At 64.3% G+C, this 57,671-nt stretch carries 50 protein-coding genes (1 of these 50 running past the window's edge); 7 read left to right on the top strand and 43 right to left on the bottom strand.

Annotated elements, in window-relative coordinates:
- The 9 genes from B5X82_RS15860 to B5X82_RS15820 form a co-directional block, all read right to left on the bottom strand.
- Positions 1 to 678 carry the 5' portion of an alpha/beta hydrolase gene (locus tag B5X82_RS15860; RefSeq protein ID WP_079649154.1) on the bottom strand. The gene continues 201 nt to the left of window position 1, outside the view, so 678 of the gene's 879 nt are visible here — the first part of the coding sequence; the start codon lies at positions 676 to 678; its stop codon lies off the left edge, out of view.
- A gap of 58 nt (positions 679 to 736) precedes the next feature.
- Positions 737 to 1,540: a fumarylacetoacetate hydrolase family protein gene (locus B5X82_RS15855; protein ID WP_235862710.1), complete on the bottom strand. Its 804-nt coding sequence runs from the start codon at positions 1,538 to 1,540 to the stop codon at positions 737 to 739.
- A gap of 303 nt (positions 1,541 to 1,843) precedes the next feature.
- Positions 1,844 to 2,554 (bottom strand): GntR family transcriptional regulator, encoded by a 711-nt coding sequence (locus B5X82_RS15850; RefSeq protein ID WP_079649152.1) that lies wholly within the window; start codon positions 2,552 to 2,554, stop codon positions 1,844 to 1,846.
- 35 nt (positions 2,555 to 2,589) lie between these two features.
- Positions 2,590 to 3,675: an aromatic ring-hydroxylating dioxygenase subunit alpha gene (locus B5X82_RS15845; protein ID WP_079649151.1), complete on the bottom strand. Its 1,086-nt coding sequence runs from the start codon at positions 3,673 to 3,675 to the stop codon at positions 2,590 to 2,592.
- Positions 3,676 to 3,701: 26 nt separating this feature from the next.
- Positions 3,702 to 4,877: a cytochrome P450 gene (locus tag B5X82_RS15840; RefSeq protein WP_079649150.1), complete on the bottom strand. Its 1,176-nt coding sequence runs from the start codon at positions 4,875 to 4,877 to the stop codon at positions 3,702 to 3,704.
- Between the two features lies 1 nt (position 4,878).
- Positions 4,879 to 5,409, bottom strand: a complete 531-nt coding sequence (locus B5X82_RS15835; protein WP_079649149.1) for a cupin domain-containing protein — start codon at positions 5,407 to 5,409, stop codon at positions 4,879 to 4,881.
- A 52-nt stretch (positions 5,410 to 5,461) separates the two neighbouring features.
- Entirely contained in the window at positions 5,462 to 8,017 is a 2,556-nt protein-coding gene (locus tag B5X82_RS15830) for a TonB-dependent receptor (RefSeq protein WP_079649148.1), read from the bottom strand.
- An 813-nt stretch (positions 8,018 to 8,830) separates the two neighbouring features.
- Complete coding sequence (locus B5X82_RS15825) at positions 8,831 to 10,564, bottom strand: N-acyl-D-amino-acid deacylase family protein (RefSeq protein ID WP_079649147.1); 1,734 nt, start codon at positions 10,562 to 10,564, stop codon at positions 8,831 to 8,833.
- Positions 10,561 to 11,919 carry an MFS transporter gene (locus tag B5X82_RS15820; protein ID WP_125723835.1) on the bottom strand — a complete coding sequence of 453 codons (1,359 nt, stop codon included), beginning with the start codon at positions 11,917 to 11,919 and terminating at the stop codon, positions 10,561 to 10,563. Before B5X82_RS15820 ends, B5X82_RS15825 begins: the two co-directional genes overlap by 4 nt.
- A gap of 288 nt (positions 11,920 to 12,207) precedes the next feature.
- Between B5X82_RS15820 and B5X82_RS15815 the strand changes: the two genes are divergently transcribed.
- Positions 12,208 to 12,585 carry a cupin domain-containing protein gene (locus tag B5X82_RS15815; protein WP_079649145.1) on the top strand — a complete coding sequence of 126 codons (378 nt, stop codon included), beginning with the start codon at positions 12,208 to 12,210 and terminating at the stop codon, positions 12,583 to 12,585.
- On the opposite strand, the gene B5X82_RS15810 is transcribed toward B5X82_RS15815, so the two are convergent.
- From B5X82_RS15810 to B5X82_RS15795, 4 genes are read right to left on the bottom strand one after another with little or no spacing between them, the layout of a single operon-like run.
- The gene (locus B5X82_RS15810) at positions 12,582 to 13,859 is read right to left on the bottom strand and encodes a spinster family MFS transporter (RefSeq protein WP_079649144.1); all 1,278 of its coding nucleotides are present in this window, start codon (positions 13,857 to 13,859) and stop codon (positions 12,582 to 12,584) included. The two genes, B5X82_RS15815 and B5X82_RS15810, sit on opposite strands and share 4 nt — an antisense overlap.
- A gap of 11 nt (positions 13,860 to 13,870) precedes the next feature.
- Positions 13,871 to 15,025, bottom strand: a complete 1,155-nt coding sequence (locus tag B5X82_RS15805) for an L-lactate dehydrogenase (protein WP_223811213.1) — start codon at positions 15,023 to 15,025, stop codon at positions 13,871 to 13,873.
- The gene (locus B5X82_RS15800; RefSeq protein WP_079649143.1) at positions 15,022 to 15,885 is read right to left on the bottom strand and encodes a fumarylacetoacetate hydrolase family protein; all 864 of its coding nucleotides are present in this window, start codon (positions 15,883 to 15,885) and stop codon (positions 15,022 to 15,024) included. Before B5X82_RS15800 ends, B5X82_RS15805 begins: the two co-directional genes overlap by 4 nt.
- 25 nt (positions 15,886 to 15,910) lie before the next feature.
- Positions 15,911 to 16,690 (bottom strand): HpcH/HpaI aldolase family protein, encoded by a 780-nt coding sequence (locus tag B5X82_RS15795; protein ID WP_079649142.1) that lies wholly within the window; start codon positions 16,688 to 16,690, stop codon positions 15,911 to 15,913.
- 396 nt (positions 16,691 to 17,086) lie between these two features.
- Between B5X82_RS15795 and B5X82_RS15790 the strand changes: the two genes are divergently transcribed.
- Positions 17,087 to 18,097, top strand: a complete 1,011-nt coding sequence (locus tag B5X82_RS15790) for an AraC family transcriptional regulator (protein ID WP_079649141.1) — start codon at positions 17,087 to 17,089, stop codon at positions 18,095 to 18,097.
- 38 nt (positions 18,098 to 18,135) lie between these two features.
- Here the strand turns inward: B5X82_RS15790 and B5X82_RS15785 are convergent, their stop codons facing one another.
- The 12 genes from B5X82_RS15785 to B5X82_RS15730 form a co-directional block, all read right to left on the bottom strand.
- A complete protein-coding gene (locus B5X82_RS15785) occupies positions 18,136 to 18,906 on the bottom strand; it encodes an HpcH/HpaI aldolase family protein (protein ID WP_176152584.1) in 771 nt (256 codons plus the stop codon).
- 88 nt (positions 18,907 to 18,994) lie between these two features.
- Positions 18,995 to 20,428, bottom strand: a complete 1,434-nt coding sequence (locus tag B5X82_RS15780) for an aldehyde dehydrogenase family protein (protein ID WP_079649139.1) — start codon at positions 20,426 to 20,428, stop codon at positions 18,995 to 18,997.
- A gap of 64 nt (positions 20,429 to 20,492) precedes the next feature.
- A complete protein-coding gene (locus B5X82_RS15775; RefSeq protein WP_079649138.1) occupies positions 20,493 to 22,700 on the bottom strand; it encodes a TonB-dependent receptor in 2,208 nt (735 codons plus the stop codon).
- A 249-nt stretch (positions 22,701 to 22,949) separates the two neighbouring features.
- On the bottom strand, positions 22,950 to 23,786 hold the full coding sequence (locus B5X82_RS15770) for an MBL fold metallo-hydrolase (RefSeq protein WP_079649137.1): 837 nt from the start codon (positions 23,784 to 23,786) through the stop codon (positions 22,950 to 22,952).
- 11 nt (positions 23,787 to 23,797) lie between these two features.
- Entirely contained in the window at positions 23,798 to 25,513 is a 1,716-nt protein-coding gene (locus tag B5X82_RS15765; protein WP_079649136.1) for an N-acyl-D-amino-acid deacylase family protein, read from the bottom strand.
- A gap of 99 nt (positions 25,514 to 25,612) precedes the next feature.
- The gene (locus B5X82_RS15760; protein WP_079649135.1) at positions 25,613 to 26,758 is read right to left on the bottom strand and encodes an amidohydrolase family protein; all 1,146 of its coding nucleotides are present in this window, start codon (positions 26,756 to 26,758) and stop codon (positions 25,613 to 25,615) included.
- A gap of 207 nt (positions 26,759 to 26,965) precedes the next feature.
- Positions 26,966 to 28,138 carry an amidohydrolase family protein gene (locus tag B5X82_RS15755; RefSeq protein ID WP_079649134.1) on the bottom strand — a complete coding sequence of 391 codons (1,173 nt, stop codon included), beginning with the start codon at positions 28,136 to 28,138 and terminating at the stop codon, positions 26,966 to 26,968.
- 29 nt (positions 28,139 to 28,167) lie between these two features.
- Positions 28,168 to 29,646 (bottom strand): aldehyde dehydrogenase family protein, encoded by a 1,479-nt coding sequence (locus B5X82_RS15750; protein WP_079649133.1) that lies wholly within the window; start codon positions 29,644 to 29,646, stop codon positions 28,168 to 28,170.
- Positions 29,647 to 30,019: 373 nt separating this feature from the next.
- A complete protein-coding gene (locus tag B5X82_RS15745) occupies positions 30,020 to 30,922 on the bottom strand; it encodes a LysR family transcriptional regulator (protein ID WP_079649132.1) in 903 nt (300 codons plus the stop codon).
- Positions 30,923 to 31,060: 138 nt separating this feature from the next.
- A complete protein-coding gene (locus B5X82_RS15740; protein WP_079649131.1) occupies positions 31,061 to 32,083 on the bottom strand; it encodes a zinc-dependent alcohol dehydrogenase family protein in 1,023 nt (340 codons plus the stop codon).
- Between the two features lie 257 nt (positions 32,084 to 32,340).
- On the bottom strand, positions 32,341 to 32,664 hold the full coding sequence (locus B5X82_RS15735; RefSeq protein ID WP_079649130.1) for an NIPSNAP family protein: 324 nt from the start codon (positions 32,662 to 32,664) through the stop codon (positions 32,341 to 32,343).
- Positions 32,665 to 32,731: 67 nt separating this feature from the next.
- Positions 32,732 to 33,631 carry a LysR family transcriptional regulator gene (locus tag B5X82_RS15730; RefSeq protein ID WP_079649129.1) on the bottom strand — a complete coding sequence of 300 codons (900 nt, stop codon included), beginning with the start codon at positions 33,629 to 33,631 and terminating at the stop codon, positions 32,732 to 32,734.
- A gap of 68 nt (positions 33,632 to 33,699) precedes the next feature.
- On the opposite strand from B5X82_RS15730, the gene B5X82_RS15725 reads away from it, so the two are divergent.
- The 3 genes from B5X82_RS15725 to B5X82_RS15715 all read left to right on the top strand — a co-directional run bounded on the left by B5X82_RS15725 (position 33,700) and on the right by B5X82_RS15715 (position 35,607).
- Entirely contained in the window at positions 33,700 to 34,545 is an 846-nt protein-coding gene (locus tag B5X82_RS15725; RefSeq protein WP_079649128.1) for a phytanoyl-CoA dioxygenase family protein, read from the top strand.
- Between the two features lie 335 nt (positions 34,546 to 34,880).
- Positions 34,881 to 35,210, top strand: coding sequence for an NIPSNAP family protein (locus tag B5X82_RS15720; RefSeq protein ID WP_079649127.1), 330 nt, complete (start codon positions 34,881 to 34,883; stop codon positions 35,208 to 35,210).
- Positions 35,211 to 35,280: 70 nt separating this feature from the next.
- Positions 35,281 to 35,607, top strand: coding sequence for a DUF1330 domain-containing protein (locus B5X82_RS15715; RefSeq protein WP_079649126.1), 327 nt, complete (start codon positions 35,281 to 35,283; stop codon positions 35,605 to 35,607).
- A 161-nt stretch (positions 35,608 to 35,768) separates the two neighbouring features.
- Here the strand turns inward: B5X82_RS15715 and B5X82_RS15710 are convergent, their stop codons facing one another.
- Positions 35,769 to 37,931 carry a TonB-dependent receptor gene (locus B5X82_RS15710; protein WP_079649124.1) on the bottom strand — a complete coding sequence of 721 codons (2,163 nt, stop codon included), beginning with the start codon at positions 37,929 to 37,931 and terminating at the stop codon, positions 35,769 to 35,771.
- A 78-nt stretch (positions 37,932 to 38,009) separates the two neighbouring features.
- The gene (locus B5X82_RS15705) at positions 38,010 to 39,203 is read right to left on the bottom strand and encodes an MFS transporter (RefSeq protein WP_176152582.1); all 1,194 of its coding nucleotides are present in this window, start codon (positions 39,201 to 39,203) and stop codon (positions 38,010 to 38,012) included.
- A gap of 194 nt (positions 39,204 to 39,397) precedes the next feature.
- Here B5X82_RS15705 and B5X82_RS15695 point away from each other — a divergent pair, with 194 nt between their 5' ends.
- Entirely contained in the window at positions 39,398 to 40,318 is a 921-nt protein-coding gene (locus B5X82_RS15695; RefSeq protein WP_176152581.1) for a LysR family transcriptional regulator, read from the top strand.
- Positions 40,319 to 40,378: 60 nt separating this feature from the next.
- Here B5X82_RS15695 and B5X82_RS15690 read toward each other — a convergent pair whose 3' ends face one another.
- The gene (locus B5X82_RS15690) at positions 40,379 to 40,867 is read right to left on the bottom strand and encodes an aromatic-ring-hydroxylating dioxygenase subunit beta (RefSeq protein ID WP_176152580.1); all 489 of its coding nucleotides are present in this window, start codon (positions 40,865 to 40,867) and stop codon (positions 40,379 to 40,381) included.
- A 26-nt stretch (positions 40,868 to 40,893) separates the two neighbouring features.
- On the bottom strand, positions 40,894 to 42,243 hold the full coding sequence (locus B5X82_RS15685) for an aromatic ring-hydroxylating oxygenase subunit alpha (protein ID WP_079649119.1): 1,350 nt from the start codon (positions 42,241 to 42,243) through the stop codon (positions 40,894 to 40,896).
- A gap of 94 nt (positions 42,244 to 42,337) precedes the next feature.
- Here B5X82_RS15685 and B5X82_RS15680 point away from each other — a divergent pair, with 94 nt between their 5' ends.
- Complete coding sequence (locus tag B5X82_RS15680) at positions 42,338 to 43,201, top strand: alpha/beta fold hydrolase (RefSeq protein WP_079649117.1); 864 nt, start codon at positions 42,338 to 42,340, stop codon at positions 43,199 to 43,201.
- 776 nt (positions 43,202 to 43,977) lie between these two features.
- Here B5X82_RS15680 and B5X82_RS15675 read toward each other — a convergent pair.
- From B5X82_RS15675 to B5X82_RS15610, 14 genes are all read right to left on the bottom strand, one after another.
- Positions 43,978 to 44,457 carry an RES family NAD+ phosphorylase gene (locus tag B5X82_RS15675; protein WP_079649116.1) on the bottom strand — a complete coding sequence of 160 codons (480 nt, stop codon included), beginning with the start codon at positions 44,455 to 44,457 and terminating at the stop codon, positions 43,978 to 43,980.
- Positions 44,454 to 44,936 (bottom strand): type II RES/Xre toxin-antitoxin system antitoxin, encoded by a 483-nt coding sequence (gene parS / locus B5X82_RS15670; protein WP_079649114.1) that lies wholly within the window; start codon positions 44,934 to 44,936, stop codon positions 44,454 to 44,456. The genes B5X82_RS15675 and parS overlap by 4 nt, the downstream gene beginning before the upstream one ends.
- Before the next feature lie 309 nt (positions 44,937 to 45,245).
- Complete coding sequence (locus B5X82_RS15665) at positions 45,246 to 45,464, bottom strand: DUF2274 domain-containing protein (protein ID WP_079649113.1); 219 nt, start codon at positions 45,462 to 45,464, stop codon at positions 45,246 to 45,248.
- A 2-nt stretch (positions 45,465 to 45,466) separates the two neighbouring features.
- A complete protein-coding gene (locus tag B5X82_RS15660; protein WP_079649112.1) occupies positions 45,467 to 46,690 on the bottom strand; it encodes a TrbI/VirB10 family protein in 1,224 nt (407 codons plus the stop codon).
- Complete coding sequence (trbG, locus tag B5X82_RS15655) at positions 46,687 to 47,394, bottom strand: P-type conjugative transfer protein TrbG (protein ID WP_446692750.1); 708 nt, start codon at positions 47,392 to 47,394, stop codon at positions 46,687 to 46,689. Before trbG ends, B5X82_RS15660 begins: the two co-directional genes overlap by 4 nt.
- Positions 47,395 to 47,660: 266 nt before the next feature.
- Complete coding sequence (gene trbF / locus B5X82_RS15650) at positions 47,661 to 48,473, bottom strand: conjugal transfer protein TrbF (RefSeq protein WP_079649110.1); 813 nt, start codon at positions 48,471 to 48,473, stop codon at positions 47,661 to 47,663.
- 4 nt (positions 48,474 to 48,477) lie between these two features.
- Complete coding sequence (trbL, locus tag B5X82_RS15645; RefSeq protein ID WP_079649109.1) at positions 48,478 to 49,791, bottom strand: P-type conjugative transfer protein TrbL; 1,314 nt, start codon at positions 49,789 to 49,791, stop codon at positions 48,478 to 48,480.
- A 111-nt stretch (positions 49,792 to 49,902) separates the two neighbouring features.
- Positions 49,903 to 50,634, bottom strand: coding sequence for a P-type conjugative transfer protein TrbJ (gene trbJ / locus B5X82_RS15640; protein ID WP_079649108.1), 732 nt, complete (start codon positions 50,632 to 50,634; stop codon positions 49,903 to 49,905).
- Positions 50,631 to 53,105 (bottom strand): conjugal transfer protein TrbE, encoded by a 2,475-nt coding sequence (trbE, locus tag B5X82_RS15635; RefSeq protein WP_079649107.1) that lies wholly within the window; start codon positions 53,103 to 53,105, stop codon positions 50,631 to 50,633. Before trbE ends, trbJ begins: the two co-directional genes overlap by 4 nt.
- Complete coding sequence (locus tag B5X82_RS15630; RefSeq protein WP_079649106.1) at positions 53,099 to 53,371, bottom strand: VirB3 family type IV secretion system protein; 273 nt, start codon at positions 53,369 to 53,371, stop codon at positions 53,099 to 53,101. Before B5X82_RS15630 ends, trbE begins: the two co-directional genes overlap by 7 nt.
- Positions 53,368 to 53,700, bottom strand: a complete 333-nt coding sequence (locus B5X82_RS15625; protein ID WP_139385126.1) for a TrbC/VirB2 family protein — start codon at positions 53,698 to 53,700, stop codon at positions 53,368 to 53,370. The genes B5X82_RS15630 and B5X82_RS15625 overlap by 4 nt, the downstream gene beginning before the upstream one ends.
- Positions 53,700 to 54,692: a P-type conjugative transfer ATPase TrbB gene (trbB, locus tag B5X82_RS15620; protein ID WP_079649104.1), complete on the bottom strand. Its 993-nt coding sequence runs from the start codon at positions 54,690 to 54,692 to the stop codon at positions 53,700 to 53,702. Before trbB ends, B5X82_RS15625 begins: the two co-directional genes overlap by 1 nt.
- Positions 54,689 to 55,087: a CopG family transcriptional regulator gene (locus tag B5X82_RS15615; RefSeq protein ID WP_079649103.1), complete on the bottom strand. Its 399-nt coding sequence runs from the start codon at positions 55,085 to 55,087 to the stop codon at positions 54,689 to 54,691. Before B5X82_RS15615 ends, trbB begins: the two co-directional genes overlap by 4 nt.
- Before the next feature lie 3 nt (positions 55,088 to 55,090).
- Positions 55,091 to 57,112 (bottom strand): conjugal transfer protein TraG, encoded by a 2,022-nt coding sequence (locus B5X82_RS15610; RefSeq protein WP_079649102.1) that lies wholly within the window; start codon positions 57,110 to 57,112, stop codon positions 55,091 to 55,093.
- Between the last annotated feature and the right edge of the window lie 559 nt (positions 57,113 to 57,671).

Below are 57,671 nucleotides of genomic sequence, written 5' to 3'. Positions count from 1 at the left end.
CAGCGGACGCGGCGCGATATTCCCCACCACATCGTCCGCACGGAAGTTCATCATCGACCAGGCGGTCTCGGTCGGGATCTCCATGATCGCCTTGGGCGACAGGTTCTTGCGCAGCGCCTCGGGGATGGGGACGGCGTCGAAGCGCGACATCCACAGGCTCTCGCCCGTCGCCTGCTTGTGCGCGCGACCGCGCTCCAGGATTCCGATGAACTTCTCCCACGATTCCCGGGTCGGATGCTGCCCCCGGAACTTGCGTTCGCCATCGCCCCAGCCGCACGACGACAGGCAGCAGGCGACGCGATCGTCGACGCCGGCAGTGTAGACCGACACCGCCGCACCGAAGCTGTGACCGGTGATGCCGATCCGTAGGGGATCGACTTCGGGTCGCTTGGCGAGCCAGGTCAACGCATTCTTCGCATCCGCCACCTGATCGAAACAGCGGACTTGGGCGCGCTCGCCCTCGCTCTCGCCACAGCTGCGGAAGTCGAAGCGCAGCGCGACATAGCCGAACTGCTCCATCATCTCGGCCTGGATCTGCGCGTGACTCTCGTCCTTGGACCCGACGAAGCCATGGCAAACGATGAACGCCGGCAGCGGCTCGCCCTTATGGCCGTCGGGAATGTGGATCACGCCGGACAGCTTAAGGCCGTCGGATTCGAAAGTGATGTTCTCCTGCAAGGTCGCTCTCCGCTCGGGGTGATGTGGGCAGGGGCCGATGGCGCGCGTCGGAGGACGCTCAACCGCTCGGCTGCTCGCCTCCCACGATATTGTGCAAGGTGCCGATGCCGGCGATCTCGACTTCGATCTCATCGCCGATCGACAGGAATTCGGGGGGCGTCCGCGAGGAACCGAATCCCGAGGGAGTTCCCGTCGCAATGACGTCGCCCGGCACCAGTTCGGTGAAGGTCGAGAAATAGGCGATCAGCCAGGCGATATCGAAGATCATCCGATCCATGCCGATCTGTTGCTTGATCTCGCCATTCACCCTGGTGCGCAGCGTGAGTGCCCCGGGATCGGGTACTTCGTCGGCCGTCACCAGCCACGGGCCGAAGCTGCCGCTGCGGTAGAAGTTCTTGCCTGGCGTGAACTGGCTCGAATGCTTCTGCCAGTCGCGGACACTACCGTCATTCAGGCAGCAATAGCCCGCGACATACTCCATCGCCGCATCGGCCGAAATCTTGCGTCCGCGCTTGCCGATGACGACCGCAAGCTCGCCCTCGAAATCATATTTCTCGCTGTGATCGGGCTTGATCAGCGGCCATTCGTGCCCGGTGAATGAATTGGCGAAACGCGTGAAGACCAGCGGATATTCGGGCTCGGGCTGCCCCTCGCGCGCCGGCTCGCGGAAATTGGTGGCGACGCAGATCACCTTGTCCGGATTAGGGATCGGCGGCAGCAGTCGCACCCGATCGAGCGGGATGTCGGCCTCGACCTCGACCGGAGGCCAGCCCGCGGCATGCGCGACCTCCAGGTAGGATTTCAGGTCTGGCGCCGCGCCGGGCAGCATGTCGAGCCGGGCGATACGGTCACCGATCAGCATGCCGTAAGCGTGCTCGCCACCGATTTCGCAACTCACCAGGCGCATGTCGCCCCACCCCCGTCAGCGAACGAAACGACATCCTCTCCGTTTCGAAATCGACAGTAGAGCATTTTTTCGAAAATTCAAATATTTTTTCGAAAATTTTCGATCCTTATGACTTCGTAAGCGTAGGAAATCTCATATATTTCAGTGTACCTCCAATATTTTTCGAAAATCTTTGAACTGGCGAAAATATCTACGACAGCCCGTTCGGGCTGGTCGGGATTCGCGGTACCGGAAGGGCGGCGCGTCAGGCCGCGGCCGTCATTCCCCGTCGGTGCGGCGGAAGACGTTGCGCAGCAAATTCTGAGCAACCTCGCGGATGTGGCGCTCGGTCAGCTCCATCGCGAGTTCCTTGTCGCCGCCGAGCACGGCCTCCATCATCACGCGATGCTCGTTCGACTTCTGCCGCGGCTGCTTGCGAACGAGCGCCGACATGCGCCGGTAGCGACGCGCGCGTTCAAACAGCAGGTGACGCAACTCAGCGAAGATCGGCGATCCGGCGGAGGCGACGAGCGCGTCGTGGAACTGCTTGTGCAGCAGATCCCAGTCCGGCGTGGTGCGCAATTCCTCGCCCATCGACTGTTCGAGACGGTCGAGCTTGTGGAAGGCGGCGATGATCCCGGCCTCCCAATCCGCATTGCCGTTTTCGAGCGAGCGACGAATGCATTCGCGTTCGAGCAACACGCGCGCATCGGTGATGTCGAGCAGGTCCTCCTCGGTGATCGGCGCGACGAAGAAGCCCCGCTGCCCCTCGGACACGACCAGCCCTTCCGCCGACAGGCGTGACAGCGCCTCGCGCAACGTGGAATAGCTGACGCCGTAGAGCGACCGCAGCGTTTCGAAGCGCAGTTTCTCGCCCGGTTTCAGCACGCAGCTGATGATGTCCTCACGCAGCCGGCGCAGCACGTCGGTACCCAGGGTCCCGCCCCAGAGCGTGTGGGATCGCAGCACTGTCGGACTGTCAACGGACATGCGAACCTCATTCTCCGTCGCGCGGGGCGACCAGTTCAGGCCGCTTTAGCAGCTTCTTCCCCCCGCACCATACGGCTAACCATGCGACGCGCCAGAACGATCGCCTTATCGGCCTTGAGGATCAGCGAAACGTCGTCGGCCAGCGAGCTGGCGCCGAACCGTTCGAGATTGGCCTGCTGCCGCTGCAGCGTATGCTCGTCCTCGGCGAAGGCGGCCTTGGTCATCACCTCCCACAGGTCGCGCACCTTGCCGTCCCCGCGATTGCGGTAGACAGACTGCGCCCAGAAATAGTGGCAGCTCCTCTCGGTCGCTGGCGTCAGGATGTTGGTGTTGAGCACGATCGCTCCGTCCCGTTCGCGATCGCCGCCCTCGGCCACCGCGCCATGGACCAGGATCATGACGCCCGGTGCCTGCCAGTAGGTTTCGAGATAATTGTCGAACAGCGGCACGCCCTCGTCGAGGATGTAGCCGTTGCGCAGCGGTGCCGACATGCTGTTCTTGAACCCGAAGAAATCGATCAGCTGTTGCTCGCCCGTCGCCTTCACGATGCGCGTCGAATCCAGCACGCCGGCATTGTCGAACGTCTTGGCGTGGACGAAGGCCGTGTGGGTCAGATCGAGCAGATTGTCGACGGCGAGCATGTAGTTCGCGTCGACATGGATGACGTGCGGCCCGGCCACACCCCAGAGGTCCGACGGATCGAGGCAACTGAAATCGAGGCCGGAGAGATAGCCCTCCCCCGTCTCGAACGCCGGCAGCGGCGTCGAGGCCGCCAGCGCCGCGTCGCCGGGCCAGACCCAGATCAGGCCATGGCTCTCGCGCGCCGGATAGGCAGTCACGCAGGCGTTGGCCGGTATTTCCGACTGGCTCGGAATCTCGCGGCAGCCGCCGTCGCCCGCGAACACCAGACCATGATAGGCGCAGCGCAGGCCATGCGCTTCGACGGTTCCTTCCGACAGCGGGTAGAGACGGTGCGGGCAACGATCGAGCAGGATGCTCATCGTGCCGTCGAGCGAGCGGAAGATCGCCATCGGCACGTCGCAGATCATGCGGGAGATCACCGCGCCGGGCGCGATCTCGTGGCTCATCGCAGCGACGTACCAGCAGTTCCTTGGAAACATGATCTCTCTCCGCCGTCCGGCCTCGTTCAATGAAGGCTGATTTCAAGATGGTCGAAGCCGCGCAGCACGGCATTGTCCGCGCGCCGGCCGTCGCCCGGTTCGATATGGTCGACGAGCTCGACCAGCGCCTCCAGCACCGCGCCGATCTCGAGCATCGCCAGGCTGCCGCCGATGCATCGATGGACCCCGCCGCCAAAGGCGAGATGGTCGCTCGCATCGCGCCGGATGTCGAAGCGCTCGGGATCGGCATAATGGCGCTCGTCGCGGTTGGCCGCGGGCAGCACCGTCATGATCCGCGCGCCGGCCGGAACCGCGACGCCGTCGATCACCAGGTCGCGCTTCGCCAGCCGCGAGAAGCCGAGCGCCGGACTTTCGTAGCGCAGGCTCTCGTTGATGCACCGCGCCTGCAGCGCCGGCGCCGCCTTCAAGGCGCGCCATTGATCGGGGTGCGTCGCGAGCAGCCACAGCAGATTGCCGACCGCGAATATCGTCGTGTCGAGCGACGGCGAGACATAGCCCTGGATGATCGACCGATATTCCTCCTCGGTCAGGGTCCCGTCCGCCACGCTGGCCCAGAGCTGCGCGGCCCATCCGTCGGGGCGGAGCTTGCCGATCAGGCCGGGGTCGGTGATGTAGTCGACCATCTCCTTCATCACCGGGAAGGCGCCGTCGCTGAGCGGGACGCCGGCGGGCGCCATTCCGTTGAACGCCGCCGCCGCCCAGTCGAGCATGCGTTCGCGCCCTTCCTCGGGCAGGCCGACGAGGTCCGAAACGACGCTGAGCGGCAGGAGCATGGCGAGCCGGCGCATCGCGTCGAACCGGCCGGCGCCCTTCAATGCCTTCACCCGTTCCATCGCCAGGCCGCGCATGTGCGGCCGGAGCTTGCGCAGCCTGGCGGGGCCGATCGGCATGCCGAGGATCCGGCGAAGGCGCTTATGCTCGGGCGGATCGCTGGCGAGCACCGTGCCGGCCATCAGCCGGTTCATCAGGTCGTTCATCGCGACGCCGCTGCCCGAGCTGAAATCGTTCCAGTTGATCAGCGCGTCGCGCAGGTCCCGATAGCGGCCCATCGCGTAGAGGCCGTGCCGCTCGATATGGCAGACCGGCCCCGCGTCGCGCAGGCGGCGATAGGCGGCATAGGGGGCGTCGCGGGTCTCCGCGTCAAACAGGTCGATGTCGAGCGAGGCCGCCTGCGCCGCCATGTTAGGCGCCTCCCGCGCCGACCAGGACGAAGAGCATCACCGCGTCGCGATCGCTGCGGTTGCGCCAGGCGTGGCGCGTCCCGCCCTGGACGACGATGTCGCCCTGGCCCAGCCGGGTCTCCGCCCCGTCGTCGAGCTCGAGCCAGATCTCGCCGTCGAGCACGACGTCGTAGTCGATCGAGCGCGTGGTGTGGAAACCGCTGCCGTCGGGTTCGAACGCGTCGATCAGGCCGGGCAGGTGCGTGGCCGCCTCCGCGCCATAGCCGGGCCCGTCGAAGCGCGGATCGGCGAAGATCGTGTCGGGCGGGAAACGGACCACCATCAGCCGGGTCTCGCCCGCTTCGGGCGATACCCGGATCCCCGGCTGCGGCTCGGCATCGCGCGTCACGGGCAGCGCGACGGGTGCGGCGGTGGCCCAGACCACCGACGTCAGGTGGCCCGGCCACCCTGTATATTCGTGCGCGTTGGCCGGCTCGCCATCGGCCAGGAAAACCGACTTGCCATCCACCACGCCGGTGATCACGCGACGCATATCAGCCTCTCCCGGGATCGGGAGAGGCGATGCCCTCCCCCGATCCTGTCGTTTAGAATTCGATGCCCAGCCGCGCGTACCATTCGCGCGGACGATTTGGCGAACCGTAGACCAGACCGCCGGCCTTCTGGGCAACGCCGTTCACGACATAGCGCTCGTTGCTCAAATTGGTCCCGCCGAGCGTCACCGACCAATTCCCGCCGCTCTGGAAGGTCAGGCTGGCGTTGAAGACGTCGGTCGTCGGGCGCTTGAGCAGGAAGGTCCGCTGGGCGTCGTTCCACATCGAGGAGGTGTGGGTATAGTCGCCCTGGAACACCAGCTTCGCATCGCCCGCGCCGACCGGCAGCGTGACGCGCGGCGAGAGGTTGAAGGTGAACTTCGGCACCTTCGGCAGCCGCGCGCCGACGCTCGTGCCGAGCTGGACGCTGTCGGGACCGGTCGGGCCGATCACCTCGGTCAGCTTGGCGTCGAGATAGCCGGCCGACATCGTCAGGCTCAGATATTCGTTGATCGACGCGGTCAGGTCGGCCTCGGCGCCCTTGATCGTGGCCTTGCCGGCATTCTCGATCAGCGGGTTGGTGCCGCGCTGGAAGAGGAGCTGGATATTGTCGTAGATCGTCCGGAACACCGCGGCGTTGAACCGCAGCCGCCGATCGAGCAGCGTCGACTTCAAGCCGAGTTCGAGCGTTTTCGCCTTCTCGTCGTCGAAGGTCGGCGCGGTCGCGGTGGGGTTCTGCAAGCGGGTGCTCCAGCCGCCGACCTTGTAGCCCATCGTGTAGGAACCATAGACCATCACATCGTCGTTCGGGTGGAGCTGCACGCCGAATTTCGGGGAGAAATTGTGGAATTTTCGGTCCGGCGTGTTGGGCGGATAGACCCGCAGCGGATCGTTCGGATCGGGGAAGCCGAGGATGCCGGGGCAGATCGCCACCGTCACCGGGCAGTTGAACAGATCATAGTTGAACCCGGCATAGTCGGTCTGCCGCGCGTCGAACGCCTTCTTCTCCGACGTGTAGCGTCCGCCCAGCGTGAATCCCAGCAGGTCGCTCACCCGCCAGTCGAGTTGGCCGAAGAAGGAGACGTTGCGGTTCTTGACGTCGATCGGCCCTTCGATCTGGAGGAGCCCGGTGCCGATCGTGACGAAGCCGTCCTCGCTCCCCTTCTCGCTGAAATAATAGGCGCCGAGCACATAGTTGAGCTTGCCGCCGAGCTTGTCGGTGTCGCCGACGAGCTGGAACTCCTGGCTGAACTGGTGCTGCTTGGCCGAGTTCGAGACATGGAGGAAGTTGATCGGCGAGTTGTCGCCGTCGAAGCCCGAAGCCCACTCCATCTCGCGATAGCCGGTGATCGACCGCAGCGTGATATCGGGCGACAGCGTCCAGTCGAGCGCGCCCGACAGGCCCCAGGTCTTGGACCGCGCGAAGCTGTTGCCGGTGGCGTAGCTGCGGTTCCAGTTCCTGCTGACCCAGCGGTCGTCATAGGGCAGCCGGTTGTTGCTCGGATCGGCATCGACGTTCGCGCCGCCCAGCGCCGGCAGGATTGTCGAGGGATCGAGCTCGGTTCCGCGCGGGCCGCAGATCGACTGCGCGTTGCGCCCCATGATCTGCGCCGGGGTCGAGTTGATGCAGAAATTATAGAGGCCGGCGAAGTTGTAGCCCGTCCCAGGGGTCAGCGCCGACCCCGGCACCAGCGGCGCGCCCGGCCCCGCCAGATCGCCCGGAAAATCGTCGAGCACGTCGAGGACGATGTTCGGGAGGCCGGAGGTGTTCTGCTTGTAATAGTCGCCGGTGACGGTGACCTTCAAACTGGGGGCGGCCTCCCATTTCAGCTTGCCCCGCAGCGACCAGTCGCCGACGCCGCCTTCGCGGTTGGAGCTGTCGTAGCCGACCTCGCGGTACAGCGTGTTCGGTTCCTGCACATAGGGCCCCGCCTGGGTGTAAGGCACACGCTTCACGAAGCCGTCGCGATGATTGCTGGCGAAGGTGATCGACGACTTCAGCGTCTCCGACAGCGGAATGTCGGCCGTGCCGGCGACGTCGAGGCGTTCGAACCGGCCGGTCGTCACCGATCCCTTGAAGCGGAACTCGTCGCCCGGCTCATGGGTGACGATGTTGATCGCGCCGCCGATCGTGTTGCGGCCGAATAGAGTACCCTGCGGCCCCTTCAGCACCTCGACCCGCTCGACATCCGGCAGGGCGACATTGGCGCCGACGGTGCGGGCGAGATAGATGCCGTCGAGGTAGACGCCGACGCCCGGATCGACGTTGACCGCGAAATCGTTCTGGCCGATGCCGCGGATCGTCGCGCCCAGCGCCGCGCCCGACCCGGCGAAGGGCGTGCCGGCATCGAGCACCACGCTCGGCGTGATCGAGCTGAGCTGGGACACGTCGGAAATGCCGCGCTGCTGGATCGCCTCGCCGCCGAACGCGGCAATGGCGATCGGCACGTCCTGGACATTCTCCGCGCGCTTCTGCGCGGTGACGACGATCTCGTCGAGCCCCGAGCCGCCACCCGTGGCATCGACCCCGACGGTCTGCGCGACCGCACCGGACGCGAAAATAGCTGCCGCGGAGCAAGCCAGCAGCAGACGAATTCTCCGATCGATCATATTCCTCTCCCCGTCTTCTTCTTACCCTCCTTCTACACATATTTTCGTCGATTCAAAATAATTTCGTAAATTCTTCCGGCTGGCTTGTCTTGGGCCCAAAAACGCCCCTTATGCCATTATCTCAGAGCCAAACCGTCAACAACAGGGCCAATGACTCCCTCAGACCCGAGCGATCTTTCGAAAATGTTTGTGCCGCTAATGACCGTGTATGCCCGACAGCCAAGATTAAGTTCGGGAGGCAGGCATCGCTCTACGCCCGCATCGCGAAGGGCTATCGCCCCGGCGGCCCGAACGTCGTTCGGGTCGGCGCGCCCGCCGGCGCGTGCGGCTCTGGGCCTACAAGATCCTGCATGCAGCCGGGATCGAGGCGGCAGAAGTCCATCAAAGCCTGCAACTCCTCAACAATGCCGTCACGCGCGGTCTGACGGTGGAATATATCCGCAATCCGAGTCCGGCATCGATCGATCAATAGCTATCTGGAAGAAGCAGATGCTCGACCTCATCTTTGGAGCTTGATGGGCCTGTCGCCCCCCAAGTGTAGCCATGGACTCATGCCGGTGCGCGACGGAACGAAGGTCATCTTCGTCGCGGAGAATGTTCTTCCGAGGATCAGCTCGGCGAAGCTATGGACCGAGCGGCGCAATGACCGCGCCCCGGAACTAGCCAAGCTCTGGTGAAGCGCGTCGCCTCGAGGACACTCGCCGGCTTGGCGGACGGTAGTGATGGTCGTCCTCATTCGGCGACGAAGCGTCGGCCCGCTTCGCACGCATCCGGGGAGAAACGGCGCCGGCCTGCACGGCTCAGATCAACCGATCACCGCATCGGAGCCCCGCGCGGGCCGCGCACGAGCCGGCCGGGCAGCTGTTCGGTCGGCTCACCGTCGCGCTGCGTGACAACGCCGTTGACGATGGTCGCGACATAGCCCTCGGCACGCTGGATGATGCGCTTACCGCCTGCGGGCAGGTCGCGGATCACGCTGGGGCTGTTCAGCCGCAACCGATCATAGTCGATCAGGTTGAGGTCGGCCTTGTAGCCCGGCGCGACCACGCCCCGGTCGAGCAGGCCGATCAGTTCGGCCGGGTCGCGGGTGAGGCCGCGCACCACCTCGGCGAGGCCCAGCCTGGGGCCGCGGGTGCGATCCCGGGTCCAGTGGGTGAGCATATAGGTCGGAATGCCCGCGTCGCAGATCATGCCGTAATGGGCACCACCGTCGCCCAGACCGAAGATCGTGTTGTCGTCGCGCAGCATATGGCGGACGACCTCCAGATCGCCATCCGAATAATTGGCGAAGGCGAGCATCATGATCGCGTGCCCGTCCTGTTCCAGAAGCGCGTCATAGACGACCTCCTCCGGCTTGCGGCCTTCGCGCGCGGCGCGGGCGACGATGCTGCTTTCCAGCGGCGGCTCATAGTTGGGCGGATCGCCGAGCGGGAACATCCGGTCGAAATGGGTGAGATAATCGAGCGTCGGGATCGCCTCCCCCGTGCGGCTCTCGCTGAGGATACAGGCGCGGACCTCCTGCTTCCGCATCTCGGCGACCCGCTGCTCGAGCGGCAGGTCGGCAATCTCGCGGTAACTTGGGTAGAGCGAGAAGGGATTATAGCTCAGCTCCAGCCCGAGCAGCAGCCCGGTCGGCCGCCCCAGCACCTGCGCCTTCATCGGCACGCCGCTACGCACGATCTCGTCGGCGGTGGACAACGCCCGCCGCCATGCCTCGGGCGCCTGCGGCAGCTGAACCAGGTTGAAGCTCGCCGGGCGGCCCGAGCCCTTTGCGACGCGGCCGATCATGCGGATGTCGGACTCCAGCGTGTCGGCATCCAGGAAGTCGAGCGCAACCTGGATGATCCCTGCCCCCGCGCGGGCCAGGCCCTGGGCGATCGCGTCCAGCTCGACTTCGGCCGCATCCTTGGTGGGTACGGCCATGCCGTCGCTGCTGCGATGAAACAGCGTCCGGGAGGTACCGACGCCAAGGGCGCCAGCGCGCACCGCCTCCTCGGTCAGCCGGGTCATCTGGGCAAGATCATCGGCAGTGGCCGCCTCCCCCCGCGCGCCCCGCTCGCCCATCACGAAGACGCGCAGGCAGCTGTGGGGCAGCTGTGCCGCCACATCGATGTCACGCGGACGCGAGGCAACGACGTCGAGATATTCGGGAAAGGTCTGCCAGTTCCATGGCAGGCCCTCGGCCATCACCAGCTCGGGGATGTCCTCGATCCCCTCCATGAGGTGGATCAGCGTGTCGCGATCCTCCGGGCGGCACGGCGCGAAACCGACCCCGCAATTGCCCATCAGCACGGTGGTGACACCATGGGCGGCCGAAGGCAGCGTACGGTTTTCCCAGGTCATCTGACCGTCGTAATGGGTATGGACATCGACGAAGCCGGGGGTGACGAGCAGCCCCGTCGCGTCGATCTCCTCGCGCCCGCGCGCCTCGACTTCCCCCAGCGCGACGATGCGGCCATCCCGAACCGCGAGGTCCGCGACGAACGGCTCGCCCCCATTGCCGTCGACGATGGTACCGCCGCGGATGACCAGATCGACTTCGCTCATTGCACAGATCCACTTTCAGACAGGGCGCCGCGCCGTTCGGCGCGACGGACGAGATAACCGGCGGAGAGCGCCGCCAGCAGGGCCATGACAGCCACGGAAAACATCGGTGCGCGGGTGCTGCCGCTTTCCTGTGCGATCCAGGGGATCAGATTCTGGCCGATGAAGGCGCCGACATTGGCGAACATGCCGCACGCCGCCAGCATCGCCGCCACCGCCCCGCTGCGCAGCATGCGGCCGGGAAAACTCCAGATGATCGGCTGAGCGACGAAGATCCCCATCGTGCAGAGGGTAAGCAGTGCCAACTGCAAGGGCGGCCAGGAGGCGAACGGCACCAGCACCGCCGATACCGCCGAGATGAACAGCGGGATCATGGCGTGCCAGAAGCGCTCCTGCCGCCGTTCGGCGCGGCGCGGCCACCAGACGAGACCAGCGACGACCGCGATCCACGGAATGCAGTTGAGCCATCCGTTGACGCTGTTCGACACGCCGAAATCGGCGATGATCGTCGGCAGCCAGTAGATGATGCCGATCGAGGCGATGCCGATCGCCAATACCGGCACGGCCATGAACAGGACCAGCGGGTGCGCGAGGCCGTCCATCACCCCGGGGTTGGTGCCGGGTTGGGCTGCCTTCTCGCGGTCCAGGCGCTCACGCAACCAGACACGCTCTTCCTCTGTGAAGAAACGGGCCTTGTCGGGGCCGGGCGGCATCAGCAGCGGGAAGGCCAGCGCGAGCAGGAGCGAGGGCAGGCCGGTGGCGATGAACACCCACTGCCAGCCTCTCAGGCCCATCACCATGTCGAGATCGAGCATCGCCCCGCACAGGGGGCCGACGATGATGTTGGCGGCAAGGCTGGCCCCCAGCAGAATGCCGTTCGCCTGCGCGCGGCGCTCATAAGGCAGCCATAGGGTGAGCAGATAGATCGACCCGGTATAGAAGCCGCCCTCCACCACGCCGAGCAGGAAGCGCAGCAGGTAGAAGATGGTCGGGCTGTCCGAAGCGGCCATGCCGATCGTGATCACGCCCCAGCCCAATGTCGCCGGTATGAAGAAGCGCACCGGTCCATAACGTGCGATCAGCAACGAATTGGGCAGCTGGAATAGGGTGTAGCTGAGGAAGAAGAGCGAGGCGCCCAGTCCATAGGCATATTCGGACAGGCCCAGATCGGACACCATTTGCAGCTTGGCGAAGGCGATATTCTGTCGGTCAAGCCAGGCGACCATGCACATGATAGCCAGGATCGGCATGACCCTGCGGCCGAATTTCGCCGTGATGGAAGCCTCGATCCGCCGATCATGATCATCCGGCTGCACCACGGGAGTCGCGCCATCGATCGTCGCGGTTCCCGCGGTCATGACGATGCTCCGATCGGGGTGCCATTGGGCATGCAACGCTCTCCATGGCCTTGTCTTTTCTTGCGGATGGAGGCCGTCCCTGTCCGCGCCCTGACCCTAGGAAGGGGGGATCGGCGGCGGCAACGATCGTGCGTCGCTTTCAGCTATCCGATCGTCGTTGGCGCCGGGGGGCCGTGCTATTCCGTCGGGGAGTGCCCCGCGACCGAGCGTCGCTTTCGGCTATCCGATCGTCGGAGCCGTTGACGATGCCCGGCCCAATCCACAATTTCGTGGCGAGAGGATGCCATCATGACCAGCAGGACCCACCGCGACATCTTCGCCAGCGAGATCGACTGGCTCCTGACCGAGGCCGGTGCGCGCACCTTCACCTTGTCTACCGACGAGGATAATCCCGCCGCGCCGCAAATGGTGCTTGCCCATTTTCCACCGGGTTTCTCCTACTCCGCGCATACCCACGGGTGCAATTATCTGGAATATGTCGTTGCCGGACAGATCACCGTCGGCAAGATAAGCTATGGCCCCGGCGACGTGCGGCAGGTGAAAGCCGGTGGAGGCTATGGCCCTCTCAAGGTCGGCCAGGAGGGCTGTCAGGTGGTGATCGTTTTCGAGCGCGGCGACACCGCCGATGTCGAGCTTCTTCCCAGACGCAAGCCCGTCGCCGCCTAACCCCCGGCGCGGGCCAGATCGGCCTTGAGCGTGCGGCATGCCGCGTGGTGATGCCATGCGCCCCAGAAGCCGGTCGCGGCCCCGAACACGAGCAACCATCGAAGCGACTGCCGGGGATCATCCAGTTCGGGCGCCACCACATCGGACAGCGAGCCGATCAACTGTGGCGCCAGCACCAGCAGCGCGACGTTCGAGGTGAACAGCATGATCGCTATTGTCTGGCCGCGCATGGCGGCGGGCACGAGGCTCTGGCACAAGGCCAGGGTCGGCCCCGTGCTGATGTAGGTGCAGGGTATGAACAGCCACAGCATCGCCGTCATCAGCGTGGACGACCCTGTCGCATAGCCGGTAACCGCCGCCGCCGACGTGATCACCGTGGCAATCGCGATGTACCATAGCTGCCACCGCACGTCGCGGCGGGCGATCACCGTCATCGCCCAGATGGTGAGGAGCAGTACCACCAGCCCGCCGACCCCGTTCATTGCCCCGACCAGCCCGCCGGCCTCGGCAACGCTCAGCCCGTGCGAGCGCATCAGAAAGGTCGGTGTCCAGAACACAAGTCCGCCGCCCGCGAAAACGACGATGGTGTGGCCGATCAGGAGATGCAGCAGTGATTTCTGGCTGGCGATGAAGCGCATCGTCTCGCGCAGCCCGACCCTGCCCGAAAGGCTGGCGACCGCCGCCGTCTCGCCCCGCGGCGGCTCGCGCAGGGTGAAGCGCACGAGCAGGGCAAGCGGCAAGCCGATCAGCCCGAACAGGATCAGCGGGCCGCGCCAGCCATGGATCGCCGCGAGCCAACCGGCCACCCCGGTGCCGATCGCCGCGCCGAGCGAGGTGCCCAACGCGAAGATCGACATGGCAATCGGCCGCTCCCGTGCCGGAAACATGTCGGCCAGCAGCGACTGCGAAGGCGGCGACCCGCCCGCTTCACCTATTCCCACCCCGATGCGGGCGATCAGCAGCGATATGAAATTGTGGCTCAGTCCACAGAAGAGCGTGAACAAGGACCATAGCCCCGCCGCCCATGCGAGCATGTTGCGCCGGTTGGTGCGATCGGCGAGCACGCCAAGCGGCAGACCGGCCGCAACGTAGAACAGGGCCAGGGAAGTGCCGGTCAGGAAGGCGACCCCACCGTCCGAAAGATTGAATTCGGCCTTGATCGGCTCGATCAGCGCCGACAGCACGAAGCGATCGGCGATGTTCAGCGTGTAAACGATAGTGACGAGCCCCAGCGTCCAGATCTGCGCCGCCCTCGCCGTGCCCCTCTCCTCCATCCCCACCTTCCCTAGTCCAGCCGATCGAGCAGTTGCGGCCCCGCCGAAGAGACGTCCTTGCAACCACTCAACACCATCGCGGCGCTCAACTCGGCCCGCATCTGAGCCAGCATGCGCGACACCCCCGCCTCACCGCCCGCCGCCAGCGCGAACGCCCAGGCGCGGCCGATCAGGCAGGCGCGTGCGCCCAGCGTCAGCATCCGCAATATGTCGAGGCCGGAACGGATGCCGCCGTCGACCAGGATCGGCAGCCGATCATCGACCGCCTCGGCGATGCGCGGCAGGCAGCGGGCGGTCGAGGCCACGCCATCCAGCTGGCGGCCGCCATGGTTGGAGACGATGATCGCGTCGGCGCCCGCGTCGACGGCGGCCCGAGCGTCATCGGGATCGAGAATACCCTTGACGACGATCTCGCCGGCCCAGTTCTTCCGCGTGAAGGCCATGTCGCGCCAGCAGACCGTGGGGTCGAAATTGTGTCGGATCCAGTCCCAGCTACGCGCGAAATCGGCGTTCCCGACAAAGAGGTCGGCCAGATTGCCGAAAGTATGCGGCCGGCCGCCGAGATAGACGCCAGCCATCCAGCGCGGATGAGTCAGCCCATCCAGCGCGCGGCCGATCCGCCCAGCGAAGCCCAGCGTCGACGACATGCCCGACCGCATGTCCCGGTAGCGCGGCGCCGGCGCGGGCAGATCGACGGTCAGCACCAGCTTGCGGCAACCCGCCTCCCACGCCTGCGCCAGCAACCGCTCCATGAAAGCCCGGTCACGCACCATGTAGAGCTGGAACCAGGGCGGCGCAGCGGCCGCCGCAACCTCGCGGGCCGGACAGATGCCGACAGTCGACAGCGTGAAGGGCAGCCCGGCCCTGGAGGCGGCCCGCGCGGCCTGGACCTCGCCCCGCCGCGCGGCCATGCCGGCAAAGCCGACCGGACCGAGCAGTAGCGGCATCGACAGCGTTTCGCCGAGCAGCGCGGTTTCGAGCCGCGGTTCGCCAAGCCCCGTCATCACCCGCTGTCGCAGCCGTACCGCCCGAAGATCTGCGATATTGGCCGCCAGCGTCACCTCATCGAAGGCGCCGCCATCGATATAATCGAACAGGAGCCGGGGCAGCCGCCGACCCGCCGCGCGCCGATAATCGTCCGCCGAGACCGTGCCGGCCAGGCTCACGCGCCCGCGCCCGCCCCGTCCCAGGCCAGAACGCGTTGCCGCTGGCGGCCGAGGCCCTCGATCTCCAGTTCCATCACGTCACCGGGCTTCAGATAGACCGGCGGCTTCTGGCCCATGCCGACCCCGGCCGGGGTACCGGTGGCGATGATATCCCCAGGCGCCAGGCTCATGAAGCGACTGATGTAGCTGATGAGAAAGGGGATGCGGAATATCATCGATCCGCTCGTCCCGTCCTGCGCACGCCACCCGTTGACGTCGAGCCTCATCGTCAGCGCATGGGGATCGGCGATCTCGTCGGCAGTGACCAGCCAGGGGCCGATGGGACCGAAACCGTCAGCGCTTTTGCCTTTCAGCCACTGGCCGGTTCCCTCGAGCTGGTAACAGCGCTCGGAGATATCGTTGACCATGCAATAGCCCGCGACGTGCGCCATTGCCTCGGCTTCCTCTATATATTTGCCGCCGAGGCCGATCACGACGCCCAGCTCGACTTCCCAGTCTCCCTTGGTTGCGCCGCGGGGCAGCCGGAGGTCGTCGTCAGGCCCGGCGATCGACGAGGTCGGCTTCATGAACAATATCGGTTCGGCTGGCGCCGTCATGCCCGCCTCCTCCGCATGGTCGGCATAGTTGAGCCCGACGCAGACCAGCTTGCCGACATCGGCCAGGCACGGCCCAAGCCGCTCGGACGACGTGACGATCGGCAACTCGCGCGGATCGATCGACTTCAGCCGGGAAAGCCGGTCCGGATCGAGATATTCGCGGCTGATATCGGGCAGATAGGACGCCAACGATCGAAGCCGCCCCTCAGCATCGATGCAACCGGGACGCTCGCGGCCGGGCGGGCCGAATCGTACGAACTTCATATGTGCGCTCCCCTTTCGATGGTTTTCATCCGGCCAGCCCAGCCTTGGCGCCGGCGATCATCGAGCGCAGCGCACCCTGGATCAGCCCGACGTCGTAGTTGCAGGATGTCAGCTGGAAGCCCTTGGCATTCCAATCGACGATCGTCGGGACGTCCATCGCCATGCAGGCCGCGAATTTCCCGTGGCGGTGGCAGGCGGCGAGGATATTGTCCACCGCCGCCAGGAAATCGGGATGCTCGAACTGACCGGGAATGCCCATCGACAGGGTCAGGTCGAATTGGCCGAGATGGAGTCCGTCGACCCCGTCAACCGCCGCGATCTCGTCGACCGCGGCAAGGCCCCTGGCGGTTTCGATCAGGGGCATGATGATAGTGCGTTCACGCGCGATCCGCATCTTCTCGGGGATCGGCCCGGGCGCATAATCGTCATGTGCGCCTCCGAACACCGCGCCACGCCGCCCTTCCGGCGGATAGCGGGTCCAGGAAATGATCTCCCGTATCTCCGCGACGCTCTCGCTCATCTGCAGCAGGAAGCCCATCGCCCCGAGGTCGAGCAGCCGGGAAACCGCCGAATAGCTCTTCTCGGGCGGGCGGACCATCGCGACGAGGTCGAGTCCACGGGTCAGCGCGAACTGGTCCTTCATCTGCATATAGTCGAAGCCCGAATGCTCCATGTCGTAGATGATGAACTCGGCACCCGCCGCCGCCATCGCCGCGGGCAGACCCGCCGACAGCAGCTCGAACATCATGGTGCCGTAGATATGCTCGCCGGCCGCCAGCCGCGCCTTCAGCGGATTTCCGCGCATCGTCTCTCCCTTCCTCTTGTCGGGATCACTATGCGCTGCGAACGGGAGGGCGCCAGAACAGCGCGTCCTATTCAGCTATCCCGTCGTCAGGCGGAGGCGTGCAACCGGCCGAGCGGCCGCCGGACACGGTGCCGGTTCCCGCGCGTCGCCGATATCGCAGGCCGATGATCGGCATTGATTTGCAGCACCGAAAGTATCTTCCGATAGAATAAATCGGGTCAGACCGGCATAATTTGCCTCTTTTCCAGCATTCCGGAGAGTTTTGTCGTGACGTTCCGACATAAGCCAGCAAACAAAGCACGGATATTCCGTTGCTAAGCTGGTATCCTGTCCGGATAGTGATCCTCGGACAGTGCGCGGAAGCCGCGTGGTGGGAGAGGGACAAGAGGCTCGACAATGACGGATAATCTTTCGAACCTCCTGTCGCTGGTGGCGGTGCAGGAAGCACGCTGGGCGGTGGCGCGGCTGGCGGTGGACGCCGGCTTCCAGTGCCCGGCAAGCAAACAGGTGCAATGCTTTCTCATGGTCGACGGTACCGCCTACCTTCATATCGGCGGATCATCAGGGAAAGCGTCGGCGGTGAGGCTGTCGGCCGGCGACATCGTACTGTCATTGGGCGGCGCTAACATCACCATCGCCGAGAACCCCAATTCGATGCGCATCACCGAAACCTTGCCTGACGGGCCCAGCCATGACCAGCTGCCATGGTTCCAGATCGGCAAGCAGGAGCCGCGGGCGCTAATGATCGTCGGCCGGTTCGAGATCGAACCGGTTCGCTGGGGCCCGATCAAGCGGGCCGTACCCGATGTCGTAATCACCCATAGCGGCACCGGTGAACCGCCTTATTGGGCCGGTCCGCTCGGCGGCGTGCGCCCGCTCCAGCTGGCGCTCAGCGGCGACGGGTCAGCCGCGCTCAGCCGCCGCCTGGCAGAGGTCTGCGTGATCCAGGTGATCCGCACCCATGAGATGACCGGCCGGTCCAATGTCCGCCAGGTGGAGGGCGCCGCCGTCGATCCGCGGATCACCGAGGCCGTGCAACTGATCAATGCCAAGCCGGCGACCAACTGGACGGTCGAGAGCCTTGCTCGCAAGGTCGGCATGTCGCGATCGGTCTTTTCCGAGGCATTCGACAAGTCGATCGGCGAGGCGCCGATCCGCTACCTCACCAGGGTCCGCATGGCGATCGCAGCGCAGATGCTGCGAAACCAGAGCGCGCCGTTGATCGAGATCGCCCATCAGGTCGGCTATTCCAGCGACATCTCGCTGATCCGCACCTTCAAGCGCTTTTTCGGGGTGACGCCGACCGAGTTCCGCAACCACCAGAGCGAGAGCGAGCCCCGCGAGATCGCCAACTTCCCGCTTACCCACCCGGCCTTCGTGTTCGACGGGCCCACCAGCCACCATTAATCGGCCGGCGGGGGAAATTCCCCGCCCGGGCATCCGGATCAGTCGGCCCGCGTGGCGGCGATAAAGTTGACCAGCGCCGACTGCATCAGCCCGACGTCGTAATTGCAGGAGATCATGCGGAAACCGCGCTTGCGCCAGTCGCGCGCGGTAACAGGATCGACTGCCAGGCAAGCCGCGAATTTGCCGTGCCGCTCGGCGGTCTGGGCGATCTTGTCGATCGCGTCTTGCAGAGCAGGATGGTCGACCTGGCCCGGGAGGTCCAGCGACAGCGACAGATCGAACTGGCCAAGATGGACGCCGTCGACACCGTCGACCGCCAGGATCTCGTCGATCGCCTCCAGCCCGCGTCTGGTCTCGATCATCGGCATGACGATCACCCGTTCGTTGGAGACACGGATCTTTTCGCGAAAGTCGCCGGGTGCGTAGTCGTCGTGCGACTGGCCGAAAGAGCAGCCGCGCACGCCATGCGGGGGATAGCGGGTCCAGGAGACGATCCTGGCGGCCTCTTCGGCGCTCTCCACCATCTGCAGCATCAGGCCGAGGACGCCGATGTCGAGCAGCCGGGTGACGGCTGAATAGCTCTTCTCGATCGGCCGGGCGAAGGGGACCAAGCCCAGCGACCGGCCATAGGAAACCTGCTGCTTGAGATCGGCGAAATCGAGCCCGGTATGCTCCATGTCGTAGATCGCGAACTCGGCACCGGCCGCATGGAGCGCGGCGGGCATGCCGGGGGCCGTGAACTCGCATACCATGGTGCCGTAGGCCGTCTCGCCAGTGGCGAGACGCTGCTTCAACGGGTTGCCTCTCATCGACATCTCCTTGGCGCGATGGCGGATGGGAAAGGTTCAGCGGGCCGGCTGGGCATCGCTATGCTGCGGATCGTTCAGCGCCGTCCGATCATTCGGCGGCGGCTTCGAAGCCCATCACGGCCTTGGTCTCGAGGAAGTCGTGGAAGGCATAGGCGCCCCATTCACGCCCGTTACCCGACTGCTTGTAGCCACCGAACGGCGCGGCAAAATCGAGGCCCGCCCCGTTGAGGAATACCTGCCCGGCCCGGAGCCGTTGCATCACGCGGCGCAGCTGCGCGGGCTCGGGACCGGACAGATAGGCCGCCAGCCCATAGGGCGTGTCATTGGCGATCGAGATCGCATCCTCCTCGTCCGCATAGCCGAGGATGGCAAGGACCGGCCCGAAAATCTCCTCGCGGGCGATCCGCATGTCGTTGGTGACATCGGCGAAGACCGTCGGGCGGACATAATAGCCCTTTTCGAGCCCTTCGGGCCGGCCTGTGCCGCCGGCGACAAGGGTTGCCCCCTCATCGATTCCCGCCTGAATCAGGTCCTGAATCTTGGTCCACTGGACCTGTGACACAACCGGCCCCATCCGCGCGTTGCTGTCGGGTGCGCCGACCGAATAGGCTTCGGCCGCCGCCCTGGCGGCGCTCTTCGCCTCGTCCATCCGCTTGGCCGGGACGAGCATGCGGGTCGGCGCGTTGCACGACTGGCCCGCATTGAGCATCATGTTCTCGACGCCTGCCGTGACGGCCGCGCCAATATCAATGCCGTCGAGCAGAATATTGGGGGACTTGCCACCCAGTTCCTGATGCACACGCTTGATCGTGGGCGCTGCGGCACGGGCCACCTCGATTCCGGCGCGGGTCGATCCGGTGAATGAGACCATATCGACGCCAGGATGTGCGCTCAGAGCGGCGCCGACACCCGGACCATCGCCATGGACCAGGTTGAACACGCCCGCCGGCACGCCCGCGGCATGCATCACCTCCGCGTAGATCTGGCCCGAGAACGGCGCGACCTCGGAGGGCTTAAGCACCATCGCGCAGCCGGTGGCGAGCGCAGGCGCGACTTTGCAGGAGATCTGGTTCAGCGGCCAGTTCCACGGTGTGATGAACGCGCAGACGCCGACCGGCTCCTTCACCACATGGCTCGACCCGATCGAATGGTCAAACTCGAAGGTCTCGAGCACCTTGCGGGCGTTCTCCAGGTGGATCAGGCCGAGCGAAACCTGCATTTGCTCGGCAAGCCAGGCGGGTGCACCCATCTCCTCGGTGATCGCCGCGGCAAGATCGGGCATGCGCTTCTTATATTCGGCAATGACCGCATCGAGGAGTTTCAGCCGATCCTCACGGCTCGTCTGCCCGAAGCTTTCAAAGGCACGTTGCGCTGCCTTCACCGCGCGATCCACGTCGGTTTCATTGCCCAGCGCGATACGGCCGGCGACCGCCTCCGTTGCAGGATTGATCACGTCGAGCCGGCGGTCGCTGGCCGGAGAGACCCAGGCGCCGTCGATATAGAACTGGACATAGTCGCGCATGTGTCTCTCCTTCGGAATTCAAAAGGGGAAATCCGCGACGATCCGCCGCGGGCTCCCCACCAGGTCAGAACTTGATGCGGGCTTCGGCACCGATCACGCGGCCTTCCGAAAGCCAGCCGACATTGCCACGCCGGCCCGGCGGCACCGGCGGCAGCAGTGCATTCGGGATCAGCACCACCAGCCCCGAAAAAGCGTGGTTGGTGAGGTTGCGGCCATAGGCGGTGAGCGTCAGCCGCTCATTCACATCCAGCGCGATGCTGGCATCCAGGCTCTGGAAGCTGTTCTGACGCGAGAGGTTGTCGTCGGTCGTGTACGAGGCATCGCGGAAAGCGAAGTCGACACGGTTGCGCAGGGTCATGCTGCCGATCGGGAGATTATATTGCGCGCCCATACCGTAGGTCCAGGGCGACAGGCGAACGAGCTTCAGATTATAGTCGGTCTGGTTGATCGTGCCGACCGGTTCGCCGGGTGCGTCGTAAGGGCTGAAGCGGATCGTATCGTACTGGCCCTTCTGATAGCCGAAATAGCCGTTCAGGCGCAGACGATCGGTAACGATGAACTGGCCCTCGAACTCGACGCCCTTGATGGTGGCATCGCCGATGTTGCGGGTGTCGTTGACCACGCCGGCCGCGCCGGGGGTGGTCGTGACGCGGATCATGTCGTCGACCTTGTTGATGAAACCGGCGAGGTTGACGCGCATGCGGCGGTTGAACAGGTCGCCCTTGAAGCCGAGCTCATAGGCTGTGGTCGCTTCCTGATCCCAGCGCAGCGCCTGGGCGGGCGCGGTCTGACGGCTGGTGAAGCCACCGGCACGATAACCGCGGCTCCACGAAGCATAGACCTGTGCCGCCTCGGCAATCTCATATTTGATGCCGATCTTCGGCGACCAGCTGTCCCATTTCCCGCGCAGATTGGGGAAAGCGTAGACGCACTGGCCGGTCAATGGATCGCACGTATCCGCTGCAGCCGTGAAAAGGCCGACGTCGGCATGCTTCTTGTCATAGGTGTAGCGCAGGCCCGCGGTGACCTGGAGCTTGTCGGTAACGTCCCAGTCACCCTGGACGAAGGCCGCGTAGGTCTTCGCTTTCTGACGCGCGCCGTAGCTGCGCGGCGCGAAATTGGCGACGGTGCGCAGACGCCGGGTCTCGAGCAACTCGATGTCGGACTCGAAATAATAGATGCCGGCCGTCAGATCGAGCGAGTCGAACAGACGGATGGCGTAGCGCCCTTCATGGCTGAACGACTTGGTGGGATTGGTATAGTTGATCTGATAGTCTTGGATCGGCGTACCGGCCGTGTCGTAGTCGGTCTTGATCTTGTTATCGCGATAGCCCGTCACCGTGGTGATGGTGCCTGCCCCGACCTGCCAGTTCACCTCGGCCGTGATCTGATCCCATTGCAGACGGGTGCCGCCCGCGTGATCCTGCGCGAAGTTGAAGGTGTGCCGGTCGTTGAAGGCATAGTTCTGAAGGGGCAGACCCTTCGTGGTCGACTTGCCGTGCTCGTAGCGCACGATGACGTTGATGTCGGGTGTGGGATCCCATTCAATCGTCGGGCGGATCAGCCAGGTTGTGCCGCGGCCGTAATCCGACCCGTCGAAATCATTTTTGAACCACCCATTGTCGTGATTGTAATAGCCGGCCAGGCGCACCTTGAGCGTATCGGTCAGCGGGCCCGAAATGGCGCCGCCGATCTTATACTCCAGACCGGTCTCCACCGACGCCTGGGCAAACCCTTCGAATTTGTCGGAGGGGCGGCGGCTGCGGACCAGCACCGCGCCGGCGGTCACGTTCTTGCCGAACAGCGTGCCCTGCGGACCGCGCAGCACCTCCACGCCATCGACGTCGAAGAAGTCAGTGATCACGCCGAGGACGCTCGGCATATACATGCCGTCGATGAACACGCCGACGGGGCTTTCCAGGGTCGGCAGCGTCGACCCCATCGACACGCCGCGAATGGTGAAGGCGGCGGTACCCTTGGCCGCGCCAACCTCGTCGAGCGACGCGTTCGGGATCGAGCCGGTCATCTGCGCCAGATTCTTGATCTGCGCATCCTCAATACGGGCGCCGGAGATCGCGGATATCGTCAGCGGCACGGACTGCAGCGCTTCCGCTCGAGCCTTTTTCCGAGCGGTGACGACGATATCCTCGAAACCGCCCGAGGTGATAGCGACGGCCTCTTCCTCGGGCGCGGTGGCGGTCTGGGCATAAGCGGGGCCACTCACGGCCAGCGCGAGCACCACGGACATAGCAAGACGACTGCTGTTCATCATCTATCCTCCCCAACGGACGGCCTGGAAAGCCGCCTTCTCCTAACCGGCTGAAAATATGATCAGCCTCGAATATTTTTTAAAATAACAAAGAACATTACTTACATAGTCGTAAAATAAATCGCCGACTTTCCGTGATTTCGGACGGACTCATTCTTATTTTCAACATAGGCTAAGGGATAATTTCGCAAATATCCACAACCAACAGTCTGGATCGACTATCCACTCGTCGCCTTTTCACCGGAATATTCGCTATTCCGGCAGAACCAGAAGGCCTAGTTCGTTCGCCATCGCGTCGACATTGATCGGAACCCACCAATCTTGCTTGAAGCCCGCAAAGTGCTGCTTGATGCAAACGATGATCGCCGACTTCTGCTTTTGATCGATCGTTCCGTCCCGAGCGCCCTCGTGCACGAAGTCGCGGAAGCGTTCGATATAGGCGACCTGATCGTCGAGCAGCCTGGTCGAGCCGGTGCCGCCATGGCCGGAGTAGAAACACCGTGCATCGACGTAGCGCCGTTTCACGTCCTCGAGCTGGTCGATCCATTCCTGGGAGCGCTGTTCGACGACCCAGGCGTGCACCCCGTCATATATGAGGTCGCCGGCGATCATGTCGCCGCTGCCCGGCACCCAGACCACGCACAGATCGGGCGCCTCCCCCGGGCCCAGCGAGTCTATGACGATGTCGGCGCCATCGACCGAGAGAACATGGCCACCCTCAACGATCCGGTTCGGATAGATCGTCTCTGCCGGATAATCCGATCCGTACATCGGCAACCATTTTTCGCGAATCCGATCGGCACATCCGCGCATTCCGTCGGCCACCGCCTGGGTCGCCATGATCGGCACATCACCGAAGCCCTCGGTCAGTATCTGCGTGCCGTTGAAATGATCCGGATGCGAATGCGAGATGATCACCCCGACCAGCGGCTTGCCGATCGCGTCGATAATCGCGCGAACCTGCCGCGCCGGCGTGGCGAGAAACTGGGTGTCCACCGCGACGATCGAGCGCTCGGTCTCGATCAGGAAGCTGTTTGTGTCCATCTCGCCCGGAGTCGAGGTGAACATATGGACCTTGGGGCGGGCCATGGCGCGGGCGCTCAGTGGAGGCTCGACGAGGTCTGGAGCGCGGGCGCAGGCTCGAACTTCGAGCGAAGCAGCTGGCCAGGCAGCCGTCCCTCAGGATCGACCACGTCCTCGCCATTCTGGCGGATCAGCGTACCGTTGACGATCACCGCCGCGACGCCGAGGCCATCCGAGACAAGCCGCTCACCGCCGCCAGGCAGGTCGAAGATGCGACGGAGAGGACCATCGCCGACCGTTTCCGGATCGAACACGACCACGTCGGCCGGGCGATCGACCATCAGCCGGCCGCGATCCGCCAGATTGTAGAGATCGGCGGGACGCGAGGTAAGGAGGCGGACCGCCTCCTCCAAGCTCAGGACCCGCTTCTCGCGCACCCAGCGACGCAGCACGAAGGTGGGAATGCAGGCGTCGCACAACTGGCTTGCATGGGCGCCTCCGTCGCCGAGGCTGATCAGCGTGTGCGGGCTGTGCAGCAGCGGCTCGACCCGGTCCTCGAGATGGTTGCCCAGCGGCATGCGGAAGCGAATCTCAAGGTTGCTTGCGATGGCGAGATCGAGCGCCACGTCGATCGGGTGAACGCCGCGCTCCTCGGCGACCTCGCCGAGGGTGCGGTTCTCCAGGGCGGGATCGTTGCCGCCGTCGCCGATCTCGGTCTTGGCAATCGCGCGGACGAAATTCTCGGTGCCTCCGTCGATCTCGGCGCGGAAAAGCTCACGGAAGGCCGGGTCAGCGTAAATCTCCAGCTTGCGCGCATCGTCGGCAACGCGGACTTCGCTGAACGCCTTCATCCCGGTGAACAGCATTGGCGCACTGAACTGATAGGCGAAGACCATCGGCTTGGGCGAGAATTGCGCCGCGATGCTCAACCCCCGCGAGGCGAGGTGCGCGGTCTGGGCGAGCTGCTCTTCGTGATCGGACTGGAACAGCACCTCGCTCGTGATCAGCGGCGCCCAGGAGATCGTCGCGTTGGTGCGCGAGCCGATCTCTTCCAGATCGACCAGGGTGATGCCCTCACCGATATTCGGCGCGAAGATCGCACCGGGGAAATCCGCCAGCACGTCCGCCAGCGCCCGGGTCTCCTCATAGGCGGCAAAGCGGCTGGCGACCGGCAGGCCCTTATAGCCGAAGTGGGCTCCGCCATAGGATGTCGAAAAGCCCACCGCGCCGGCACGCATCGCGCTGCGGATGATGTCCTGCATGCGGACGACCTCGTCGTCAGTGGCGTGACGCTGGATCGCTTCCTCACCCATCACGTAGAAGCGGGTGGCGAGATGGCCCACCAGCACGCCGGCATTGATGCCGAGACCGCGCTTCTCGAGCGCGTCGAGATATTCGGGAAAGCTCTCGAACGGCCATTCGCCGATACCCTGGCGCAGGCAGTCCGGGTCCATGCCCTCGACCCGCTCCAGCGACTGGACGATGATCTCGCGATCCGCTGGGCGGGTCGGCGCGATGCCGAAGCCGCAATTGCCCATCACCACCGTGGTGACACCGTGCCACGGCGAAACCGATAGCAGACGGTCCCAGAAGACCTGCGCGTCATAATGAGTGTGGACGTCGACGAAACCAGGCGCGACGACCTTGCCGGAAGCATCGATCGTCTGACGGGCCGGCTCGTCAACCTTGCCCAGCGCTACGACCCTGCCGTCCTTGATTGCGACGTCGCCGCGGTAACGCTCGCTGCCGGTGCCATCGATGATGTCACCGCCAATGATCTTTATGTCGAGCATGCACGTCCTCCCCTGTTCGGCCCGCCTTCCGACGGTCCGTGACAGAACATGGAATGGATATCGGGGGCCGGGCGGCGGGATGCAGCCCGGCGCCCTAATTCAGACCTTGAGCTTGTAGAGCTCAGCCGTGTTGTCGTGGAGGATGTCCTTCAGGATATCGAAGTCCATGTCCCGCGTCTTGTCCCAGAGCAGCTCCTGGCTCATCGGCCAGGTCGAGTCCGAATGGGGGAAGTCGTTCGCCCACAGCAGCCGCTTGGTGTTCACCTGATCAGTCAGCCGGAAGGCGACCCAGTCGTCCTGGAACGTCATATAGACATTCTCGCGGAAATATTCGCTCGGCAGCTTCGAGAGCTCCTTGCCCTTCATCCAGTGGCGATGCCGGTTATAGGCATGATCCATCCGATACATATAGTGCGGCGCCCACCCGGCGTCGGCCTCGACCGTGACCACCTTCAGCTCCGGATTGCGCTCGAAGACGCCCGCATAGATGAACATGCCGATGATGTCCTGACACGCCCGGATGATCGCCTGGAAGCCGTTGATCTTCGGCCCTCGCGATGCGCCGCGATTCAGCGCCTGATTGCTGTCCGTCTTCGACGTCAGCACGTGGAAGCTCAGCGGCAGATCCAGTTCCACCGCCGCGCGCCATACCGGCTCGTAGATCGGGCTGTCATAATCTTCCTGCGCGGGCACGCCCGGCATCATCACGCCGACGAAGCCGGCTTCCTTGATTCTGCGGAAATCCTCGATCAATTCCGTCGGCGACCGCGCCGCCGTCTGGCCGATGCCGAAGATCCGATCAGGCGCGCCCGACACATATTCCTGCAACCACTGGTTATAGGCCTGGAAACAGGCATGCTTATAGTCTGCGTCCGGATGATTGCAGATCATCATGCCCACCGTCGGATAGACGATCTCCGCCGCGACTCCGTCGCGGTCCTGGTCCATCAGGCGCTCCTTGGCGTTCCAGCCGCCACGGTGCAGGTCCTCGAACCGCGCGCCGTCCATCCGCATCGTCGTCGGGTCCTGGCCCGCCGCCGCGATCAGCGCCATGGGCACGATGTCCGGCAAGCCGTCGATGATATAGAGATCACCGCGTTCCTTGTCGTGCACCACATGCGGCGCACGGTCCCGGAACTTCGGATCGATACGGTCGATGTAGCAGCCGGGCGGCTCCGTCACATGCGAGTCCGCCGAAATCGGCTTCAACCGGGCTATCGCGCTGATGTCCGTGATCGCGTTCATGCTCTCTCCACTCCGGGAGGCCTTGGCCTCCTCCACTTCTCTGTCACGCTAACTATCCATCACACCACCCAACCACTCCACTACCCAACGTCCGTTTCCACTAGCCGACCGTCGCGTACCGCGAATTTTTCTCGGAAATCCGCGAAAAAATAAGGCCGCGACAATCCCTGTCGCGGCCTTCTGAAGACTGAAATCGGGACGAACGGTTCAGTGGAGACCGTACCACTCCTTGAAGCCCTGCGAGAGCAGCGCCGCCTCGACATCAGGCTTGAGCTTCAGGTCCCTGAGCGACTGAATCGCGTTGGGAAAGCCGTCGCCATGCGGATAGTCCGACGCGATCATCAGCTTGTTGGGTCCCAGATATTCGGCAAGGACCGAGATGGACCGTTCGACCGGTTCGAAGGACATGTAGCACTGCCGCTGGAAGATCTCGCTGGGCCTGGTCGTGAGGCCGGTGTCGTTCATGCCGACATCGTCGAAATGGCGATCCATCCGGTCGATATAGCCGGGCATCCAGGTCGCGCCGCTCTCGACGAAGGCGACCCGGAGCTTCGGGAATTTGTCGCAGATGCCGGCCATCACGAAGCTGGTCGCAGCGGCCATCATCTCCGCGGTGTGGACATAGCAATGTTCGACCGAGAAGCTGTGGCACTTGGGCGGCTTGCCGGGCCCGCCGGTGAAGTTGACGGTCTGCGCGTCGAACCGGTCCATGCCCAGATTGTCCGAACCGGCAAGGCCATGGACGGCGATCGGCAGGTCGAGGTCCTGGGCCAGCTCCCACAGCGGATAGAAATAGGGATCGTGCAGGCCGCGGCCGAGCACCGGATTGGGCCGCACGGTCGCGGCGTTGAGGCCAAGTTCCTTGGCGTTCCGCATTTCGCGCAAGCTGCCCTCCAGCGACAAGGTGGGCATCAGCGCCGCGCCGAACAGCCGATCGGGATAAGGCTTGCAGAAGTCGGCGACATAGCGGTTATAGGCATTTGCCACCGCTTCCTGCCGGTCGGGATCGATGATGCCGTGGATCGCGCCGAGCGCCATGGTCGGGAACAGCACGGTCGCATCGAAACCCTCGCGGTCCAGCCATTTGATCCGCTCGTGCGGATCGAAGCCGCCTTGCTCGCCGGCGTGATAGGATAGATCGGAGGCAACCTCGCCGGTGCGCGCGCCGAAAGTGACCGAGGTGTTGACCCCTGGCTTCAGCGGCCGCGCGAAATCCTTGATCATGATCCGGTCGTCGACACGGAAGTCGGCGCCGCCATCGGGACGCACGGTGATCTTCGGGCAGGTGTCACGATATTTGGGGTCGATGTAGTTTTCCCACAAATCCCCCGGCTCGGTCAGGTGGCCATCGGAGTCGATCGCCCTCAATTCCCTTGCCATATTGCTCTCCTATCTTGCGATTATCGTCGTCAACCGTGCGCGCTGCGCGCGATCGCGACAGTCTTGGGTCGGATATATTCCTCGATGCCGACCTTGCCGCCCTCGCGGCCATAGCCGCTGAGGCCAAGCCCCCCGAACGGAGTATCCGGTTCGACCAGCGCGGCGCCGTTGACGAACACGCCGCCCGCGCGCAGCTCCTCGGCGACGCGGTGGACGCGGTCGAGATCATGGCTGTGCACATAGGCCGCCAGGCCATATTCGGTCGCGTTGGCGATACCGATCGCCTCCGCTTCATCGCGGAACTTCAGGATCGAGAGCACCGGCCCGAACACCTCGCGCTGGGCGAGCTGGCTGCCCGGATCGACATCGGCGAATATCGTCGGCTCGACATAGGCGCCTCGGGCGAGGTCGCCGCCGGCGCGCTGACCACCGGTCACCAGCCGCCCGTCACTGTCACGAGCCGCCCGTTCGACGACGCCGAGAATCCGGTCGGCGGCGGCGACGTTGATCACCGGACCCATCACCATGGCGGGATCGAAGGGATCGCCCATCGCGATCCCGCGGGCCTTCTCCACGCAACGCCCGACCATGTCGTCGTAAACGTCCGCATGAACGAGCAGCCGGGTCGGCCAGGCGCAACCCTGCCCGCTGAGGATCGCGAGGCCCAGGGTGGTGGCATGGGTGGCCGTCGCGTCTAGGTCGGCATCGGGAAAGACGATGTTGGCGGACTTACCGCCCAGTTCGAGCAGGGCAGGCTTCAGGACTTCGGCACAGTTATGCAGGATCGCGCGTGCTGCGGTCGGACCGCCCGTGAAGCTGATCTTCTCCACCTTGGGATGGCGGACGAGCGCCTCGCCGGCTTCGACGGCACCCGGCAAGATATTGCAAACGCCATCGGGAATGCCCGCCTCGCGCACACATTGCGCGAACAGCTCCGCAGAGAAGGGCGTCAGTTCCGAAGGCTTCAGCACAACGGTGTTGCCCGCTGCCAGCGCGGGACCGGCCTTCATCGCCAGCGAGTTCATCGGCCCGTTCCAGGGGATGATCGCGCCGATCACGCCGAATGGCTCGGGCAGAGTATAGCTGAAGTCGCGGCCCTGCAGGAAGGTGCCCGTCACGCCACCTTCTAGCTTGTCCGCCCAACCAGCATAATAGGACAACCAGGCGCGCGCGCCGTTCGCCATCTGGGTTGCGACAGAGATAGGGGTGCCGTTTTCGAGCGCGACCAGCGCCCCGAATTCGTCGGCGCGGGCGAGGATGAGGTCACCAAGCCTCAACAGCATGTCGCGCCGTTCCGAGGGCTTTCGGCGGCGCCAGTCGTCGAAGGCGCGCGACGCGGACTCGACCGCCTCAGTGGTTTCCGAAACGCCGGCCAGCGGAATCTCGGCCTGCACTTCGCCATTATGAGGATTCACATGACGAAAGACCCCACCCGACCCGCTGTCGCGGGCCTCTGCGCCGATGTGCAACTTGACCGGCAACGGCTTGCGCGGATCGCTTCTCGCCATGATGTCTCTCCTGTCCCTGGGCATCATCCAGAGCGCCTAGCTGCGGTAATGGCCCGCCTTTGGGCGGGTCCGTGATCACCGGCTCCGGGACGTGCGTAGCCGCGCGCCGATGCCCGTGATCGCATTCACTTCTCCACCCCAAGGTGGCTTTCAGCCCCTCCGCTTCTCCGTAGCCTCATCTATCCATCACGGCATTCAGCGGCTCCACTACCCAACGTCCGTTTCCACTAGCCAAGCGTCGCTACGGCTTGCCCCCGCGATGACCGCTCTCGATCTGGTTCCGGCGCAAGAGAGCCCGGCGGAACGAAAAAGGGGAACTTCCTATCGCGTCCCGCGCGAGATAGGCGGTCGCTCCCCGCCTTCGGCTGCGACGTTACGACAATAGATTCCTGATTTCCCTGAGCAGGGCGCGCGCCGCAGGCGATTGCGAACCCCGCTTGCGGAAAATCACGCCGACCTGGCGTGTCCAGACACCCGTCGACAGGGGAACACGCACGAGCCGGCCGCTGTCGAGCTCGGCCTTGATCAGGCTTTCCGGCAGGAAGCTGAGGATATCATATTCCAGCAGCATCGACCTCGCGAAGCCCGCCGAGACATATTCGATAATGGCTCGGGGCGGATGCCGGCCAGCCGACAGGAACATCTTCTCGACATGCCGCCGCAGCAGATCGGGCCGTTTCGGCAGCATCCAACTGATATCCGCCAGTTGATCGAGGCTAACCTCGCTCTGGGCGATGATGGGATGCGAAGCGCGCGCCACGACGACCGCCTCGTCATTGGTGAGGCATTCCTGGCCGATATCCGGATCGACAGACGACGCATCGAGGGTCACCAGGGCAAAGTCGAGATCCCCGCGCAGGACCATAGGGATCAGGACATCGCTATAGCCTTCGAACACCGAGATCCGCAGGTTGGGCCGGTCGGCAAGCAACGCCGCGACCGCGCGGGGAACCAGGGAGGCGGCGAAGGTCGGGCCTGCTCCGACATGGACGTGGCCGGCCTCGGTGCCCTTCAGTTCCTGGATTTCGGTGACCGCCCGCTGGAGCTCGGTCATCACGACCCGTGCATGCTCGAACAGCGATGTGCCGAAGGTCGTTAGATCAAGGCCGCGCGGGTTGCGGTCGAACAGTTTCACCTCGAGCAGTTCTTCCAGCAGCCTGATGTTCTTGCTCAAGGCAGGCTCGGAAATGTTCAGCACCTTTGCCGCCCGCCCGAGCGAGCCATTCTCCACGACCGCCAGGAAGTGGCTGAGCTGGCGACTGCTTGGCAGAATCAAGAACCATCCTCCCCGTGGCGTTCATCCCTGCATACTACAAGGCGTCACGGGAAGGCGCGCGGATTTCCGGGGAGGTGCGCGCGGCCCGGCATCCTGGCGGGGAACCCGGCTGGACGGGGCTTGCCGGTCGTCCCTCCCTCAGCGGGCGAGCGAGAGGCAGATGTTGCCCATGATATCGCCGCGTTCGAGCGCATCGAATGCTTCCGCCGCCTCCTCATAGTCAAACAGCTTGCCAATCACCGGCACGATGCGGTGGCGTTCGATGAAGGTGAACATCTCCCTCGCTATCGCCGTGCTCCCCGCCGCGATGCCCTGCACGCGCAGCAGCCGCGTGAAGACCGTCCGGCTATTGAGCGTCAGGCTGTTGTTCGCCGCTCCTCCGACCAGGCTGATCACGGCTCCGGTCCGCGCTGCCTGCACCGCTTGGCGAAAGTCATGATCATCGCCATGATCGATGATCACATCGGCACCGCCCGCGAGGCGGCGGACTTCCGCCCCCCAATCAGGCGTGCGACCGCGGTCGATCAGATATCTGGCGCCGAGTTGCCGCATGGCGACAAGCTTTTCACCGCTTCTGGATACCACCGCAACGTCCGCGCCCGATGCCAGCGCGAACTGGGCCGCGAAGGTGGCCACGCCTCCCGTCCCTTCGACGACAAGAAGCTTGCCGGGACCGAGCGGCTCGACGCCCGCGGTAACGGCCGCCCACGCCGTCAAGCCGGCGCAGGGAAGCGACGCCGCCTGATAAGCGTCGAGATGGGCAGGCACACCCGTGATCACCGACGCGGCGGGGACGAGGCAATATTCCGCCGCGACCCCATCGGCAGGGCCACCGAAGGCCGGCCTCATCACCGTTTCAGGGGGGATCCCGTCCTTCCAGTCGGGAAGGAACAGGGAGATGACAGGACTGCCGATCTCAAGGCCAGCGACATCGCTCCCCACGGCCGCCACATGACCGGCCATATCCGAGCAGGGGATGATGGGGACCGCAGGCCGCCCCGGATGCTGCCGATTGAGGAAGGACAGGTCCCGCCGATTGAGCGAAACCGCGCTGACCTTGACGACCACTTCCCCTTTACCGGGAACGGGCATCGGCCTTTCAGTGAAGATCAGCCTGGGATCGCCAGGCGCGGTATTGACCAGAATGGCGCGGATCGTCATTTTGAGGTCCCTCCTCGTGCCACATCCTCAGTCACGTCCCCCAGGCGGGCCGTCGCGCTGATACGGTCCACGCCAACCAGATTTTCGGACGACATCGTCTCCTCCTCACGTCGATATGATCGCAGGGGTGCTAGGCCAGTCGAGGCACCGGCCAGCCTTCAAATCGGCGCCGCCGGCCTTGACCAGAGCTTAGGTCCGCGGCGCTTGTCGCAACGACCAGCGATGCGGCCAATATTCCCAGCACCCTCCCTCGGCTGCTAGCGCATCGGCGAAAACATCGTCGGCAGCAGAATGCGGGACTCCATGTCTACCAGCAGTGGACGGATGAGTGACGACACATCCTTGAACTCGTCGCTGCGCGACCGTTCCACGGCCTGTGCGCGTACCTGCGCCCTTTGCTCGAAGCTGTCATATTTATAGAGAGAGATGATCTGGTTCAGGCGACCGATCTCGGCCTGGAACTGGGCAACCATATGGGCCTTGATAGGCGCTACCATCGCATTGCCCCGCGCCTCCATGACGTCGAGATAGTTCGGCACGCACTGCGCCGCGATAGAATAGGTCCGCATCTCGTAGAACATCCCAACCTCCCCGCAACAGGATTGAGCCGGTGCATATTGCCTGCCGGCCGGCGGCCACCCATTGCTTTTAGTTCGCGGGCGGTTCCCAATCCGACATGGCGGACATCAGCGGGCGCAGCTGCTGGACGATCCGCGGCGTCTGCCGGTGCATGATGCCGATGGAACGGCGCCAGGGCAGCCCCGCGATCGGCAACACGCCCAGTTGCCCCGATGCGATCTCGAGCTCGACGAGGTCGCGCGGAAGGATCGAGATCGTATCCGACATCTGCAGGGTCGCGCGGATCAGTCCGATAGATTCGGTTTCGAGATCGGCGCGCGGCACGGGTATTCCGATCAATTGGAACACCGGCCCAAGCTGGCGCCAGAGTTCCGAATCCCGCGGCGGCAATATCCACGGACAGGAGGCAATGTCCGCACCGGCGACGGTGCCGCGACCGGCCAGAGGATGGGCGCTCCGTGCAAGCGCCACGAGTTGATCGCTGTACAGTGGCGATGCGACGAGGCCGGCCGGAATGGCGACATCGAGCGGCCCGATGATCGCATCGATCGCGCCATCGAGAATGAGCGGGAAGAGCGTCGCATAGGCTCCCTCCTGCACGATGAACCGAATATCATTCCCGGCCTCCTGCAGGCGCAGCAGGCTCCGGGGCAGCCGCCAGGCGGCGATGGTGGGGCCGGTGCCGATGCTCAGCAGCCTGCGCTCGTCGTGCACCATGGCACCAATTTCCCGTTCGGCCGCGGCCGCCTCGGCACGGATGGCCTTTGCACGATCGGCCAGGGCGGCCCCGGCCGTAGTGGTCTCGACACCCCAGGGATGACGCACAAGGAGTGCGGTCCCCGCCGCCGCCTCCAGTTCGCGAATGGTCCGGGACACTGCGGACTGGGCGACGTTGAGAAGCTGCGCGGCGCGCGAAATCCCCCGCGCCTCCACGACACAGAGGAAGGTCATCATGTGCGGCAGGCGCATCGGTCACCTTTCTAATTATCAGATGGCATCAAGCGATCATTATATTTGACCATATCTGCCAATTTATCATGTTTTCCGTGAGGAGAACGCAAATGATCCAGGACTCAGATATAATCGAACAATTCGATAGAGATGGAGCAGCCGTGCTGCGTCAGGCCGTGTCCGCCGACTGGGTGGAGAAGCTTCGCGCGGCCGCGGAGGAAGCCTTCGCCCATCCCAGCCAGTTCGGACGCTCGCATACGCCGGAGGGGGCCGCGGGCGGAGAGTTTCGGGTGGACCGCTTCATATGGCTGGACCACCCGGTCTTTCGGGACTTCGTGCTCGAGGGCGGGCTGGCCGCGCTCGCCGCGAAGGTGCTGGGGAGCGAAAGGATCAATTTTTTCTACGACCATCTTTTCGTCAAGGAACCGGGCAGCGTGGAAGCCACGCCGTGGCACAACGACCTTCCCTACTGGCCAATACGAGGATCGCAGATATGCTCCTTTTGGCTGGCATTGGATCAGGTGAGCGAGCGCAGCGGCGGACTTCGCTATGTGCGCGGCTCACATAAATGGAACACCCTGTTCCAGCCCGTGGCGGCCAGCGACAAGGACCGTCACGAATGGGAAGGTTCCACCTTCCAACCTCTTCCCGACATCGACGGCAACCCGGACGCCTATGAGCTGCTGTCCTGGGATCTGGAGCCCGGCGATATCCTGATCCACCACGGCCTCACCGTCCATGGAGCCTTCGGCAACAGCACCGTCGACCGTCGTCGGCGCGGACTGGCGACGCGGTGGACAGGCGACGACGTCATCTACGACCCCCGTCCCGGGACCATGGGCCTTCCTGTCGACCCCGGGCTGGTGGCGGGCCAGCCGCTGGATAGCGCATTATTCCCCCGGATGATCGGGCCGGCGCCGGTCGCGGGGTAAGACCGCACCATAAAGTTTGGTACCAGCGACGAAAATCTAATCCCCCATGACACCACGACCCGGCAAGTCTGCCCCGACCTGATGAGGAAGGACGAGACGTGGAGCCGGACCAGCATGTCCGTGAAATCGAGTTGTTGCGGACGGTAAGGAGCCTGTTCGCGCCCTGCCGTCGCAGCAACCGCTCATCGCGGACATGCCGCCGACCATGGTGATCACGGCCTTCTGGGGCCCGTGCAGTCCGGAACCCGGGACAGGGCCAGGACAGGGCACCGTTCATGACCTTGCGGACGTCCCGCCGGTCCGAACCGCGCTCAAGAAGGAGGCGATGAATTCTCATGTTGATCGAACAGCGAATCTACAATGTGAAGCCGGGGGCGTTGCCCAGGTTTCTCGACCTTGTCGAACGCGAGGAACTGCCGCTGCTTGGTGAGGCCGGAAAGCATATCAGCGGCTATTATTTCACCGAGATCGGTGAGCTCAATGCCGTCATCGGCCAATGGAAATGGGATTCTATGGACCAGCGCAAAGCGGTCCGCGATGCGATGATCGGCCGCTTCCTCGCGGCCGGTCTCGATAGCCGCCTGCTGGGCCTCACGGTCTCGCAAAGCAACCAGCTCTGGCAGGCCGCGCCCTTCTTCGACGCGGACAAAGGAAGATTGCGCTGATGCGCGCCGGGCCAGCTGGCTCGGTACGCTCTGCACTATCACCCTCCCACAACGAAACCGAGCAGAATCGATGACCGAAGCTTATCTGATAGCCACGAGCCCGAACGTGAAATCCCCCGAAATGACCAGCTACGCACAGGGTGCCGCACGCCTGCTCGCCCAGTTCGGGGCGGAGCGGCTGGGTGCGGGACCCATTGCTTGTCTGGAAGGCAAGGTGGACGGGGAAATAGGCATATTGCTGCGCTTTCCGTCGCGGGCGGTTCTCGACGCCTTTTGGTCGTCGGCGGAATATCAGAGCCTGAAGCGCCTGCGCGAAGGACTGGATTTCCGGATCTTCGTTCTGGACGGCATGGCCCAGGCACGCCCCCATCCTGAGCCGGCTCCGATCGCCGGATAACCCGGCCGGCACCAGATGCCGCAACATCCTCGGCGATCAGGCGGAAGCTCCAGATCGCCGAGGATGTTGCATGTCCGGATCATCAGCTTCGCAGCCCGCGGGCACTCCCACAATCGCAAGCCGACGCACGCCACCCCGGTGGCGTGCGTCGGCCGCGACCGTCAGAAGCGGATGCTGGCTTCCACGCCCAGCTCCCGACGTTCGCCCTGGAACTCGTTGCTGATGCCCAGTGAGCCGGCGCCGCCCGACAGGTCGACCGAGCGATAGACGGCATAATGCTTGTTGAAGATGTTCCGTCCATAGACGGCGAATTCCAGGCGATCGTTGATCTTCAGCGAACCGCGCGCGTTCACCAGCCCATATCCGGGCTCGAGGCTGGTCGGCGAGAAGATATTCTGCCTGGACTTGTAGGCATAGTCGATACGCACGGTTCCCTGGCCCAGGCCGGGCAGGTCACGGCTATATTGTCCGCCCATCGTCACCGTCCATTCGGGCGCGTAGGGCAACCGGCTCGATGTCGTCAGGCCGATGCCGGGCAGCAGGTTGCGGTAGCGCGAATGGGTATAGCCCACGCCCCCATTTACAAGCAGCCCCTCCGCCGGCTTTGCCGTCAGTTCGGCCTCGAAACCGTAGAGCCTCGCATCGCCGGCGTTGCGGTTGCTGAAGAAGCCGTTCTGCAGGGCCAGAATCTGGATGCTCCGATAACTGGTATGGAAAGCAGCGAGGTTAAAGCGCAGCCGCTGGTCGAACATGTCGACCTTGGACCCGGCTTCGATCACCTTCGCCTTTTCGGGATCGAAGGAGATGAGCTGGTTGGCCGCGCGCACGCGCGCATTGAAGCCGCCGCCGCGGAAGCCTTCCGAATAGGAGGCATAGAGCAGCCAGTCCTCCTGCGCCTTCCATTCGACTCCGATCTTCGGCGTCACCGCGTCCCAATGCCTTTTGGCGAGCGTATCGACGACGGTGGTGAACACGCCGCCGCGTTGATCCTGGTTGAACACGTCCATGGACTTGTCGTCGCGGGTCCAGCGCAGCCCCCCCGTCACGCTGAGTTGCTCGGTGATGTCGAAGCTCGCCTGGCCGAACACGGCATAGCTCTTGGTGTGCGGGGCAAAGTCCCGGAACCGGAAATAATTGGGCCCAGCGACGGCGAAGGTAAGCCGCTGCAGTTCGTGGATCTTCTCGTTGAAATAATAGCCGCCAACCAGCCAGGTAAGGCGATCGCCGAACGCCTTGCCGAAGGCCTGCAATTCCTGGCTCAGCTGCGACTGCCGTTTGCGCGTAATCAGATCGTACAGGTCGAAATCGGACCCGTCATTGTCCACCGGGGCATATTGGCGCAGCCGGCGATAGCCGCTGATGCCCTTCAACGTGAAGGCGCCGAGATCAAGCGCCACCGTCGTCGCAACGCCCCAGGTGTTCAGCCGCGCATCGTTGTCGACGATCGACGAATAGCAGAGGCTGCGGTTGGGAGAAACGCGGTTGTTGGCGCCGGCCGGCACCCCGGCGCTGGCGGGGTTGAACCCGGTGGTGAAGCTGCACTGTGCCGTACCCCGACGCCGGGTCGCATCGACGGTGGTGTCGATGGTGAGATTGGACGTAGGCGTGAAATGGAACGCCGCGCGTCCTGCGAGCACCCTAACATCGCCCGCCCGTCCGCCGGCCGGCCCGATATTGCGGAACGCGCCGTGGATATTCTTGGTGAGCAGGCTCACCTTCGAGGTTAGCAGGCCCGGTGCGATCGGCGCGTCGACGGACAGCGATCCATCGATCCGCGATCGTTCGCCGACCCGCAGCAAGGCGCGGCCGCCAAAGCTGTCGGCCGGCTTTCTGGTTGTGAGGCTCACGGCGCCGCCGATCGTATTCCTGCCGAACAAGGTCCCCTGCGGACCGCGCAGCACCTCCACCCGATCGAGATCGATCAAATCGAGCGCCGCACCCGCCGTTCGCCCCAGATAGACGCCGTCGACATAGACGCCGACACCCGGCTCGACGTTGGAAAACGCATCCTGCTGCCCGATGCCGCGGATGAAGTAGTTGCCGTCGTTGCTCGATACGGTGCCGGAGCTCGACGTCAGGTTCGGCGTGAACTGGGTGATGTCGATCAGGTTGGTCACGGCGCGATCGGCGAGCGCCTGGCCCGAGATGGCCGTGATCGAGATCGGCGTGTCCTGCAACCGCGTCTCGCGACGCTCGGCGGTGACGATGATATCCTCGATCTTCCCCGTGTTCGAGACTCCTCCCGCGTCCGCATCCTGCGCGAATGCGACGCCCGGCAGCAGCGTCAGGGCCGAAATGCCGATAAGCAGATTTTTGGTATTCATTGCTTTGCCTCCCTCTCGCGGAGGAGAGTGGCAGCGGTTGAGAGCGGCAAGTAGCGCGACTCCGTAGTAGAGTCCCAACTATTGTTCATGGGTTTCGTCGAACGGCCGTGCCGTTCCTACCCACAGGCATATCACGACCAGGAGCTGGAGGCCGGCGAGCACCAGCATGATCAGTCCTGCGGTGTAGCCCAGTGCTACGAGTTGCGCGCCGAGCAACGGTCCGCTCACCGCCCCGAGCCGCCCGGCGCCGGTCGCCCCGCCGACACCCGCGCCACGGATATCCGCCGGATAAAGCGCGGCGACGAGTCCCCCAAGCGCCATCTGTCCCCCCAGCGTGAGCAGGCCGAGAAAGAACAGGGCGATGAGCAGCGGCGCAACGGCACCGGTGCTGACTGCCGCGGCAACCGCCGCCACGGAGGATATTGCGAAGGTCGCTGTCACCACCTTCCTCGGCGAGGCGTGTCGCATCAGGGCGGCAAGGCCCAGGCCGCCGATGATCGCCCCGGCGTTCAGGGCGATCAGCGTCGCCATCGACGTCTTGAGCGGCAGGCCTGCGCCGGCAAGCAATGTGGGTAGCCAGAGCACCACGAAATAGGTCACCTGGTAGGCCAGCGCGATCCCCAGCCAAAGCGACAGGGTCGCAGAACCATGTCCGCGAGCGAACAACCGACGCATCGAAAGGCTCGTCGATGCGCCGCGGAGGGAAGCGGGCCGGAGCCGCTCCGCGGGCAGGCCAAATGCTATGATCGGCGCCAAGATGACGGGGAGACTGCCGAACAGCAGGAACATCCCGCGCCAGCCGACGCTGTCGGGCAGCAGCACGGCGATGACGGCCGCCAGCAGCGCGCCGAAGGGAACGCCGCTAAATACGATCGCTACGTTGACCGATCGCCTCGCCGGGCTCGACAGGTCCGCCGTCAGCGCCATCACGGTCGCCACCGCCGCCCCCATGCCGATCCCGGCCAGCAGCCGCATGGCCGCCATGAACGGAACCGAGCCGGCCACTGCGAGCAGCAGGGAAAACAGACCCAGCCAGAGCAACGAGAAGACGAGGACCGGCTTGCGCCCGATACGGTCGGACATGGGGGCGATGACCAGGCTGCCGAGCACCATGCCGAGCGGCGCCGCACCCAGCACGAAACCGAGCGCCAGCGGTGGCAATGCCCAATCCCGCACGACCAGCGGCGCCGCAAGGGCCATGGCCTGGGCATCGATCCCGTCGACGGTGGCTGCGAGCCCGCAAAGCGGAATAGCCAGACGGTCCCGCTTCATCGCAGGACAGCTGCACAATGAACGTCTTTCACGGCGATCCTTCCCATCGCGTTTACTCTGCACATGTGCGCGGCGCGCAGCCATGAATGATGGTGCCTTATCCTTTTCTTTACGGCATCGCCCCGGAAGTTTGGGGTAGGAGGCCATCACCATTCGCTATGCCTGGCGCCGATATCGATAGCGAGGAGGAGGACATGGCTGCCATCGATTTGCACATCCGGCAGATCACGCACTTCCTGGCAATCGTCGAGGAAGGCTCGTTCGGCAAGGCTGCCCAGCGCGTCCACCTGACGCAGCCGGCGCTCAGCAAGAGCATCCGGCAACTGGAGGAGCGGCTCCAGGCGCGCCTGATCGACCGGACTCCGCAAGGGGTCACGCCCACCGGTTTCGGCCTGGCCTTCATGGACCATGCGCGGGCCATACGGACCGAGATCTCCCATGCCGTGGCCCAGTTGCGCGAAATGCAGGGACTGCGCACGGGCAGCGTGTCCGTCGGGGTCGGTCCGAGCGTGGCAAGCGGGGTGCTCCCCTATGTGATGGCGCGCATCGTCAGCGCGCATCCGGAGATCACCGTCAATGTCACCGAAGGCCTGTCCGACATCTTGGCCAAGGGGCTGTTGTGCGGCGAGCTGGACTTCGTGATAGGCGCGCGGCTCGACTTCGAAAGCAGCGCCGAGATCAGCAACGAGCCGCTCTACGTGGATCGCTGCGGCATCGTCGCGCGCGCTGGCCATCCGATATTGAACGGCCCCATCCCTTCGATATCGGAGCTGGCGAAGCGATCCTGGATTCTCACCCGGAGACCGGAAACCCTGCGTACCAAGTTCGATGACATCTTCCGCCGGCACGAACTCGACCCGCCGTCGCCGAGCGCCCAGACCAATTCGATCTCCTTCATGCGCGACGCGATCGCGGAAACCGATCTGCTGAGCTTCCTGCCACAGATCATGGTGCTGCGCGAACGGATGGCGGGCCGGCTTACCATCCTCGAACACCCCGATTGCTACTGGGAACGCACGGTTTTCTTCTCGCACCGCAAACGCCGCACGCTCTCGCCGCTCAGCCGGCATTTCGCCAAGACGGTGCGTGCCGTCATCGCGGAACTGGGCATATGAACGGTGCCACAGTCCGGGTCCGGGTCCGTCCGGTCCGCCCCGCGATCAGGCAACCCGACATCAGAATGGAATGGTGAAGCGGACGAAGCCCCGTTCGGAATCGCAGTTGAGCAGGTCGACGCGCTTTTCGGCAATCTTCCATCCCTGATCCGTTCGGCGCAGACGGTGGCGGCAATGGCCCGCGGTGATGCGCTGCTGTTCAAGCCGGTAGTCGACCATCAGCAGTTGCGAGGCCGCGACGAGTTCCGTCGCATCGGCCGTCTCGATCCGAACGTTGGAAACGGCATGCATCGAACGCGGCGCCGGATGCATATTCTCGGTGCTCGGGTGGCGCAGCCGCATGATGCGGACCTGCAGCAAGGCCTTGTCCTCATAATGGATGGAGACGCTCTCCAGCGGCGATACCTGATCCCAGCTTGCGGGAACCCAATAGCGTCCATCCTCGGCGAAAAGGTCAAGCCAGCGCTCGAACTGCTGGCCATCGAGCAAGGCCGCCTCGTGGATCAGAAAAGCCTGGACCGCGGCAAGATCCTCGCCGCCACCCATCATCGGGGCGGGCATCGCCGTCACGTCGCTCATGCTGCGGCCACCATATAGTTCTTCCATGCGAGATGCTGATTTCGCATCACCAGTTCACTCGTCCCGACGGCCTGCAGGCCCGTGGGCGTCCTGACCTCCCGCCCGACTCCTCGCGTGAGGTCGAGCCAGTCCCGGTCGCCCGATGCGAGACCAGCCTGGATGCGTTCGAATACCTCGTGATCGTCGGTCGTGACGATGGACGCCGGAGAGTTCGCCGCGGTCAGGAACGCCACCGCCGCGTGCAGGGCCGCGGGCGGAGCGCCGCGCAGACCGAACACATAGCAATGCTGCTCGGTCCGGTCGGCCGCTGTCGGCTGGAGAACGCGTATCTGCTGCAGCCGTGGGTTGATGAACAGATTGGGATAGACAATCGTGTTGTGGCGATCGAAGGCCAGAATCTCTTCGGTTTTCTCGCGGCCATGTCTGGCGATCAGCGCCTGTTTATAGGCGAGCTGACCTTCGAACTGCATCTGGTCGTCGCTGCCGAACCGCGAATCGTCATCCGGCGCGGCGTCGCTCTCGTCCGCCTTTTGCAAGAAGCCCTTCATATAGCAGTGGCCATTGGCCAGCGCATATTGCCGGACCTCGTCCCACTCCTCGAACGCAAGCCCATTCGACCGGAAGATATCGACGGCGGTCGGCACCGGCTGATCGGGTTCGCTACCTTCCAGAAATTCCCTGGAGACCTGGACCGCATTGGAATGCAGGATCGGCGGATGGACCAGATCGATCGAATTCTCGATCTGGAATTTCCAGTTGGCATTGAACGTCTGGACGAGCTTGCCTTCGCTGATCTCCAGATCGCCGTCGGGCGCGCGATCGACGAAGTTGTCGAAGGCGGCGCGCACGTCATCGCCCAGGAAGTCGAAAAGGCTCTGCCCTTCGGCGGCGAGGCTTCCGAACAGGAAGCCCCGGTAGCCGTCCAGCCGCGCGATCGGCTCCAGCCCCAGATCGCCCATCCGGTCCTTGAAACCCTGTTCATAGCCCTGCCGGTGGGGAACGCCGATCAGGCGGCCGTCGGTGCCGAAGGTCCAGGCATGATAGGGACAGACGAAGCGGGGCGTGTTGCCCTTGCGATCCGCGCAAACCAGCGCGCCGCGGTGCGGGCAGCGATTATGGAAGGCCCTGACCGATCCATCCGAATGGCGGGTGACGATCACATTTTCTCTGCCCAGCAGGGTCACGAAGAAATCGCCGCGCTGCCTTACCTGGCTTTCATGCCCGAGATAGAGCCATGCCTTGCCGAATATCCGGTCCATCTCCAGTGCGAAGATCGCCGGATCGGTATAGACGCGGCGATGCACGCGTGACGGCTCGACCAGCTCCTGCACATTGATTTCACCCATGGGTCCGTTCCTCCACTGGCTGGAGGACTTTTCATAAGGGTCAGACGGGGCAGTGCTCCAAGGTGCGTCGGTCGCGCACCCATGTAATTATTTCATGACCATGACCACCGCTCCGGCCGTTAAGCCTCGTATGCTTTCCGGAGTGCTGAGCATGTCGACACATGTCTTCGAACGAACCCCGACGCGACCGTCGATTGCCTATGACCATCGCGATGGCGATGAAGCGATATTGTTCGTCCATGGACTGGGCGCAGACAGACGGACATGGCGCCGGCAGATGGCTGGCCTCTCGTCCGCCTGCCGACCGTGCGCGCTGGACCTGCGCGGTTATCTCGACAGCGAGGACGGGATTGGCCTGACCATGGACGATTTCGTGACCGACGTTCTGGCGGTGATGGACGCCCTAGGCGTGGAACGGGCCCATCTCGCTGGCCAGTCCATGGGGGGGCTAGTCTTGCAGCATTTGTGGATGCGGGCGCCGGAACGGGTCCGTAGCCTGACGCTCGTCACCACCACGCGCAGCTTGCGCGCCTCGATGACGGATCAGCAGCTCGACGATTTCATCTCGTCCAGGCGTGATCTGCTGGCGACGGGCATTTCGATGGCCGATCTGGCCCGGACGATGGCGGCCGCCGTCGTCGGCCCCGAAGCGGGCGACGACATATTCGCGGAGGTGCGGGACGGCTTTGCCGCGCTCAGGCCGCAATCCTATCTGGCCGCCATGGAGGTGGTGACCCGTTATTGCCCGATCGCCGATCTGGGCAGCATCGACGTGCCGGTACTGGTCGTCAGCGGCCGACATGACCTGCTGACGCCGCCGGCAGCCGGAAAGGCGCTGGCCGCGGCGATCCCCGATGCGCGATATGTCGAGCTGCCCGATGCCGGCCATATGCTGCATCTCGAACGGGCGAGCGCGTTCAACCGGCTGCTCGAGGATTTTCTCGAAGGAAGCGCATAGCGCCCCCGCAGGCCACGCGCCGGGGCGCGTGCTTCGGACACAGCGGTCCGATCGTCCCCGGCAAGCTGCAGTTCAGCCTTTCGGGCAGCTACAGCTATCACAAGCCCTATATCGAGAATATCGTTGCGACCGGCAATGATATCTTCAACGCCAATCGCGGCGGGTTGCGCGGCCAACTCTGCTGGGAGGTCAACGACGTCCTCGAAGTCACGACCAGGGCGGACTGGTCGCAGCAGAAGGAGCATACGCCGAGCTTCTTGGTGCTGCGCGCCGTTCAGCCCGGTCACCAATTCCATCCTGGGGGACTATTCCAAGGTTGACCTGAACATGCCCAACAACGACCATGTCAGGGTCTGGGCGCTTCCGAGGACATCGCACTTCCCCTGAGCGACGCGCTCACCCCTGCCACAGGTCATTGCGGCAAGCGCTGCAGGGGTGAAGTCCCGTATTCTCATCCGAATCTCGGCATGAAAGACGACGAAATCAGTTCACAAACTCGTTCACAAGAGAGGTCTAGATAGGCCTAAATGTGGCCAACCGACACGGTACGGAATTGGGCAAATCTCCGCGTCTCAAGGGCCACGAAACTGGCGAAAATGCGAGGTTTTTGCTGAGATTTGCGATGGTAGCGGAGGAGGGACTTGAACCCCCGACACGCGGATTATGATTCCGAATCCCCGGCCGAATAGCGCGGCGGAAAATCAGCGAAAAACCGCTGATTTCTTAACTTTACTGGATCAGCTGCCTCCAGTCAACGACACAGGATCCGACACAGATCAGGCCTTGAGACGTCCATCATAGAGCCATCGACGCACCTTCGTGGCACTGATGCGCGACGCCTCAGGATGATGGGGGTTGATCAGGACATTGGTTTCTTCGGGCACGATCACCGACGGCACGATCAGTAACAGCGAGCGGTTGCTGCGCGCCCAATCGCTGCCGTACTCGACGCTCGCACGACCCGCCGGCTCAGCATCCCAACCAACTTTGAGAGATGACGCGGTTTGCGTTTCGGCCACCGACCAGAGATCATCCGCGATCCTGACCTCGACGAGATAACGGTTGAGCGGCAGGCCGCCCCCGTTCAGGTGAACGATGGTCTCGAGGCAGGCGAGCGCACGAGTCAGCGACGTGTAGACCATTGGAATGCCAACGGTGTTCCAGCGCCCGCCGGTGATCTCGGCTCCCTTTCCAGAGAGATCGTCCGCCTCATAGTCTTTGGTGTCGGTCGCGATGCGCCAAAGCGATAGACTCACGCATAGGCTCCGCTCTGGATGCGACTGAGCGCCTGGGCGACGAGTGACTGCCCCTCGATCGTATCGAGCAGTTCGATCGGTTTCCTGCCGCCGAACGCGGAAAGTGGCTGCCTGAGCCATTGTGAGAGCCAGGCAGGCGCATCGAAGCCTTCCGGATCGCCAGACTCTTCGACCATCGCCTCAAGCTGGCCAACCAGCTTCGCGATGCCCAGCACTCGCTCGCTTTCCTCAGCCGAAAGAGCCTCGTCGCGCGCAGCTTTCCGGTTTACCGTCGAAGTCTTCAGATTGAGCATCTTCAACAGATAACCCTGCTCGAAGTGCAGATCGCTGATCAGCCGTTTGACCTTGGCCGCCGGAACGCCCTTCCGAATCAGGCGGATACGGTCGTCGGAGGACGCGCGAAATATCTCCCGATATTCGAACGGACTGGCACGCATTCCAAGCTTCTTGCTCGAAGGCTTGACTGCAACGTGGGACATATTTCGCTCCTTTGAGCATTCATATAGCCCAAATGAGCAAGTTCTTCAATAAGCGTAAGCGTCGGCCTGATGCATGACACTCCCTACCAGAGTGCGCGCGAGTCGAGCCACGCTCGGACCTCCTCAAGCTTGAAGCGAGGCTGCCGACTCTGCTTCGCTTCCCCCGTTCCAAAATCATATTCGGTCGGGAAACCATCGGGGCGCCGCTGCCGCAGCCGATCCAAGGATCGACGCGACATGCGGGCGAGTTCCGCGAACTCACTCACGGTGATGAAATCAGAGACAAATCGGCGCGGCGCGGACGACACGTCACCGTCGCTCCTTGCTGCCCCGCGAAAAGCTCCGGTCGCTGGCAAGAAAACCAACGAGCATCGCGGGGATCAGTTCGGCGATGGGCTCGCGCTCTCCGTATGCCGCCTCATAGGCGCTTGCATAGGCCTCGAGCACGGCTTTGAGTTCGGGTGAGATAGTGATGGTGAGCTTGACCGGTGTACGGTCCGGCAGCTTGGGAAGCTTGAGGTTGGCCATCATTACCTCCTCGCTGTTCGCCATGGCCGCGGGAATATGATGTCCTTGTGAACCACCACCCGAAGTGGCCAGCCGGGTCGAACCCGGATCGTCGGCTGAACGGCGAGATTCTTCATGACGATCTGATCGCCGGCGCGTGACGCACTTTGCTGGGTCGACTCGCGCAGCGCACGAACAAGATCGCTCTCATCGCCGAAGCTGAGTTCGGTGCCGACGCCGAGCAAGGTTGAGAGCGCCACTCCCTTCAGGAGCTGCCAACTGTGCAGGTCAACCTCATCGGCCAAGCCGACATAGCCGGCGGTATCGGTCGCCGGCACATTGTCGAGCCGGATCGAGGATCCGTCAGGCAGGATGATCCGCTGCCACACGACCAGGGCGCGCTTCTGCCCGAACGCCACCACCGAGTCATAGGCGCCGATCATCCGCGCTCCTTGCGGGATCAGGAGTATGCGCCCCGTCACCGTGTCATAGACATTCTCGGTCACCTGTGCGGTAACGAGTCCCGGCAGATCGGAGTTGAGCCCGGTGATCAGGCTCGCCGCGATCACCGTGCCCGCGCTCACCACATAAGGCGATGCTGACGGGGTCAGGGCGTGCGGATTGATGTCGCTGGTTTCGTCCTTTTGATTGAGGAAATCGGCCTTGTGCCGCTGGCTACCGGGATCACGATCGGGATCGAGCGCGAGACGCTCACCCGATGTGCCGGCAGTGGCTGGGATCGCCACGGCTGCTTCGCGGGCAGGCGCTGTCCTGCTGGCCCCCGCGATCTGCATCATCACGCCAGATTCGCGGGCGGCTTGGCGCTCGGCAATAATCCGCTGACGCTCGGCTTCGGCGGCTTGTACCGCCTGATCAGTCGTCGCTGACGGCATTGCCTCGCCCAACGACCGCTGATGCTCGAGGATCGGGCGCCCCAGATCGCCGGGAAGTGGCGGTCCTAGCTGTGGTACGTCACCATAGCTTTTGGGCGCATTGGCGATCGCTTCGGGTGGCGCCGACGAACGGCTCTCGGCACGATCGTCGCCCCCGGCAACGATGCGGACGTTCGCGGGCTTCAACGCCATCCAGACGACACCGGCGATCGCGACCGATCCGAGCCCGGTAATCGCGACGATCGCACCGCGCCTGAACTGCATGACGCGACCGGGACGGGCGCGCAGCGCGAACGTTTCGGGATCGAGCTTGTCCTGCACCGCGGCGCTGGCCGAACTCCGCGCATCGGTCATGACGCCCTCCCCTGCCGATGTCGCTCCCGCCGTTCGGGATCGATACGGGTGATGCGGACGATGGACTGCTTCTTGCCGCCGAGACGCAGTTCGGCCGCGCCGAACAGCCGGTCGACCACATAGAAGCGCCCTGACATCCGATAGTTGACCAGCTCGGCATCGCCCGTCGGCCCAAGCACGAACAGCGGCGGCGCCTCGCCTACGGCGATGTTCGGGCCGAACTCGATGAAGGTCTGCCGTCCATCGTCGAACGTGCGCAGCGGCCTCCACGTGGGATTGTCGCCGGTGATCACATAATTGAAATGAAGGCTCTCCACCGTCAACTCCGAGGCGATCGGCGTGGCGGCCCGCGCCTCTGCCTGCTGGCGGATCGCGATCAGATCATCCTGCGGATAGGTCCACGACAGCGACACCATTGCGGTGGCCGAGGTGCTCTCCAGGGCAAGGTGATAGGTCCGGCGATCGGTCGTGATGATCAGGTTGGTCGAAAGTCCGGCCGAGAATGGCTTCACGAGGATATGGGCGCGCTTCTCATCGCCATTACCGCTGGTCGTGTCGCCCACCGTCCAGCGCACCGTATCGCCGGCCGCGACCGAGACGATTGTTTCGCCGGGCTGCAAGGCGATGTCGCTCACGCGCTCCGGCGCGGCGAACAGCCGGTAGAGCACGCCGTCGCTGAACGGATAGACCTGCACGGCGTTCACGAAGGCATGGGCTTCCGGCTCCCGCGTCGCCGTTCGATTGGCGACGCGGACGCGCAGCTCGGCTGAGGATGGCGGGACCCCGCGATGCGGAACAGGCGGAGCCGCGATGGAGACCATGGTTGGCGGGACATCAGGTGCCGGTGCCGACATCACCGGCGCTGTGGGCGGAGATATCGCTGGGCCATTGCTCTGCGCGCCCTGTGAAGGGGTCTGGGTGAAGGCGGAAGTGGCGCCCGCGAATGCGGACATCATTGCAAATGTGTATTTCATGGACGAATCTCCAGTTGGAGCTGCGCGGGCTGGCCAAGATTGGGATCGAGCGGCGAGCCGAGCGGGATATTGGCGGGTTGAGCTGGCCCGCTCGGCGACGGCGCCGGCCGCGGCCGGTCGGCAGGCGCATCGAGCTCGCGGCTCCAGTCGAGCGCATCGACGTAGAGCCCGAGCGGGTTCCTCCTCAGTCTGTCGGCGTCCTTCGGCGGCTTCAGCTTGACGGTCAGGATCGCGGTCCAGCGAGAGCTTCCCGCCGCCGCCCCGCGCTCGAACCTGTTTTCCGTCCATTTGACCTGAAAGGAGGTGGGCGATGCGCGCACCACGCTCGTCACCTGTACCGAGACGGTCGTGTCGCCCACATCGGCGAAGGGATTGGCGGACCGTGCATAGTCGCTGAGGAAGATGCTCCCGCGTGGCGACGCGAAATCATAGGCTTCCAGCCAATTGGCGCGCATCAGCACCGGGTCGAGCGAGCGCGAGCGGATGTCGGTGATGAACCGGCCGAGGAACCACGCGATCTGCGGATCGGTGGGCCTAAAATCCTTTGTCGCCGGCGCGACCGCCAGTGCCTGGCCCAGGCTATCGACCTCGACCACATAGGGCACGACGCGGCTCTGCATCGATTGCCAGACCAACGCGCCGGAAAGTCCGGTGGTGAGGAACAGCCCGCCGAATGCCATCAGCCGCCAGTTCTTCGCCTGGACGCGAGCCGAACCGATCCGTTCGTCCCAAAGCTGACCGGCCCGCTGATAGGGCGTCTCGGGTTCGGGTGTTCGCCCATAGCGTTGGACGGCACGCTTGAATCGCATGGGATTAGTCCTTTTCCTTGATATCGGGCGTGGCGCTGGCGCCCCCACGCTCCCCCTGATGGAGCGCATGGATCGCCATCTGGCGATGGTGACGCGCGGTCTGCGTGGATTGGAGCTGCTGTGCCCAGACGGGCGCCTCGTCGGGTTCGGTGCCGCTTTCCGTGGAAGCGCCGACGGCCCCAGCCGGCGTGGTGCTGCCGGCCTGCCATGCCATCTGCTCGCCACGCTCGGCGGCGGCCTGGATGCCGCTCGTCATGCCGGCGGCCCGCTGTGCGGCAGCACCACGAACGGCGGTGGCGATGCCGCCGAGGCCCGCACCGACGGATGCCGAGCCGGACGTTTCCTGGCCCAGCTGCCATGCGGTCGATGCCGCCGATCCGATCGTCGTGCCAGCCCGGATCGCGCCGAGACCGGCGGCGGTCAGGCCGCGCGTAGCGGCCACGCCCGCACCGCCTGCAATGGCGAACCCGCCGGCGGCGAGCGCAGTGGTCGCGACTGCCGAGCCGGCGCCGAGCTGAGGGGCGCCAGCGACGAGCCCCGACGCGATCGAGGGGCCAAAGACGCCAAGCCCGAACAATGCGAGACTCGCGAGCACCAGGCTCATCGCCTGCGCGACGTCGGGTTCCTGGCCTTGCAAGGCGACGGAAAACTCGGCGAAGAAATTGGCGCCGATGCCGACGATGACGGCGAGCACCATGACCTTGATGCCGGAGGTCACGACCGAGCCCAGCACGCGTTCGGCGAGGAAACTGGTCCGGCCCCACAATGCGAAGGGCACGAGGATGAAACCGGCGAGGCTCGTCAACTTGAACTCGATTATGGTCACGAACATCTGCACGGCGAGAATGAAGAAGGCCGCGATGACGATCACCCAGGCGATCAGCAGCACGATGATCGTGAGGAAATTGTCGAAGAAAGTCGTGAAGCCGGTCAGCTTGGATATCTGCTGAAGCAGCGGCCAGGCCGCCGAGAAACCGGTGCCAGCGAGCCGTCCCGGCTTGAGAAGGTCGTCGGCCGACAGCGAGCCGCCGCCGACGGTGAGCCCTGCCTGCGCAAACGACTTGAAGATGATGTCGGCCAGTGTCGAGAAGCTGTTGAGGATCAGCGCGAACGCGCCGATGTAGAGGATCTTCTTGACGAAGCGCCCGAGAACATCGTCCTCGCCGCCCATCGCCCAGAACAGGCCGGCGAGCGTGATGTCGATCCCGATCAGCGTGGCGGTCAGGAAATGGACGTCACCACCCAGCAGGCCGAACCCCGCATCGATATAGCGGATGAATGCCTGGCAGAAACGATCGATGACGTTGAGGTTATCCACGAGCCTTGTTCCTGATCGGGCGTAGGGTGCCGCGGGGCCTCCGGGGGAGCGGGCAGAGACCCCGCGGGCTGCGGCCGCGGCTGGGGAGAAGGCGAGCCGCGGCCGGTCTCGCTATTGCGGGGTGTAAGCGTGGCCGGTGCCGAGGAACCGCTTGGTCGTTGCCTGCGCGTCGGTCTGAGCCTGTGTCCGCCGCGCGGCCTCCATCGTCTCGGCGCGATATTGCGCGGCCATCAGGTTCTGGATCTGGAACTGCTGCTTGGCGGTGAGAGCGAGAAGCTGGTTGGTGGCCTGCTGCGCCGCCAGCGCGCCCTCGGCCCCTTGGCTGCGCGTAGCCAGGACTTCCAGGGTGCGCGCGTCGGAGGCGACATTTGCGACCACCTGGGACTGCACACTCATCGTCTGTCGGTAGGCCGCCATCGCCATGTCGAGCCGGTTGCGGGCAGCCATCACCTGCGCGTCCGCTGTGAGCGCGGTGTCGAGATCGTTGGGATAAAGCTGGCGGAACTGCTGGTCGAGACCATTCAAGCGGAAGCTGATCCCCCGCGCCCGGCCCATCAGCATATCGATCTGCTGGATGGTCTGGCGCAACGCGTCGAGTTCGGGAAAGTCCACCCGGCCAAGATTCCTCGCCTGGTTGCGCAACATGTCGGCTTCGTTCTGCAGCGACTGGATCTGGTTGTTGATCTGGGCCAATGTGCGCGCGGCAGTCAGCAGGTTCTGCGCGTAGTTGCTCGCATCGAACACCGGGATCGCGGCGGCAGGCGATGCCCGCAATCCGACGATGCTCACGGCAGTTGCCGTGAGGAGACGGCAGACAGCAACAGACATAAGTCTGGTCTTCATGGGACAACTCCTTCGTCCAAGGCTTGGGAAGGGGGAAAGCGCGCGATGAGATCGGCGGCCCATTCGAGGCCGGCCGCGCGCAGAAACCGGGCGGCAAAGTCATCGGCACCATGTTCGGCGAGAATCGCATCGATACGCTGCTGGCTTGCCGGATCGGAAGCACCACACAGGGCGAGCGCGATCGGCCCGAGCCCCAGTTCAAACAAGCGGTTCCCGGCCGCCGATTGCAGATAATAATGCCGCTTGGGCGTGGCGCGGCTGATCAGCTCGATCTGCCGCGCATTGAGGCCGAAGCGCACATAGGCGGCCCGGCTCTGCGGCTCGATCGCCCGATCGTTCGGAAGGAATATCCGTTGCGGACAGCTCTCGATGATGGCGGGCGCTACGCCCGAGTCCGCGATATCCGCGAGGCTCTGCGTGGCGAACACGACAGCGACATTGCGTTTGCGCAGCACCTTCAGCCATTCGCGGATGCGGGCCGCAAACAATGGATGGTCGAGGAACACCCAGGCTTCATCGAGAATGAGCAGCGTCGGGCGGCCGGTGAAGCGTTCCTCGAGCCGGTGGAACAGATAGGTGAGCACGGGTGCCACCACGCCCGCCTGCCCCATCAACGCCTCGGTCTCGAAGCATTGCAGGTCGGCCATTGCGAGATCGTCTTCGGCGGCATCGAGCAGTCGGCCGAATGGTCCTTCCAGCGTATAGGGCGCGAGTGCCGATCGCAGCGGCGCCGATTGCAACAACAACGACAGACCGGTCAGTGTGCGCTCTTCGACCGGCGCGGTCGCGAGACTGGTGAGCGCCGACCAGACGGCTTCCTTGACGTCCGGCGTCACCAGCACCTTCTCATGGGCAAGCAGGGCGCCGATCCACTCGGCGGCCCACGCGCGCTCGTCGACGCGATCGATGTGCCGAAGCGGCTGAAAGGCGACCGCCCTGCCGCCCGTATGGGCGTGGCCGTCCTCTTCGCCGCCAAGCCCGAGCGCATGGTGCGCGCCGCCCATCGCCAGCACCGCGGCGCGAGCGGAAAAGCCCTTGTCGAAAATATAAACCTGGCTGGCCGGGTAACGTCTGAACTGAAGCGCCAGCAGCGCGAGCAGCACCGATTTGCCCGCTCCGGTCGGTCCCACGATGAGCGCATGGCCGACATCGCCGACATGGGTGCTGTATCGGAATGGCGTCGATCCGCTCGTTTCCGCATGGAAGAGCGGCGGACCGTCGAGATGGGCATTGCATGACGGTCCCGCCCACACGCTCGATAGCGGCATCAGATGCGCGAGATTGAGCGTGTGGACGAGCGGTTGACGGACGTTCGCATATGTCTGGCCGGGCAAGCTCGAAAGCCATGCCTCCACCGCGTTCACACCCTCGCGGATGCAGGTGAAGCCGAGCCCGTTGATAATCCGTTCGACCGCACGCACCTTGTCCTCGACGCGGCCGCGATCCTGATCCGATACGATGATCGTCGTGGTCAGATAGCCGAACGCGACATGATCCTGCCCGAGCGCCTGCAGCGCTAGATCGGCGTCCGCCATCTTGTTGTCGGCATCGCTGTCGAGAAGCTGGGTCGGCTGGTTGTAGATGACCTCGCGCAGCAGCGCGGTGATCGACTTCCTCTTGTTGAACCATTGGCGGCGCAATCGGGTCAGCGCCTTGGTCGCTTGCGTTCTGTCGAGCGCGATGAAGCGCGTGACCCAACGATAGCCGAAATCCTGATGATTGAGCGCGTCGAGGATTCCAGGATGACTGAGGTTCGGGAAACCGAGAATGGTGAGCGTGCGCAGATGCTCGCTCCCCAGCACCGGCTCGAGCCCGCCAGTCAGCGGCGTGTCGACCAGTAGGCCATCGAGATACATGGGCGTGTCCGGTACCGCGACGGCGTGCCGCCGCGTCGAGATGGTGCCGTGCAGGAAGGTCAGCGTTTCGGCATCGTCGAGCGCGCGGATCTCGGGCATGAAACCGGCGAACAGGTCGAGCGCGCGATCGGTCTCGGCGACGAACTGGCCGAGCGCTTGATGCCAGTCGCGGCCTTGTCGGCCGTCGCCGCGTTCGAGCAGCGCGCGCCCAGCCGTATCTTGCTGATCGGGTCTGGTCAGGAAGGTGAGCGTCAGATGATAGTGGCTCTCGAAATGCTGGCCCGCACTCTCGAACCCCGCGCCGCGCTCCTCGTCGACCAGCCAGGAGGCGGCGTCGGGGAAACGGCTCTTCGGATAGCCTTGGCTTCCGCGCCTTTCCGCCTCGATATGGAGTGCCCAGCCCGAACCGAAGCGCTTCAGGACATTGTTGGCCCGCGCGCAGGCCGAGACCAGTTCGGCTTCGGTCGCACTGTCGAGATCGGGACCGCGAAACCCGAATGTACGCTGGAAGCTGCCATCCTTGTTCAGCACCACACCGGGCGCGACCAGCGCCGCCCACGGCAGATGATCCGCAAGCCGGTCGGCGCGGCCGCGATATTCGCGCAGGGCTAACATGCGAGATGTCCCTTCTGCCGAAGATGCCGGACAAGCACGGGCGCGAAGTCGGGATCGCGCCTGGCTGCGAATACCGCGAGGCTATGGCCCAAGGCCCAGACCGCTATGCCGGCGATCCATTGCTGAAGGCCGAGACCGAGCGCGGCCGCGACCGTGCCGTTGACGATCGCGATCATGCGGGGCGCGCCAGCGAGCAGGATGGGTTCCACCAGCGAGCGGTGGATCGGCGCCTCGAAACCTTCGACATGATGTCCGCCACCGATCATGCGATCAGCGCCCCGCCCGCGAAACTGAAGAAACTGAGGAAGAAGGAGCTCGCCGCAAAGGCGATGCTGAGGCCGAAGATGATCTGGATGAGCCGCCGGAAACCGCCAGCGGTCTCCCCGAATGCGAGTGTCAGGCCGGTCGAGATGATGATGATCACCGCGATGATCTTGGCAACTGGTCCTTGTACCGATTCCAGCACCAGCTGAAACGGCTCCTCCCAGGGCATGCCCGATCCCGCCGCACGGGCGCGGCCGGCAAGCATGAAACCGAAACCGACCATGGCGCCGATCAGGAAGATCGACCGGCGCGAGAGGATATGGCCAAGCATCATGGCTGATCTCCTTCGAAAACAGGGCGTCCCGGGGCCAGCGGAAGAACCGCGTAACCACCATCGGGATCGAGGCCGGCGACGCGCATGACCGTGTCGACACGGCGTGCAAGACCTCGTCCGGAAATGAACACAATCATGTCGATCGCCTCGGCGATCAGCCGGCGCGGCACCGTGACGACGATTTCCTGGACGAGCTGCTCGAGCCGGTAGAGCGCGGCAGGCCCTGAGTTGGCATGGACCGTGGCGATGCCGCCGGGGTGGCCGGTGTTCCACGCCTTGAGCATGTCGAGGGCTTCCTTGCCCCGGACTTCGCCGACAATGATCCGGTCAGGCCGCAGCCGGAGCGTCGAACGGACAAGATCGGCCATGCTGACGCTGCCGGTCCGGGTGCGGAGCGCCACGACGTCGGGTGCTGCGCATTGCAGCTCGCGCGTGTCCTCGATCAGGATCACCCGCTCGTCCAGATGTGCCATTTCGACGAGCAGCGCATTGGCGAGCGTCGTCTTGCCCGAACTGGTGCCGCCCGCGATCAGGATGTTCTTGCGCTCGACCACCGCCAGACTGAGCAGCCGGGCGGTCTCGGCCGGCATGATGCCATCAGTCACATAGTCGAGCAGTGTATAGATCTTCGCCGCTGGTTTGCGGATCGAGAAGCACGGCGCGAGACTGACCGGCGGCAGGATGCCCTCGAACCTCTCTCCCGCCCCTTCGCCATGGGGCGGCAATTCGGCGGAGACGATCGGCGCGACGGCATGGACCTCGGTGCGGGCATGGCTGGCGACCAGTCGGATGATTCGCTCCACCTGCGCCGCTTCGAGGCGAATTTCGGTATCGACCCGCCCCTCGCCCAGAAGGTCGACGCGTAGCGCGCCGTCCGGGTTGACCATGATCTCGATGACGTTCGCGTCCGAAAGAGCCGCTGTAATCGCCGGCCCCATTGCGCTGCGCAGCATGGCGCGGCGGCGTTCCGCGGAGAGCGCCTGGCTCATGGCCGCGCCTCGGCACTGGCGTCCAGCGTGCGCTTGCCGCCGGCGATCTGGCGGCCGAGCTGGGTGATGAAGCGCTCGAACCGTTCATTGCCGATGGCGAGCGCCGCCGTATCGGCCTCGGGCAGCGGCGCGGTGACGGTGAGCTGGTAGCGAACGAACAGCGCCAACGCCTCGAACATGACCTCGATGTCTCGACGGCAGGCTCCGATCTCGCGCGATATCCGGTCGAGCCGGACCTTCAGCAAGTCGTCGATGTCCTTGCTCGCCCGACGGGCCAGCCAGGTGCCGAGTGCCTCGTTGACGATCCGCGACTTGTTGCCGCCCGGCCGGATCGCGAGTGCTTCAAGCGTGTCGCTCAGTTCGCGGTCGATATAGAGATTCTGTCGGATCTTCATGGCTCAGAACCCCGGCAGCAGGTCATGACCGCGACCTTGGTTCATGGCATCGGCACGGATCAGCGAGGTCCGCACACGGTCCATCACCCGCTGATCAGCGGAGGCGTCAGGCTCATCGCGATCGAGATCGAGCAGCTCGAGCTGCTTAGGGGCCTCGGCTTTCGTCGTCTTTTCTTCGAGACCGGGATGCCGCTGCTGCTGGAGGCCATCTTCGTCATCGATTGCGCCCGCTCCGTCCACGCCTGCGGCAAGCCGATCGTCTGGCGCGCGAACCATGCCGTTCCAGTCGTCGGGGCGGCCCTGCGGCCGGTCGGCATAGGCGCCGGATAGGAGCTGCGGCGGCGAAGCCAGCCGCTCGCGGAAATTGCGGTCCTCATAGTAGCGCAGCTTCTTCGCCCGGATCGGCGCCATGCCCGAGACGAGCACCAGCTCATCGGCTGGCGGAAGCTGCATGACCTCGCCCTGCGTCAGCAGCGGCCGCGCGGTCTCCTGGCGGCTGACCATGACGTGCGCCAACCAAGGCGCGAGCCGGTGGCCGGCATAGTTGCGCATCGCACGTTGCTCGGTGGCGATGCCGAGCGCGTCGGAGATACGCCGCGCCGTCCGCTCGTCGTTGGTCGCAAAGGCGACGCGGACGTGGCAGTTATCGAGGATCGAATTATGCTCGCCATAAGCCTTCTCGATCTGGTTGAGAGACTGCGCGATCAGGAAGGCGCGAACGCCATATCCGGCCATGAAGGCAAGGCTGGTCTCGAAGAAATCGAGCCGGCCCAATGCCGGGAACTCGTCCAGCATCATCAGCAGCTTATGCTTGCGGTCGCTGGCGGAGGCGGCGTCCAGCTTTTCGGTGAGGCGGCGACCGATCTGATTGAGCACCAGGCGCACGAGCGGCTTGGTGCGGCTGATGTCGGATGGTGGAATGACTAGATAAAGCGAGACCGGCCGCGGCGCCTCGACCAGATCGGCGATCCGCCAGTCACAGCGCGACGTGACGTCCGCGACGGTCGGGTCGCGATAGAGGCCGAGGAACGACATGGCCGTCGAAAGCACCCCCGAGCGCTCGTTGGGCGACTTGTTGAGGGCCTCGCGCGCGGCCGATGCCACGACAGGATGGACCATCGGCGCATCCTTCGTGCCGAGATGGTTGGTGGTCATCATCCGGCGCAGCGTCGCGGCGAACGGGCGCTGCGGATCCGAGAGGAAGGCGGCGACACGCGCGAGGGTCTTTTCCTCCTCGGCATAGAGAACATGGAGAATCGCGCCGACCAGCAGTGAGTGAGAGGTTTTCTCCCAATGGTTGCGGCGTTCGAGCGCGCCTTCGGGATCTACCAGGATGTCCGCGATGTTCTGGACGTCGCGAACCTCGTGCTCGCCCTTCCTGACCTCGAGTAGCGGATTATATTTGGCGGAGCGGGGATCCGTCGGATTGAACAACAGGACGTGGGAAAAGCGCGAGCGCCAGCCGGCGGTGAGCTGCCAGTTCTCGCCCTTGATGTCGTGGATGACCGCCGAGCCGATCCAGCTCAGCAGTGTCGGGACGACAAGGCCTACCCCCTTGCCCGAGCGGGTCGGGGCGAATGCCATGACATGCTCGGGGCCGTCATGGCGTAGATAGTTCCCGCGAAACCGACCGAGGAATATGCCCGCATCCTTGAGAAGGCCGGCATGTTCGATCTCACGGGTACTGGCCCAGCGCGCCGAACCATAGGTGATGACGTGGCGCGACTGTCGCGCACGCCACAGCGATCCGGCAATAGCCGCCCCGCACCCGATGAATCCACTGGCACCCGCTAATGCGCCCGCCCGGTCGAAGACGTGCGGCGCATAGGCGTCGTAGTGATACCACCAGGGAAAGATGGCCCACGGCCGATAGACCGGCGTGTGAAACAGCATGAACCAGGCCGATCCAAGCTGTGGCTGGTAGCCGAGCATCGCGGCCGCCCATTGGGTCGCGGCCCAGACGCCCGCGATGACGATCGCGAGCACCACGAGAATCTGGCCTATCAGCAGCTTGGTCGGGGTCACATTCTGGCTCCGGGAAGGACGGTTCGTCCTGACCGAATGAGAATCTCACTTTGAGTATTCAGGCGTTAGCGTTTGGCTGCCGACGGTAACCGCATTTCTGCCGACACGACGGCATTCAGACGCACATTCGGATGTGCGGCACTTGATTGACGAACACTCCTGAGTCGTTTTTTTGCGGTGTTTGGTGAGCTGTCAGAACTCGAAACGCATGATTCCGCTTAAGGCACTGCCCAAGACGTCGGACGATCCAGACCGCCGAGTTCTGACAACCAATGGGGTCAGAGCGGACTTCACCACTGGATCAGTGTATGACTGCTATCGGGCCGCGAGCAGCCAGTCCGGTTCAGAAAGAAAAATTTGGAAAGCTGACATTCGGACTAAGGTCTGTGGGGATTCATCGTGAGTTGATGACGGCGGCGGCGAGGTAGATCATAGCCTCGAAGCTGCGGTCTGTTTTGCAGGTGTGGACTGCCCGCGATGATTGGTCCGGTTGCATGATTAGCTGATCCGCATTTCCGATGCCAGCCTGGGCGGGAGGCGCAGCGCAGCGGAGCCGAGC

Origin of the sequence: Rhizorhabdus histidinilytica, assembly GCF_900167915.1 — a bacterium.
Classification (GTDB): Bacteria; Pseudomonadota; Alphaproteobacteria; order Sphingomonadales; family Sphingomonadaceae; genus Rhizorhabdus; species Rhizorhabdus histidinilytica.
This window is presented reverse-complemented; position numbering and strand designations above follow the sequence as displayed.

Bases quoted from the DNA above. Each gene is read 5' to 3' on its own strand.
- B5X82_RS15750 (WP_079649133.1), bottom strand. From the start codon at position 29,646: ATGGCGAGAAGCGATCCGCGCAAGCCGTTGCCGGTCAAGTTGCACATC.
- B5X82_RS15770 (WP_079649137.1), bottom strand. From the start codon at position 23,786: ATGGCCCGCCCCAAGGTCCATATGTTCACCTCGACTCCGGGCGAGATG.
- B5X82_RS15790 (WP_079649141.1), top strand. From the start codon at position 17,087: ATGACGGATAATCTTTCGAACCTCCTGTCGCTGGTGGCGGTGCAGGAA.
- B5X82_RS15740 (WP_079649131.1), bottom strand. From the start codon at position 32,083: ATGACGATCCGCGCCATTCTGGTCAATACCGCGCCTGGCGATCCCAGG.
- B5X82_RS15715 (WP_079649126.1), top strand. From the start codon at position 35,281: ATGACCGAAGCTTATCTGATAGCCACGAGCCCGAACGTGAAATCCCCC.
- B5X82_RS15775 (WP_079649138.1), bottom strand. From the start codon at position 22,700: ATGATGAACAGCAGTCGTCTTGCTATGTCCGTGGTGCTCGCGCTGGCC.
- B5X82_RS15785 (WP_176152584.1), bottom strand. From the start codon at position 18,906: ATGAGAGGCAACCCGTTGAAGCAGCGTCTCGCCACTGGCGAGACGGCC.
- B5X82_RS15660 (WP_079649112.1), bottom strand. From the start codon at position 46,690: ATGACCGATGCGCGGAGTTCGGCCAGCGCCGCGGTGCAGGACAAGCTC.
- B5X82_RS15855 (WP_235862710.1), bottom strand. From the start codon at position 1,540: ATGCTGATCGGTGACCGTATCGCCCGGCTCGACATGCTGCCCGGCGCG.
- B5X82_RS15680 (WP_079649117.1), top strand. From the start codon at position 42,338: ATGACCATGACCACCGCTCCGGCCGTTAAGCCTCGTATGCTTTCCGGA.
- B5X82_RS15625 (WP_139385126.1), bottom strand. From the start codon at position 53,700: ATGCTTGGCCATATCCTCTCGCGCCGGTCGATCTTCCTGATCGGCGCC.
- B5X82_RS15665 (WP_079649113.1), bottom strand. From the start codon at position 45,464: ATGGCCAACCTCAAGCTTCCCAAGCTGCCGGACCGTACACCGGTCAAG.
- B5X82_RS15800 (WP_079649143.1), bottom strand. From the start codon at position 15,885: ATGAAGTTCGTACGATTCGGCCCGCCCGGCCGCGAGCGTCCCGGTTGC.
- B5X82_RS15695 (WP_176152581.1), top strand. From the start codon at position 39,398: ATGGCTGCCATCGATTTGCACATCCGGCAGATCACGCACTTCCTGGCA.
- trbF (WP_079649110.1), bottom strand. From the start codon at position 48,473: ATGCGATTCAAGCGTGCCGTCCAACGCTATGGGCGAACACCCGAACCC.
- B5X82_RS15845 (WP_079649151.1), bottom strand. From the start codon at position 3,675: ATGTTTCCAAGGAACTGCTGGTACGTCGCTGCGATGAGCCACGAGATC.
- B5X82_RS15755 (WP_079649134.1), bottom strand. From the start codon at position 28,138: ATGGCAAGGGAATTGAGGGCGATCGACTCCGATGGCCACCTGACCGAG.
- B5X82_RS15710 (WP_079649124.1), bottom strand. From the start codon at position 37,931: ATGAATACCAAAAATCTGCTTATCGGCATTTCGGCCCTGACGCTGCTG.
- B5X82_RS15760 (WP_079649135.1), bottom strand. From the start codon at position 26,758: ATGAACGCGATCACGGACATCAGCGCGATAGCCCGGTTGAAGCCGATT.
- B5X82_RS15730 (WP_079649129.1), bottom strand. From the start codon at position 33,631: ATGCGCCTGCCGCACATGATGACCTTCCTCTGTGTCGTGGAGGCGCGG.
- B5X82_RS15850 (WP_079649152.1), bottom strand. From the start codon at position 2,554: ATGTCCGTTGACAGTCCGACAGTGCTGCGATCCCACACGCTCTGGGGC.
- B5X82_RS15825 (WP_079649147.1), bottom strand. From the start codon at position 10,564: ATGAGCGAAGTCGATCTGGTCATCCGCGGCGGTACCATCGTCGACGGC.
- parS (WP_079649114.1), bottom strand. From the start codon at position 44,936: ATGTCCCACGTTGCAGTCAAGCCTTCGAGCAAGAAGCTTGGAATGCGT.
- B5X82_RS15685 (WP_079649119.1), bottom strand. From the start codon at position 42,243: ATGGGTGAAATCAATGTGCAGGAGCTGGTCGAGCCGTCACGCGTGCAT.
- B5X82_RS15725 (WP_079649128.1), top strand. From the start codon at position 33,700: ATGTTTTCCGTGAGGAGAACGCAAATGATCCAGGACTCAGATATAATC.
- trbB (WP_079649104.1), bottom strand. From the start codon at position 54,692: ATGAGCCAGGCGCTCTCCGCGGAACGCCGCCGCGCCATGCTGCGCAGC.
- B5X82_RS15815 (WP_079649145.1), top strand. From the start codon at position 12,208: ATGACCAGCAGGACCCACCGCGACATCTTCGCCAGCGAGATCGACTGG.
- B5X82_RS15630 (WP_079649106.1), bottom strand. From the start codon at position 53,371: ATGATCGGTGGCGGACATCATGTCGAAGGTTTCGAGGCGCCGATCCAC.
- B5X82_RS15780 (WP_079649139.1), bottom strand. From the start codon at position 20,428: ATGCGCGACTATGTCCAGTTCTATATCGACGGCGCCTGGGTCTCTCCG.
- trbJ (WP_079649108.1), bottom strand. From the start codon at position 50,634: ATGAAGACCAGACTTATGTCTGTTGCTGTCTGCCGTCTCCTCACGGCA.
- trbE (WP_079649107.1), bottom strand. From the start codon at position 53,105: ATGTTAGCCCTGCGCGAATATCGCGGCCGCGCCGACCGGCTTGCGGAT.
- B5X82_RS15705 (WP_176152582.1), bottom strand. From the start codon at position 39,203: ATGAAGCGGGACCGTCTGGCTATTCCGCTTTGCGGGCTCGCAGCCACC.
- B5X82_RS15765 (WP_079649136.1), bottom strand. From the start codon at position 25,513: ATGCTCGACATAAAGATCATTGGCGGTGACATCATCGATGGCACCGGC.
- B5X82_RS15840 (WP_079649150.1), bottom strand. From the start codon at position 4,877: ATGGCGGCGCAGGCGGCCTCGCTCGACATCGACCTGTTTGACGCGGAG.
- B5X82_RS15810 (WP_079649144.1), bottom strand. From the start codon at position 13,859: ATGGAGGAGAGGGGCACGGCGAGGGCGGCGCAGATCTGGACGCTGGGG.
- B5X82_RS15735 (WP_079649130.1), bottom strand. From the start codon at position 32,664: ATGTTCTACGAGATGCGGACCTATTCTATCGCGGCGCAGTGCGTGCCG.
- B5X82_RS15615 (WP_079649103.1), bottom strand. From the start codon at position 55,087: ATGAAGATCCGACAGAATCTCTATATCGACCGCGAACTGAGCGACACG.
- B5X82_RS15720 (WP_079649127.1), top strand. From the start codon at position 34,881: ATGTTGATCGAACAGCGAATCTACAATGTGAAGCCGGGGGCGTTGCCC.
- B5X82_RS15690 (WP_176152580.1), bottom strand. From the start codon at position 40,867: ATGATGGGTGGCGGCGAGGATCTTGCCGCGGTCCAGGCTTTTCTGATC.
- B5X82_RS15835 (WP_079649149.1), bottom strand. From the start codon at position 5,409: ATGCGTCGCGTGATCACCGGCGTGGTGGATGGCAAGTCGGTTTTCCTG.
- B5X82_RS15820 (WP_125723835.1), bottom strand. From the start codon at position 11,919: ATGACCGCGGGAACCGCGACGATCGATGGCGCGACTCCCGTGGTGCAG.
- B5X82_RS15830 (WP_079649148.1), bottom strand. From the start codon at position 8,017: ATGATCGATCGGAGAATTCGTCTGCTGCTGGCTTGCTCCGCGGCAGCT.
- B5X82_RS15795 (WP_079649142.1), bottom strand. From the start codon at position 16,690: ATGCGCGGAAATCCGCTGAAGGCGCGGCTGGCGGCCGGCGAGCATATC.